Below are 57,671 nucleotides of genomic sequence, written 5' to 3'. Positions count from 1 at the left end.
ATCATCTGGAAAATCCAAGTCTGGGAATGTCTCACGAACACCATTCTGGATTATAAAAAATAAATCATGATAATCATCCATGATCTCTTTTATCATCGGATTCTTGATTTGCATGCGTTGCTGCAAGCGATAAATCGTTGGTTTCAAATGAGCGACTAAGTCATGCAATAACACAGGGTTCTTCGTTAGATCAACAGTTACATTTTCGCTAACATACTGAATCAATGCCTTTGCTTGACAGGCAATATCAATACTGGATTCCTCTATTAGATAATCCTTGTCTACGCGCACTTTTGCGCCCATTAAATGCATCGTGATATAGCCAATCTCATCTTCTGGAATTTCGAGCTTCAGCTTCTTTTCAAGCTTATTAATCATGTTTTTTGCTATCGCATACTCTCTCGTATTAACAATTTGCTGCAAAAAAGCTTGATCGAACTTAATCATTTCCCCTTTTTGCAGTCGTTCCATCGCGAGTGCAAGATGAACAACAAGTCCAATATGGGCACTATCCGCTAATTCATACGGTAATACACCGCGTGCACTTTCCACGACGCTTTCAATGATGTTTAGCTTTTCTGGATTTACAAAATGCAGTAAACGATTGGAAATAGCATTCAATTGATGTGTTGACTTCTTTTGAATGCTATCTTTTATTAAGGAAACAAATTCAAAAGGGTCCACGTGCTTTGTGATTAAATAACTCAATGCAGCCCGTTTCCCCTCTTCATTTCCTTCTATTTTAACACCATATCCTCTTTTTCTGACCAAATCAAGCTGGAAAGAGCTAAGCTCTCTTTCCAGCTGATCCAAATCATGACTAATCGTTGCATCCGTTACTTTTAATTCATCTGCAAGGGTGAACAGTTTAACAGGCTCATTCATTTCTAGAAGTGTTGCCAGGATAACGGATTGCCTCTCTTCTGGTGAAAAATCATAGATTGACACATCAGAGAGGGCTAATTGAAGCTGAAGCTTGTCTGCCTCATCGCCAATAATCCGGATTCCGACACCTGTCTTTTTCGTTAATTCTAAGTGATATTCGAAAATTATTTTCTCGACACTCTTTAAATCACGATGGATCGTTCGCTCACTGACATCAATCTCTTCTGCAATCATCTTTACCGTCAGCTCATTTTCACCTTTTAATAAAATGTCAATGATCCGACGTTCCCGACTAGAAATATTCACCACTGTTCACCTCCTTGCAGTAATATAACCTTTATTATTTTAGACGGTTCACGAGCTCGTCGTATTTTGGACTATTTAAGAAGTTTTCTACTGAGATATGCTCAGCTGTTGGGATCTTCGCTTTAGCGCGATCTGTTAAGTCCTTATGTGTGATAACGATATCTGCGTCATCTGGAATTTCATTGATTGCTTTGTTGGTTACAAAAATATCAATGTCTGATTTCTTAAATTTATTCTTTAGAAGGGAGGCCCCCATTGCACTTGAACCCATTCCCGCGTCACATGCAAAGATGATTTTATTAATATCTTCCGTGTTCTTCACTTCAGATGCTGCTTCTTTGTTCAGCGTTCCCGCCACAGAGCTTTTCTTCCCTTTCATTTCTTCCATTTTGCTCGTTGCTTCAGATAAGTCTTCTTCCTCTGCTTTGCTCGATTTCAAAATGATTGCAGAAATAATAAAGGAAACAACCGCTGCTACTAGCACACCAGCGATAACACCAAGGTAACTATCTTTCGCTGTCATTGCTAACACTGCAATGATACTACCAGGTGAAGCTGCTGCTACTAATCCAGCTCCGAAGATTTGGAATACGAACACACCGCTCACACCACCAGCAATTGCTGCTAAAATTAATGCTGGCTTCATTAACACGTATGGGAAGTAAATTTCATGAATCCCACCGAAAAATTGAATGATTGCTGCACCAGGTGCCGAGCTTCTTGACGCACCTTTTCCGAAGAAAGTAAATGCTAGCAAAATACCTAATCCTGGACCAGGGTTCGCTTCAAGCAAGAAGAGGATTGACTTTCCTGCTTCAGCCGCTTGTTCAAGTCCTAGTGGTGTTAAAATACCATGATTAATTGCGTTGTTTAAGAATAAAATCTTCGCTGGCTCAACAATGATATTTGCCAGTGGTAATAAATTCGCTCCAACAATTACTTCAACCCCAGCTGCTAGTAAATTAGTTAGTGAGGCTACAACAGGTCCTATTCCCCATAAACCAAAAATCGCTAGAATTGCGGCAAGAATTCCCGCAGAGAAATTATTATAGAGCATTTCAAATCCTTGACGAATTCGATGCTGGAATAATTGATCGACTTTCTTCATCAAATACCCAGCCAATGGACCAATAATCATAGCTCCAAGGAACATCGGTACATTTGTACCAACAATTACCCCCATAGCGGCAGTCGCACCAACGACACCTCCACGTAAATCATACACCATTCGTCCACCTGTAAACGCTATTAATAGTGGTAACAGATATTTAATCGTTGGATCAACTAATGCTGCAATATCCTCATTTGGCCACCAGCCATCTGGAATAAATAAAGCTGTAATAATACCCCAAGCGATAAAAGCACTAATATTAGGCATAACCATGCCACTCAAATAACTACCAAAACGTTGCAATTTAGCTCGAAAACCCGTTTTTTCAGCCATAATAATACCCCTCTCAAAAAATAATAATATTAATTCATTAGTTCTATCGTAGGAGTTTTGTACCTAATAATCAATGTAATGTAAACAGCAATTTGGCAATTGTAATGTTGACAAAATTTAATTGTTTGGTTTTGGAATAGTTTGATTTGCACTTCTATTTCGTGCTATTTCACCCCAGTTGGAGGGCGAGCAGTTGAGAGCTCTATCTTGTCACTTTTTCGCTCCAATCTAAGTGACAGTCAGTCGCTCCATCTCACTTACTGTTGGCTCCTCCTTAACAGTCAGATCCGTATTAGGATGCACAATATCTATAAAATATATCAAAATTCCTGATTAATAAAAAACAAGCGCACAGGCTAATTCCCGAGCGCTTGTATCATTATTTATTTTCCATTTACAACAGACAATGCTGCTTCATCTGCAATTACAGTTACCTTCGCATGATTTTGCAGAACAGATGCTGGCAGTTCTTCTGTTACTTCACCATTCATTAGTTTAGCAAGTGCGTCTGCTTTATTTTCACCTGAAACTAGTAATAGAATTTCATTACTGTTCATGATTGTCTCGATTCCCATAGAAATTGCTTGTGTAGGGACTTCTTCGATAGAATCAAAGAAACGAGAATTTGCTTCAATTGTTGATTGTTCTAAATCTACAACTTGAGTTGTGCTCGTAAATGGTGTTCCAGGTTCATTAAAACCGATATGACCATTTGCACCAATTCCAAGCAATTGAACGTCTACGCCACCAGCTGCTTTGATCGCTGCTTCATGTGCCTCACATTCTGCTTTTAGATCTGCTGCAGCACCATTTGGTACGCGAACATTGTTAAGGGAAATATCAACATGGTCAAATAATTTATCTTTCATAAAATAATAATAACTGTTTGGATTATCTTTTTCTAATCCTACATATTCATCTAAATTAAATGATTTTACATTTTTAAATGATACTTCATTTTGATTGTATTTTTCGATTATCCGTTTGTATAGACCTTCAGGAGTGGAACCAGTTGCTAGTCCTAGTACCGGATTTTCGAGACGATTAATTCTTTCTACTAAGAATGCACATGCTTCTTCGCTCATTGCATCGTAATCTTTTACTTTAATTAATTCCATTACTATTCTCCTTTGTATGAAACTACACCTCGACATATGGTGTATTTAATATTCATATGGTCGTCAACGATTAAAATATCTGCATCTTTTCCTTTTGCAATACTTCCTTTTCGATCGAAAATCCCAATCTGTTTTGCCGGATTTATGGAGGCCATTTCAATGACGTTTTCCATCGAAACACCATCCAATTGCAGCATTTGCTTTGCACCTTCATGCATCTTTAAAATGCTGCCTGCAAGTGTCCCATCTGCCAATACAGCGCGATCCTCCGACACGATTACAGGTTGACCGCCAAGCTCATAATCGCCTGGTGGCAAGCATTTCGCACGCATTGCATCAGTAATTAGAATTAGGCGTTTACTTCCCATATTTTGATAGATTAATTGTAGCATTTCTTTAGAAATGTGTATACCATCAGCAATTATCTCTCCGGATAATTGTTCCAATTGAAATGCCGCACCAACTGCGCCGATATCCCGATGGTGAATGCCGTTCATCGCATTACATAAATGTGTCAGCTGGCTAACCCCTTGTGCAACAGCCTTCTTTATTCCAGCATAATTTGTGTCCGTATGACCTGCAGAAACCGTAACACCTGTTTCTGTTAAATACTTAATGAATTCTCCCGTCTTGTCATGTTCAGGAGCCATTGTGATTGTTTTAATTTTATTACCTGAAAGTTCTTGCCATTTTTTAAATTGTTCGATATTTGGTTCGATTATGTACTCGATTGGCTGTGCGCCAGCTTTTGATTTTTCTACAAATGGACCTTCAAGATGTATGCCAATCATATCTGCCTGGCCCGATTTATTTTCATAGTCCGCAACGTTTTCCAATGCCTTGTCAATATTTTCTGGTGACTGTGTAATCGTTGTAGCAAGAAAGCTTGTCGTTCCTTCTTCAGGGAGCACGGATGCTATTCTGTCCAATGCTGCTTCTGTTGCATCCATTGTATCAGCACCATTTGCACCATGAATATGACTGTCGATGAAGCCCGGGATAACATTAAGGTTGGTTCCGTCTATAATTGAGATATTTTCATCATATTCCTTACTCGCAGTAATCTCTTTTATTCGCCCTTCTTCAATATAAATATTTCCATTTGAAACGACGTTGTCTTCTGAATAGATTTTTGCGTTTTTTATTAGGATTGCTGTATTATGCATCAAAGCTCAGTCCCTTCTCTATATTATTTCTACCTTTATTATACCAGTTCTTATAAGAAAACTTCGTTGCTCTTAGTAGATAAAAAAATATTTAATAAATTAGGATGACCCATTTTTTCTTAACGAGTCATCCTAATCTTAAATGTAAAGGAAAATAAATCCCTTACACTAATTCTTTTATTTCATCAACAAATCGAGTTGTAATATCTTTTGGTCTTGTTATTGCTCCACCAACAACGGCAGAATAAACACCTAGCTCAAATACTCGCTTCAACATTTCTGGTGTTGCAACATTTCCTTCTGCGATAACTGGTTTGTTTACAGACTTCATAACTTCTTTTAAAAATGCAAAGTCATTATCATAGAGCTTTTTGCCCTTTGTATGATTTGTATAACCGTGTAATGTCGTACCAATATAATCAAACCCAAGTTTCTCCGCGTTTACCGCTTCCTCAACAGTAGAAATATCAGCCATCAATTCTACATTTGGTGCCTTTTCTCTAGTGTAGCTCACTAACTCTGCTAATGGCATTTCTGCTCTTGCACTTAAAGTAGCATCCATCGCAATTACTTCACATCCACTTTCAATCAATTCATCGATTTCTTTAGATGTTGCGGTAATATAGACATCTGAATCAGGATAATTTCGTTTAACAATTCCGATGACAGGTAGCTTTACTTCTTTTTTGATTTCAATAATATCCTCTTTTGAGTTCGCTCTAATTCCCTTAGCCCCGCCTTGATAAGCTGCTAAAGCCATCTTACTCATAATAAATGAAGAATGCAACGGCTCATCTTCTAGCGCCTGGCAAGACACGATTAAGTTTTTTGGTAAATGCATTACATTTCAACTCCTAATTATCTAATACTTCTTCAATTTCATTTTTTATTACAGAAACTTGTGGTCCATAAACTACTTGAACCCCGTCTCCTTTAATGATAACACCTTTACTTCCAGTTTCAGTTAATGCAGCTTTATTAACTTTCTCACCATCTTTAACTGTTACACGTAATCGAGTTGCACAGTTATCAACATTCACAAGATTTTCTTCTCCGCCCAATGCTTCAATGATAGCAAATGGTCGGCCTTCTTTTGATACTGTTGCAGCTTTATCAGCTTTAGAATCACCCGTTTTCTCATCTTCACGACCCGGAGTTTTGAAATTAAACTTCTTAATTAAGAATGTGAATGTAAAGAAATAAAGGAAGAACCAAATAATCCCGATTGGAATAACGAACATCCAATTTGTTAATGCTTGTCCTTGCAATACTCCAAACAAGATAAAGTCAATGAATCCACCAGAGAATGTTTGACCTATCGTAATATCAAATATATGTGCAAGCATAAATGCTAATCCGTCAAATACCGCATGCACAACATAAAGTAGTGGAGCAATGAATAAGAAAGAAAACTCCAAAGGCTCTGTAATACCTGTTAAGAATGATGTTAGTGCAGCTGAAAGCATTAATCCACCAACAACTTTTTTCTTCTCAGGTTTTGCTGTACGATAAATTGCATATGCAGCACCTAGTAATCCGAACATCATTGTAATAAAACGACCAGACATAAATCGGGCTGTACCTTCAAAGAATTTCGTAGTTGTCGGATCACCCAATTGTGCGAAGAAGATATTCTGTGTTCCTTGTACTAATTGACCAGCGATTTCTAGTGAACCACCTAAACCTGTTTGCCAGAATGGTAAGTAGAAAATATGATGTAAACCAAATGGTCCCAACATACGTAAAATAAATCCATAGAAAAACGTTCCAATATAACCTGTTGCATTTACGATATCTCCAAAGTTAAAAATAACATTTTGGACTATCGGCCATACATAATACATTACTACACCAAGAATAATTGCTGAAAACGACGTAACAATTGGAACAAAGCGTGAACCACCAAAGAATCCTAAAAACTGTGGTAATTCAATTTTATTAAAGCGATTATGAAGCAAGCCAGCCATAATCCCCACAATGATTCCGCCAAAAACTCCGGATTCTAATGTTTGAATTCCAAGGGCAGTCCCTTGTCCAACAGCAGATAAATTATCAGCAGCTAAATTACCTGTAATAATTAAGATTGCATTCATTGTTGCGTTCATTACTAAATAACCAATTAAAGCAGCTAAGCCAGCAGTCCCCTTATCGGACTTTGCCAAACCAATGGCAACACCGACTGCAAATATCACCGGTAGATTAGCAAAGACAATATTACCAGCCGAACTCATTATAGTAAAAATTGCTTGAAGCCAAGCATAATCTAAAACTGGATATGCACTAACTGTATTTGGATTAGAAAGTGCGCCACCAATACCAAGTAACAGACCAGCTGCAGGTAAAATGGCAATTGGTAACATAAATGACTTTCCAAATTGTTGCGCTTTACCGAAAAAGTTTTTCATATTTTTTCTCCTTATAGAAATTATTTTTCATAAGAAATATTATCAAACGTTTTCAATTGTGTCAATAAAATTTTTAAAACCCTTACAAGAATGTTAAAATTATGATTAGATCTAGGAAGGGAAGATCGATCAGATGAATTTCGAAAATAGAATTCAAAAATACAACTCATTATTAACTGGAAATGACCATAAAATTATAAGTTATTTAAATGCGAATAAACATACGGTAATAGATAAAACCATTGTTGATTTAGCTGAAGAAATTCAAGTATCGCCAGCAAGCATTACTAGGTTTTGCCAAAAGGTAGATTTTGATTCATTTCAGCAAATGAAATATTCCTTAGTTAAAAATAATTCAATGGAACAGAATAAAACAGGGGAATCATTTGAGATTATTTATAACTATTATGAAACTATATTAAAATCAACACAGCAATTCATTACAGAAGAACAAACGAGCAGAATTGTTGAACAAATGAAAGATGCCAATAATATTTTGTTTTGCGGAGTTGGTAACTCAGGATTAATTGCAAATGAATTTAATAGCAGAATTGAACGTATGGGGATATCTTCTAAATCAACAACAGATCCACATGGGATGCTTATGAAAAGTGCTTTATTAAAAAAGGATGATTTATTAATTTGCTTCTCAAACTCTGGTCAAACAAAATGCGTCATTGATTCGGCAAGACTAGCAAAGGATAATCAAGCAGGAACAATCATCGTAACGAACTATCATGACACAGAATTAACGGCGCTTGCAGATGAGATTGTTCTCATTTCAAGTTATAAATACATAGATGATGAGAAATTTATTAATACGCAGATACCTGGTTTATTTTTATTGGACTTATTAACTTATAAATTATTGAGTAATGAGGATTTAATGAAGAGTCGTAAAAAAACATTAAAAGCAATCAACCTTTATGGTTAAAGAAGATCAACAGCTTTGTTGATCTTCTTTACTTTTATCCTCTGCAAAAGGTTCACTTTATTTTATTGAAATAATACCTTCAGCTCCTCGTTCAACAGCACCTTGTTTTTCTAATGTTACTGTCTCACCCTCATTTAAGTTAGTAAAAATGACTGGTGTAATAACGGATGTTGCATTTTTACCGATATAATCGAAATCAACTTTCAACAGTGGTTGACCAGCTTCAACAGAGTCATCAATGCCTACTAACGTCTCAAAGCCTTCTCCATTTAATTCAACGGTATCTATTCCAACATGAATCAATATTTCACGACCATCATTTGACATGATACCGATAGCGTGTTTTGTAGGAAAAATATTAATAACTTTACCAGCAATAGGGGAAACAACTGTGTTATCTTTTGGGATGATTGCAAATCCATCTCCCATCATTTTCCCTGCAAATACATCATCGGGAACCTCTGTTATTGGGATAAGATCACCAGTTAATGGGGATACGAATTTTTCCGGTTCTTTCTTACCAAACAGTTTTTTAAACATATATATTGCCTCCAGTATTTGTTTGTTTTTTTTCAGAAATATAATATAACATATTTTTGGTGCCTGTCACTCACCTATACGTTTTTCGAATCAAAACATTAAACCAAGTAATCCAATTGAATAATTTTACTATTAGAACTTTTATCGATAAGATAATAAAAGTTGCAGATTACTTACTTATAGGATGGGGGAAAAGTGTAAATGAAATACATAAAAAAATTTATAGCCGTTTTAATTATCCTTTCGTTCGTACTTGCTGCATGCAGCTTTACCGATGAAAGTAAAGAATCAACATCTGAATCAAATACAGATTCAAAAGCTACTACCAAAGAGAAAGTGGTTCGACTAAGTGCTGCAGGGGAAATTCCTGGACTTGATCCTACATTAGCGGATAATGATTTCAGCTTTAATGTAATCAATCAAGTATTTGAAGGATTATATCGTTTGGATAAAGATGGTGAACCACAATTGGCACTAGCAGCGAAAGAACCGGAAGTCACGAAGGATGGAAAGGTTCTGACTTTTACATTAAGGGAGGATGCCGTTTGGTCTGATGGATCACCTGTTACTGCGCATGACTTTGAGTACTCTTGGAAAAGAGCTGTAGATCCAGAGACAAGTGCAGCATACGGACCAACATTCGAAGAAATTCTTGTGAATGCAACAGAGATTTTAGTCGGGGAAAAACCTGTAGATGAATTAGGCGTTAAAGCTCTTGACGATAAAACATTAAAAGTAACACTTGAAAATCCTGCGCCATTTTTCAAAGAGTTGTTAACGATTGCAACATTCATGCCACAAAAACAGGAATTTATTGAGGAACAAGGGGATAAGTATGCAACAGATAGTGAACATACCTTGTTTAACGGCCCCTTCGTACTTTCAAATTGGGAGAGTACCGACCTTTCATGGAATTACGAAAAAAATGACCAATACTGGGACAAGGATGCAGTAAATGTAGACAGTATCGAAGTAAACGTTGTAAAAGATTCAGAAACAGCAGTAAATTTATACTTAAAAGGACAGCTTGACCGCGTCGAATTAACAAGTGATAATGTGAAACAATTTCAAGGGGAAGATGAATTTGCTACGACGCTTACAGGTGCTGTTGCTTATTTGAAAATGAACCAAGGAAAAGATGGAGAAACAACGGATCTGGCAAACTTGAATATCCGCAAAGCCCTTAACATTGTAATTGATAAACAAATTATTGTTGATGCATTATTAAATAATGGATCAATTGTGGCAAATGCATATGTACCAAAAGGATTAGCAGAAAATCCAGCGACTGGCGAAGACTTCCGTACGGAAAATGGTGATCTTACGGAATTCAATCTTGAAAAGGGACTAGGGTATTGGCAAAAGGGATTGGAAGAATTAGGCAAGACAGAACTTGAATTCACATTAATAGGCAAGGATTCCTCAGAGTCAAAAAAATTGGCAGAAAATCTTAAATATCAAATGGAATCGAAACTTCCTGGTTTGACAATCAATATAAGAAATTTAACGCCAAAAGCGAGCATTGCAGCAAATGTTGGACAGGATTATGAACTGATTATTACTGGCTGGCTCGGAGATTACCGGGATCCGCTCGCCTATTTAAATCTGTACTATACGGATAGCCCAGGAAACCATACGGGTTATGCCGATCCAGAGTACGATAAGCATATACATGATTCGAAAACAAATTTATCCTATTATCCAGAGGAGCGCTGGGAAGCATTATTAAAGGCAGAAAGATTGCTGATTGAGGAGAATGCAGTACTTCTTCCACTATATCAAGAGGGTATTTCTTACATGCAAAAAGATTATATAAAAGATCTGATTACTTATCCAGTGAGCTCGGATAATTATAAATGGATTGATATTATAGAGTAAGTATAATGAGGAGTGCCTTGTCACTCCCCTTTATATCGAATTTACAATTTGTTCTACATTACTCAAAAGCTCTCCTCACATAACCCCAACGCTTTTCAAAGTTGACCATAAAGATGCTTCCAAACCATTTGCCATTTTCATAAATCCATAGTCATTTGGATGTTCGCCATCAACGGTACCTTCATGCCAGCGCATTCCAAGCAATCTCGAACCATCCACAAATCTTATTCGTGCATCACCATCTTGCTTGAACTGTTCTACTACTTTTTTCGAATGATTTCTTCGTCTCATCGTTTCTAAATTTTGATCCGGGAAAATATCCATTGCGTGTGGAATCCGCGACATTACGATAATTGGAATAAGAGGGTGATACTCCCGATAGATTTCAATAAAAGAAACCAATGTTGTTTCGTATTCTTCTGGCGAAACATTTGCTTCGTAGTCGATCACCAAGCAAGCAGGATTTTCGATATCCCTGATTGCCATGGCAACCTCTTGCTCTCCTTTGCCACTCCCCGAAAATCCAAGATTAATAAACTCAAGCTGGAATCTTCTGCTTAAAATATTTGTATAGGACATCCCTGGCCTGCTTGCACTACTCCCCTGCGTGATAGATGTACCATAAAATAACACACGCTTATCCGATATATAAGGAGTTGGCGCCTCAATTATAGCTTCTGGCTCGACTCCTAGCAATAAATCCTCGATTCCTTGATATAATGGTAAATTTATTGTTACTTCTCTAAGCTGGCTGGAGGAGCTAGGGAAATCCCAAAGGGTCGCTTCGTAGGTTTTCTCAAAAATCGGCGGAATTGCCGTTGCAAGGAAATGCTGCTGTCCAGGCTCTCCAATATAAACATCAAAGCCAGATTGACCTGCTGCCGGCATATGACCAATATCAACCACACCAGAAAGCCTTGCTTTGATTACAAGTTTCACTGAATCTGTTTTAAAACGAATTTGCCCGCCCGAAGTACAATTTGCCAATTCTTTTACACATAAAGGGAGCTTATTTTTTGGCAGGGAAGGCATACGCCGATACAACTTTTCCTGTTTAAACCATGCAAAGCCACTAACTTGAAATGGATATTCTTTCGGATCATGCCACTCGATCGGATCTGATTCCTCATCTCTAATATTCAGTACATGCTCCATACTTAAATTATTCCAGTTATAATTAGGATTTTCCATAATAACCCTCCTCTATTGTTCAGCAAATTTTAATAATACCGTTCACTTTATAGATAATTTTATAATAGCAATCAATTGTTAATAAAATGTTGATTTAACGTTATTTTTAAAACATAATTTAAGATTTTTTCAAAAGATTTTTTCGATGTAAAAAAATGCAGTTCCTACAAGGAAGGAACTGCATTTTTACATATCTATTTTTTATCGTGCTTCTCCCCAAATATCCTCTGCCCATCCAGGGTTATCGATAAATGGATTGCGGTTTTCTTGGAATTCTTGGATCTTGTTATTGCGGTTTATTTCCCATTCGCTGACAGGATCTTGTTCATGCCATTCAAGCAGAACGGAAATTTTTCCATGGAATGGATTACTCCCATTGTTTACACGGTCATTCAATTCTAAATCTACTCTGTCGCCTGCTTCATACCGCACTGCCATATAAAATAGCATTCGAGCGACATCACCTTTAACTTCATTCGGTGGTTCGAAGGAATCTCCGTCACGTTTACAATCAGCACAATTTTTCACAGCATTTCCACCATTATCGAAATCAAGGTTTCCTCTTGAGCTGTTTACTTGTACATCCGTTGGACGAAGGTGATGGATATCTGTACCTGGCCCCTTACTTGTCCCAAAGCCTCCATGAGATTTTGCCCAAGTATGCTCACGATTCCAGTCACCGACCATGCCACCATTTTTATTCTTAGCGCGTGATTCACCAGAATAGAGAAGGATTACATTATTCGAATTATTCGGGTCTTCGTCCGTCACTTTTAATGCATCCCATACTTCATTATAAGAAAGCTCGTGATGGTCATCGATGATTTCATGTAAAGATTCTTTTAAAGCTTTTCCTTCTTTACCAATCGCACTTGCATAATAATCTGCATGCGGTACTTCCGCTTCAGCTGCTTCAACCGTTACACTGAACGATTCAGTAATACTTTCTGTTCCATCTGTAGCTGTGATAGCTACGATATGGCTGCCTTCCTCAAGCTTAAGTGTTAGAGTATCTGAATCAATTTCTCCCATTGTAGAAGTAAATGTTAATTTGTCACCATCTGCATCTGAAAAATAATCGGTTAATGTTAACGCGATGCTGTTTCCTGCATTCACCTTTTTATTTTCAAAAGGTGTCGTTAATGCTGGTGGATTATTTACTGGTGGTTCGGGTTCTTCCATTGTGTCAATAAATAAGATGTCGTCTGCATTTGCACCTTTTTTGTATGCAAATTCATGGACGTTTTCTGCACCTCTTATTTGTGAAACATTTTCCCCTTGTATTATTACTTTTTTCATTTCAGTACCTTTGAAATCAATGATGGCTCCTGCTTTTTTCGGCTTAATCGTTACCGTATTAGTCTTGAAACCATCACCATAAAATTCGGCATAATCTCCGGTAAACTCAATACCATTTTTCACCTTTGCGTTCTCACCGAGTGTGATCGCAACACTCTTATTTTTAATGTTCAATTTCCCTGTTTTAATATTGCCATAATCCTGTTTTTCTTTTGGTACAATTTCTTCTACAATCATCTTCCCATTAGAATCTCGAAAAATGATTTTGTCTCGATCAGCACCTTTTTTAAAGTTCATCTTGTCAATGTTTTCAAAGCCTCTTATTTCAGTAACATTTTTCCCATTAATTGTTACTTTTTTCATTTCTGTTCCCTTGAAGTCAATAATCGCTCCTGCTTTCTTTGGATTGATGATTACTTCCGTCTTAGTAAATCCATCTCCATGAAATTCCGCGTATTCGCCAGTAAATTCAATGCCTTTTTTAATTTTGGAATTGGAGTCAACTGTAATTGATACGCTCTTATCATGCAGTACGAGTTCTTTTGCTTCTAAGTTTGTAAAATCATATTCTTTCTCAGGTTCAGTCGGTGCTGGTTCCTCTGGATTTTCAGGCTCTTCTGGTTCGTCAGGATTCTCAGCGTCTTCTGTAGCTAAATCCAGCTTAACCATTACCGGATCATGGTCACTTGCACGTCCTGCCATATCAGTAAAGTCTGCATTGATATGAAGGATATCAATCTCTGTTTCTTCGACTATGTTATTCGAAACTAAAATATGATCGAGCACTTGTGAATTTCCTTGGAAAAGATACGTATAACGATCCTGATCTTCAACTTTATTAATCATATTCGTCATGTGCTCGCCCTCGTGAATCTTGAGTGCATCTGTAAACTGATAATCATTAAAGTCACCGACAGATACGATATTTGCTTCTGGATTTTGATTCTTAATATCTGTTACGAAATTACTTACGATTGTAGCGATTTTCTTACGCTGTACTTCACTGTCGTAAACTGGTGGTTGGGTAGAGCCAAATAATGGCGTATCCCCAGATTTTGAATTCCAGTGATTGGCAATAACGATAACACTTTCACCTTGGAAATCAAATTGAGCTGCTAAAGGCTTACGACTGTTATTAAACGCATCATTTTTTGGATCAATTCGTCCTGGATTATGTGTTAATTTTCCATCTTTATAGCCAACTGCTGTTGTTGCGTCACCTGCAGGCATACCCTCTGTTAATGTCACACGCTCTGGGTTGTACAAGAAACCAACACGAATATTGGCATTTGGTGCCCCACCATCTGCATTATTCACTGGATCAATATTGGCATATTCGTATTGAACTCCGCCGGCATCAACAATCGCTTGAATTAAACGCTCATAGCTTTCATTTGCTGCTGAATCTCCTGCATCCTGCCCATTATTATCCTGCACTTCAGTAACACCGATAATATCAGGACTTTGCATATCTTTCGCAAATGCTCGTGCTAATTTTCTAGCTTTATCATCGGATGATGATGCTTTATTGTTTGAGAAGTTTTCCAAGTTATAAGATGCTACCGTTAATTTGTCTTCTTCTTTTTCAATTGTGGTTGTTTCTGGTGTTGTTTCTCCTTTTACAAATTTAGCCTGCATCTCTTCTAAATCAGCATAAATCTTATAATTTTGGAAGCCATAATTGACAACACCTGTAATTGGACCGGTAAATTCATCGCCAGTTGCTACTTCAAAATCTCTTGCCTCGTTATTATCATACAGCTTGAATTGGATGCGGTCTGGATTCGCTGTTTCTTCTGTTAACTTCACACCACCATGAATTGTATTTGTTTCTCTGTTTTCCAGAACGGTGATTAAGTCGCCATGCTCTTGTGGTGCAACAGCCTTCACTGTACCAACCTCAACTAGCATTCCTTCTAAGCTTTCCCAGAAGTCAATCGCATCCTCTTCAGGATCAAATACTGCAAAGCTGTCATTGTCGATAACTTCGGATGGAAGATTCTCTTCATTTATTATAATCGGTGCTGGCATCCCTACATTACTCTTTACAGTTTCTACAATTCCACCACGATCATCTCTAGCATTAATTTGTGTGACAGATAAATCGGTTTCTTGTTTAGTATCGTTATAACCATCGATATGGTACTCATCAACAGTACCTGATACGCTAACCAAATCACCAACTTCCACATTTCCAGCTTTATTTCCAGTATATACAACGATACCTTCCGACGTTTTTGGATTGTCGTCTGCTAAATTATCTGGTGTTTGGAAATGGAAATAGTTGCCGCTGCCAATTTTATACGTATACGTAACAACACCTTGAATATCATTTACAAATGTTCCTTTTAACGGTGACTCATGTGATTCACCTTGAATATCATGGATTTGCATTCCAGCTTCCTGATCGAAAACCTTATATGCAAATGATGCAACATTACTTGCTTTCAGCCCTTCTTTTACGGCGATTGCTTTAATTGTCGTATCTTGCTCAAGCACGATTGGTTCCTTGTATATAACACTTTCTTCTGTTGGCTCATCACCATTTGTAGTAAAGTAAATCGTTGCTCCCTCTGTTCCTGTTGCTAACGTTACTTCTGTTCCTGTCGGCATCGTGCCCGCACCAGGTGTAGCTGTTACTGCCTGAACTGCTGATTCATCTGCAATGATATCTGCTGTATTTCTAGGAATGATTTGGAATGCACCATTGAACTCCTGAACAATTCCTGTAATCGAATCATACGTATTTCCTGCTTCTAAGCCGAGGGTACCTCTTTCATCACGCACGATAAATTCCGTTCCATCAGTTGCTGTATAATTTGCCCAGCCATTGCCTTCCTGAACATCTTCAATTGTAATATTGTTCACTGATGCTAATTTCGACTCATTTTCTTCATTAAGCTGTTCGCCAGTTAATACGATTGCATCTGGTACACCGACTTGCTTTGCTTCCCCTTCAATGGAGACATTTTGTAATTGCAATAAACCATTGTATGCACTAAGAGTACCTGAAACCGTAATTTCATCGCCAATTTTCACATCTAATGAGCTCGGGTAAATCGCAAGTGCAGCTGTTTCATCTTGAAAATGAACGGTGTTTTTTAATTTCGCTGTGACAATTCCTTTTACCTTAACATCGCCAGTCGCTTGTTTGCGTGCATCCACAATGGACATGACGCCAACTGGATTTCCCGGCTCATTAGGGTCTTCAGGTGCAGCACCATCTATTGTATGCTTTCCTAAATTCGATGCATCATCTTTAGGGAATGCTGTCCATTCGATTGCTGGGTCAAAGGCATCGTCAATAATCTTATCACCTGTTGTAATATTGCTATTTCTTACTAAAGTAACGTCTTTTAAGTTTTCAATTCGTTTGCCAACTTGACCAATCGAGTCTGTTACATTATCCGCTTTCTTAAGTACAATTGCGTCATCACCATTAAAATTAATAACGCTATTGTTCGCAAAATCGCCCTTTGCTTTTATTGCATCATTTGCTTGATTATGATATAAAACATAGGCTGTTCCAGCTGCTAATGTACCTTCCAGCTTTAATTTTTGGCTAGCTGAAGTCGCTCCATTTGCAAAAAGCTCAAGCGTGTATTCGCTTAAATTTATTGCCTGATCAGTGCCATTATAAAGCTCGATTGCTTTATTAAAGCTGCTTCCCTCTATGTATTCCGAAATAATTAAATCCGATGAATCTACTGTTTCCGCACTTGCGACAATTGGCAGTGTTGGTAGCAGCAAATTAATTACGAGTGTGAATACCGATAGGAAACTCAGTAACCTTCTCCATATAGCTTTACTCATTTTGATTAAGCTCTCCTTTTAGGGTCAGACCCTTTAATTTTCTAGTATTCTATCAATTCGATTTAAGTATAAGTATCATTAAATTTCGTGTCAATTTACCGTTTCATCAATCATTCGGAGGGTTCATTACTTTGGAACTAGTTCAATAGAACCTATTATATTTTCACTTGATTTTTGAAGAAATTGTCATTTATGGATAAAATAATCGTTTTTCCCTTACACTTGCCACATTTGGGGCTTTATTTTATTATGAGTTGCGATTCTGTCTTTATACCTATCCAAGTACGTTGATTGTTAATTTATCTTTAGTTTTGTGTTAAAAAAACTTTATATAATTTAAAGGAATGGACTAGCTTCGCAGCCTCTGTTAGTGTGGTATTATTTCGTGAATATATGAACTTGGTGAATTACTTGTTTCTATTTTTTAAGTTTATTGAGGAAGATAACATCGCTTTTTTCCCTATAGTAACTAAGGAATATGAGGAATAATATTTTTAGTGTAAAATGGTAATATGATAAGCGGGTAAAGGTGGGGTCAAGTTGATTGAAGTTTATACGGATGGCGCATCAAATAGCAATTTGGGACTTAGTGGAGCCGGTATCTATATTAAAGCGAACGGGAAAAGCTATGAATATACATTCCCTCTAGAGAATCTAACCAATCACGAGGCGGAATTTCATGCGGTTATCAAAGCACTGGAAATATGCAAGGGAACGTTTCCAAATGAGATTATATCGTTACGATCCGATTCACAAGTAGTAGTGGATGTTATCGAAAATGACTTCACAAAAAATAAAACATTCCTCCCTTTACTAGAAACTATTAGAGAAGAAATAAGTCATTTTCCATACTTTTTTATTAAATGGATTCCTGAAAGCAATAATAAAAATGCAGACCGATTAGCAAAAAAGGCAATACAGTTGCAAAAATAATACAGCGTAATTTCGTTGAAGCGCAACTAAATCGTCATTTTAAAAGATAGTGCATTCATGCCTTTATACTCAACTCCTTGCTATATTATTACGCAACTTTCAAATAATAATTTTGAATAAAATTCAAGGAGTGCCAGTCACCTAATCGTAATGTGCGTCATCTGGATTTAAGAAAGTAGCCTAACATCTAGTCTTTTCCCAGCAAAATTTGTGTTATGATTCTCTGAATTTTACTTGCATTCTTAATAGTAGAAGGTTTGATAAGTATTCGATATATCCAAGCTAAATTTAATTTTCTCCATTGGTCGGGAATACGTTTCATTTCTCCTGCTAAAATATCAAAGCTCTCGCCAACTCCGATAAATAACCCTTTGTTGCAGCTACCGAATGTATTTGCAATCCACTGCTCCTGCCTATTTCCCTTCAACGATACAAAAACAATATCAGCATTTGCTTCCTGTACATTTTTCACTATTTGTGGATCATTAAGATCAAATGTCCCGTGACGATGACCCACGACGGATAGTTTTGGAAATCGCTTCTCTATCTCTAAAATAAGTTTCTCATTAATATAATCTTTTCCACCTAAAAAATAACAGCTTAGCCCTTGAACTTCAGCAAATTTAAGTAAATCTATCATTAATTCTTCACTATCGATTTGTTCATGAAATGCTTTTTTTCGCTTTTTTGCAGCAAGAATCAATCCTTTGCTTGCTGGCAGCACATAATCTGCTTGCTCGATTACCGCCTTATACGCTTGATTTTCCTTCGTTTCTAGAAGCAGTTCAGAATTTGCTAAAACAACCATACATTTTTGTTGCAGATTCAATCGCGAAAAAAGATGATAGTGTAATAGATTCTTTTTGCTTAGATTATTAACATTAATTGACGCAATCTTTATTTCGTTTTCCATTTATTAACATCCTTTTGCTCCCACAAATTTTATTATATTTATTAATAATATATCAAATTTAGACGTAATATGTGGTATTATTTAATCAATGTCGCGCTATTTGGAGGAATAAACCACGATGAAGATTATCACGTATGGCACTTTTGATTTAATCCACGTTGGCCATATTCATCTACTGAGGCGGGCAAAGGGGATGGGCGGCCATCTTACGGTAGGTATTTCTACCGATGAATTTAATCAAGAAAAAAGAAAGCAGGCATACCATTCTTTTGAGCATCGTAAACTAATATTAGAATCGATTCGATATGTTGATTTTGTTATCCCAGAATATTCTTGGGAACAAAAGGTTGCAGATATCCAAAAATACAATATCGATATTTTCGTAATGGGTGACGATTGGAAAGGTAAATTTGATTATTTACAAGATTATTGCGACGTTGTATATTTACCCCGAACGAACGGAATATCCAGTACAACAATTAAACAAAATGTCTTTAGAAAAAACCCGTATGAACTCTAATATAAGGTAAATTACTTTTATTTTACTTATAATTGTAACCTATCCTTAACATCAATCATTTATAATAGTTATGTCTTAGTTTGTATTGCAATTAAAGTAAGTAGTAATTATAATTAATAAGATAAACATTTTACGGAGTTAAAGGAGAAATACGATGGGTCGTATATTAGTACGTAAAACAAAAAAGAAAAAGAGATTACGTCGTATTTTATTTATCGTAATCCTAATGTTTCTTGTGTTAGTCGGTTTTGGTGGGTATATGGCGATTCAAACCCTACAAGCTGCAAGTGAGTCTTATGATGATTTAGGTAGAGAAAAATCAGACCTGCGTGAAGAGGTTGTTTCAATAAGTAAAGATCCTGTATCTGTCTTACTGATGGGAGTAGAAGATTATTCTACAAATGGACAGAATGGTCGTACAGATACTTTAATGATAGCTACATTTAATCCCGATGATGAAAGACTTAAGCTATTAAGTATACCAAGGGATACACTAGTCGAGATTACAGGTAGAGGTATTCAAGATAAAATTACCCATGCACACTCTTTCGGTGGAAAGAAAATGACGATTGAAACTGTAGAGAACTTTTTAGATATTCCAATTGATTACTATGCTACCGTTAATTTTGATGCATTTAAAAATGTAATTGATATTCTAGGCGGTGTTACAGTCGATGTCCCATTCGATTTCCAACAAAACAGTGATGATCGTAAAGCGGAGAAACTGCAATTCTATGAGGGCGAAATGGAATTAGATGGTAGATATGCATTAGCTTATGCTCGGATGCGATATGAGGATCCAAGAGGCGATATAGGCAGAAACGAAAGACAGCAAGAAGTAATCCAAGCGATTATTAGTAAAGCCCTATCCGTTGGTACAGTAACTAAAATAGATGACTTAGCTAGAGAAGTTGGAAACAATGTTGAAACGAATATGCGAATCAGTGAAGTGCTTGGTTTCGCTAAAGAGTATTCCAATTTCAGCACGAGTAAAATCGATAAATTGAAATTGGAAACATATCCGGAAACGATTAATGGTGTTAGTTATCAGATAGTAGATGAAGCTTCACTTGATGAAGTGAAAGCAGTGCTTAAGGACCACTTAGAAATCGCATCATCATCGTATGAGGATGATAGATTTTATGAAGCTTCTGCATATGGAGAAACTAATTAAGTGACAGACCGCAAACGTTTCACAGAACGTGGCTTCGCTTGCTATGTGAATTGAAATAAGAATAGGTTCTAGTTAAAAGACAGGATTCTCTGTAAAAGAGAATCCTGTCTTTGTTTTTGTCATCAATTAGTATCTTGACAATGCTTGCTGGACTTTTGGCGGAATTATCGTCGTTCCACCAACAATCGTAAAATTATTAATTCTATTTCTCGTAATAAATGTATCGACAGGTTTTGGTATACTTGTACCTACCAATAAAATGCCTGTCCCCTCCTTAGCAGCTAATGCAGCACTTGAGAGCGCATCAGGGAATTCTAATCCTGTTGTAATATAATAATGTTTATTTTTAGCATTAAAATATTCTGCAACCTTCACTGCCGTCTCATAACGATTTTGTCCAGATATTCTTACTGGTTTTGGAAGTTGTTTAAATACATTATCATTAATTGCTAAGTTACCACCAATTGCCAAAGTATTTGTTATTCTTAAATCTTTTAACGCCTGCTTCGTTTGTCCAGGCAACTTATTATTTTGTGTTAATAGAATTGGCATTCCTCGTTGTGCTGCATAAGATGCAACGGACAGAGCATCTGGGAAATCATAACCGTCAACTACTACTGCTGTCCGGACACTACTCTTTACTTCTTTGGCAATAGCCACAGCAGTTTCTACACGAGAGCCCCCACTAATTCGTTTTACTCTAGGAACTAATTTCTTCATTTCATTTTCAACCGATTTACTTACCGCCAGCTCACCACCAAGAATATATATATTAGTAGCTTTTAATCGCTGGATCTCTTTTTTCGTTACATCCGTAAACTTGTTAGATTGCGTTAGTAATAATGGTGAATTATACTTCTTCGCTAAGGTAACTCCCGCTAGTGCATCAGCGTAGTCATCACCACGAGCGACGACAACCGAGTTTGCAGTTTTCCATCCATCTTGACTGATTGCTACTGCTGTATCATAACGGCTATGGCCAGAAATTCTAGGAACATTCATTTCATTGTACTTAGAAGTTACTAATGTAACAAAATCATTCCATTTATAGCCATATCTTGCGAAATATCCATGTGGATCTACATGATTCGTACCACCAAGATGCTCGGAAACTGCTCGATGGGACCATAACGTACCTTTACCTGTATTCTCAGCATCTGTTACACCTAAATTATAATCTTGTAAAACTTTAGCAACATAGTATGCGTAATTATTAATGGAACGAGCAAATTGGTCAAAATTATCAACTCGCACTAGTTCGACATGGACAAATCGTTTATTCGCATGACGACCCGCACCCCATGCGCCATATTGTGTTGGGTGTGTTTCAATAATGCGGTTATGATCGACAAAGGCATGGACAAAAGCATTCTTATGATTTTGTTTCATCCAACTTATTTCACCATTAATATTTGAACGATCATTTGCTGTCTCATGTGCTACGACACCTTCTACAGCACCATACCCTCCACGATAATGAAATTTCGTCAGGTGACTAATATGGTTATACTCAATATTAACTGGCTTCATATTCTTTATATAATTATTCACATCTGGATAGGATGCATTCAAAGTAGCAGCCGGTTCTTCTTCCGTTTCGTGATGGCTATCATCAAAAATGCCGTCACGCCAGCCCTCTGGTATGTATTGTAATTCCTCTTCACTTAACTCACTGATGTCTTCCCCATAAACTTCTGTACCAATCTTAATTCCAAATTCATTGTACGCTTCTTTTTGAGTTTCCGTAGTATTATCTACGTCTGATTGCTCACTCTGATTCGTACTCTCTGCAGCGACTGGTGATTGTAAAAAGATTATTTGCATGATAAGTGACAGCGCCACTGCTAAGCTTATTTTCTTCATTTTTTCCTCCTATGAAATTGTCATCTAACTTTTTCTAAATCTATTCCTCTAGAATTGTCATCTAGTATTATGTCGATTTATAGTGTTCTGTAACGAATTATTAAAAAATTCGTAGATTCTTAGATTTATACTATTAATAATAGCAAAGATTTCATTCATTGTTAATATACAGTTGATGATTTTTTTCGTTAATATGGATACTACTATAATCAAATTAGAATAATACGTTTGCAATAAACCGTTACTTTCTAGTAAAATATTGTCGAAAATATTGAATGGAAGTTATTCTAAATAGCACAAATGTCGATTTCTGCAGAAATATCGCCTGCGTTCTATTAACTAACAAAAATGAGCTTAATAAAAAGACTCCAGATTTGCTCTGGAGTCTTTACCAAGTAAACTATGAAGCTGTCAATCAGTCTAATAATTTGTTCAGTTCTTTTAGGATTTTATCACTTACTGCTAGCGGTCCACCAATTACTTTGATCCAATCAATGTCATTTGCAGTAATAAACGTGCTAACTCCTTTAGATACAGAATTTCTTACAAGAAGAACTCCTGTATTATCTTTAGCTGCTCGCGCTGCAACTGTTAGTGCATCTGGGAAATCAGCACCAGTTGTTACATAGTATTTAGCCGCATCTACATCAAAGTATTCAGCAACTGCTACAGCTGTATCTTCACGAGAGTGTCCACTAATTCTTTCCGGATTTGGAACAAGTTTTGCTACCTTTTCAGAAACTGCTACAGGTCCACCAATTACTAGTGTTTCATTAACATTTAAATCTTCAAGTAACTGATCTGTCGCTTCTGGAAGTTTATTCGTTTGTGTCAATAGAATTGGTATTCCCGCTTGTGCTGCATATGATGCAACAGATAGAGCATCAGGGAAGTTGTAGCCATTAACAAGTACTGCTTGTTCACTTGAACCTTCTTCCACTACTTCATTCGCAATTTCGATTGCAGTATCGACGCGTGAATGACCAGCAAGTCGAATAACTTCAAGTCCTTGCTTCGTTAATTCTGCTTCAACATCAGCACTGATTGCTACTTCGCCCCCAAGCAGGTACACAGTAGTTGCACCCAAACGTTCAATTTCTGCCTTCGTTACTTCTGTATATTTCGTTGGTTGTGTTAATAATAACGGTGCATCATACTTCTCTGCCAACGGAATACCAGCTAACGCATCTGCAAATTCTTTTCCTTGTGCAAGGATAACAGTATCCGCAGAATCCCATCCATCCTTACTTACTTCCACCGCTGTATCGTAACGGGATGTTCCAAAGATACGTGATGCTGCTTGATCTTCAGCAGATGTAGCACGATAAATGGTTACCTCTTTCGTTGTCGTGTTACCCGCGATATCCACTACTTCTAGGTTAAATACATTTTCACCTGGTTCAAGCGATACTTCTGTCGTTACTTCTTTACTAATAGCTTTCATCTTTTCGCCAGACATCTGTTGTGCGAATTCTTCATTGCCATCAATTGTATAAGTTAATTCATCAAAGTTGTCTGTAAGCTGTGCAACAATCTTAGCTGATTTTGTCTTATGATCTACAAAACCTGGTGATTTCACCTTAAGGCCAGGTGCTGTTGTATCGACAAAGAACAATCTGCTATTTGATAGTGACGTTTCATTCCCTTTTTCATCTTTAGCATAAATATTTAACGGATGGTCCCCATCTTCAAATTCAATAAAGGTGTCAAAGAGGTAAAAGCCTTTTTCAATCTCTTCTAATTCTACTGGTTCTCCCTCTACAGTAAATTCAACTATTTTGTGATCAGCTGCAACAGTACCGAATACTTCAATTTCACTAGTATCATAGATTCCAAATGTTTCAGGAGACCAAACATCAATTACTGGGATATTAGGATTAAGTTGTTCTTGTACTTCTGCTTCTTTGCTATTTCCAGCATTGTCAACTGCAACTAAAGTAACACCATCTTTTGGTCCAATCTTTTTAGTGAATGTATATTCTTTAGCAGTAGCTGGTAAAATTTCATGCGTTTTCCCATTTACGACTACTTCAATATATGACACTCCAGAACGTTCATCTGAAGTACTAAATGTTACTTTATTATCCTTCAGATTAGCATTCAATTTAGGTGCTATAGTATCGACGATTACAGGTACTTGGAGCTTTTGTGCTTCTTTTCCTTCATAATCGATTGTCGCTGCAATTTCCAAGTAGTACTGTCCGTCAGCAACTACTTTATTCTTAACGGTACCATCCCAGAAAATATTTGGATTTAGTCTGAATGGTAAAGCCGCACCAGCATCAAAGTAATTCTTTATAATATTGCTTTCTGATTTAATTTTACGCAGGGATTTCTTATCTTTATCCAGAACACTATATTCTACTTTCTTCGCATTACGTAAGAATGATAACAGTGGAATAATTTCATCATTCGCACCATCACCATTTGGTGAGATTGCAATATTCTTCGTTAAATTCTCACCTGTTAACGGATCATAACCAAGATAATAATAACCGTCATTGCCATCATAAAGCATTGCTGCCTCTTCATAGAATGAATCATTTCCGTCGTAAGCTAATTCATCTAGAATCGGTGGCGTATTCCAATCACCTGCAAATCCGACATATGGTACAGATAGATTTGGTAATTCATCTGCAGCTGCATCAGTCAATGTTACAAATCCTTCAACGAAATATCCATTAGGGAAGACTTCATTTGGATCTAAATTCGTAAAGTTTCCATTATCATCAACAGTTAATACTTTTGCTTTTGACAAATCAACTTCAACTTTTATTGACGCAGTCTTTCCAGCTGGAATCTTAACAGTCGATTTTCCATTATTGATTTTAACATCAGCTTGTAGCTCTGCTGATTCAAGCTCATCCGCTGCATAACCTAACGTACCAAATAGAGATAAATCTGTTTGAACATTCGAAGCAACATCATAGCTTAATTCTTCATCACTGTAATTCTTAGCTTCTAACGTAAAGGTAAATTTATCGCCAACTTCTTTTAATGCTACCTTAGCTTCGCCTGTTTTCTTTTCAGTTACAACAACAGGCGTTGAGATTGCTTTGTGAAGCTGCATAATACCCGAACCCTGACGGCGTGGTGAATAAGGAATCTCATTACCTAACATCTCGTTAATTGTCCCTTTATCAATTACTGGCTCAGCTGTATTCATCAAAATATTCTTCGCCATTTCCACACGCGCTTTACCTTCTAAATCAAATTCTTCGTCCACACGTTCCAGAACAAGTGCAGAACCACCAGCTACATGTGGTGCAGCCATCGATGTACCACTCATTGTTCCATATTGATCATCTTGGAATGTAGATAAAATATTTCCACCTGGTGCTGTAATTTCAGGTTTGAAATCAAGATTCGGTGTTACCCCCCATGATGTAAAGTCTGACATAGAATCTGCAAGTGGATTTGCTGTAGTAACACCATCGCCATTAAAGGAAATAGTAACCGTTTCTCCTGCATCCAGCTGTTGTTTTAATAATTCACCATCTGTTTTAGCCATGAATAGTTGTGGAATAAAAATATCCGGCTCTGATGCCATGCTTACCCATCCATCTGAATGGTTATAAACAATCACACCTTCTGCATTAGCATCTTGTGCATTGTATGCAGTGTCTACGAATGAATTTCCACGAACAACAATTGCAAATTTACCTGTTAGATCTTTACCTGCAAAGTCTTTTGCTGTACCGGTTCCAACAAATTCAATTTCGAACGTGCCACCATCATCATTTGGATGGACACTGCTCGCTGACATGAATGGAGCAAGTCCTGTCTCTCCCCCAAATGCAAATTCTAGTGCATCCATATCCATGTGGGTATTTTCTACTGAAGCTACTTGTAGAGAGTCATAAGATAGACCTGGTGAGCCTACAACTCCAATATCTGGATTTGACGCATATGGATTATAAAATCCATTTCCTAAATGTGCAGAGTTTCCAGCTGAAATAGACATTAGGACGCCGTTTTCAACCGCATTTTTGATCGCTTGCTGTTCAGGATCTGTTTCATCTACAAATTCTGCTGTTGAACCTAGGCTCATATTAATTACATCTGCACCTAAAATGATTGAATCATCAATAGCTTTGATATAAATATCTCCCCATGTTGAACCCATGTTCGGATCATTACCAAATACTTTAAGTGCTAGGATTTGTGCTTCTGGTGCAACCCCTTTGATTCCACCATTCTCTTCATCACCGTTAGCCCCAACTGTACCGGCAACGTGCATACCATGCATGGAAGCGCCTGGTCCTAAATCACGAATTTCTTCGTTTTCATCCATATAGTTATAACCATATGGTACTTTAGCTGTATAGTATTTACCTGGAAGATTTTCCTTATATCGGAAATCCAATACAGAATCCTTCGTTAACACTGCTTCTTTTTCATCTGTTAAAACAAAGTCCTTATGACTAGGATCAACACCGGAATCGATGACACCAACAATCATTCCTTCGCCATCATAACCATACTCATCCCATGTCTTTTGCGCTTCAACTAGTTCCTTACTATAGCGCATGTCAGGTTCTACTTTCGGACGCTCATATTCATTACTGATGGTCACATTTGTAACACCAGGTAGCTTTTCTACTGCTTCAATTTTTCCATATTCAACAATTCCACTAAAGCCATTGAAAACTGTCGTAAAGCTTTCTTTATATTCGACATTCAATTTCTGCTTGCTAAGTTCATTTTTTACTTTTTCTTGTGCTTTAAGTGCACCTGCTTGTAATTCTTCTCTTTTTGCTTCTGAAAGCTCGCTAAATTTCTTTCCTTGACCTGTAGCGTATGTAATTGCAGGTTCCCCTTGCACTTCTACAATTACTCTTACCTTATCAGACTCCTTGTAAATTTCGTCCAGTTCTTCCTTCTTAATCTTCTCTTTTTTTGTTACTTCTTTTTTTAGTTCTACTGGATCTACCTTTACTGGATTAGCAGATATTACCGAAAAGTTAGAGAACGTTAGTAAAAGTACTAATACCACTGCTAATAACTTTCCAATCGTTTTCAAAAAGTATTCCCCCTCTATTTAATTTACTTTCACCACGTAGTTAATCCTTAACTAATTGACAGCTATTTTGTAGGATTAACACCATGCAAAGGACCCTCCCATTCTACAAATATTAAGTTCATATTACATAATCTTTACATGGTAATTATATTTCTAATAGATACAATAGTCAAATTATTATTTCATTACAAAATAAATAGACAACTAGTTCCCAAGTCCTTAATCTATGATTAAGGACTTGGGAATTAACTGCCCATTAACGTACAGTTTATTCAACTAATCTCCAATAAGAATGAGGAAATCTTCCACTGAATTGACAATTACTCTATTCCTCAATTACAAATGATTGGGATACACTATATTCCGAAATATCTTTCGCTACTAGATAAACTGTTAGCTTATATTCAGCTGGTTTTAAAGTCGGTAAATTAATATCATAGCTAACGCTTTCCCCTGGGGCAAGCTTCGTATCTCCTAACACTTGCATAAACGCACGACCATCCGAATATTTCGCAGTGGTCCCTTCTGTTATGTTTCTTAATTCATATTCATAACGCTGACTTGTTGTGAAGCTAAGTTTGATTTCTTTTGTACCATCGTTTGTAACGGTATAGTTAAATGCTTTACCATTATCTGCTGCTCCAGCTTCCGATAATTGAAATGTTAAACCATTATCTGCTTTCACTATTTGCTGGTCCACAAGCTCATCCCCCTCATTTTGCTCTTCGTTATTGTCTTGTTCTGCTTGGTCTGATTCGTCGTTCACATCTGTTGTATCTTGCTCATTGGATTGATTCACAAGTACATAGGTGATTGCTATTAATCCTAATATTATGATGATAGTTAAGGCAATACCTCCTGATTTCTTCATAAGTTCATACTCCTTTATTGATTATTGATGTTTTATAGTCGATATAAACTGCCAACTACTTTGGAGTCATGAGTGCTCACAGACCAGTCGCTCCAGAAATACACTACGCTTTCCGCGGGGAGCTGGTGAGCCTACTCGTGCTATCGCACTTCGTAGCCTCACCTAGGCTTTTCTTCCCGCAGGAGTATACGTGTATTTCTTCCGCCGGATGTTGGGTTACAAGCCTGTATCCACCTCATCATTAATTGGACTGGCAATTCCGCTCTCTTACGGCTGTTGATCTTAGCTGCGGAGAGGAGCTTTCCTCAAAATACAGAACGATTTTCTTAGTGCGATTTAATGCTGCCGAAGCTCTACCTTATGGTTCTTGGCTGTTCGGTGAGTTAAATTAACATCGCAACAAGTCACAGTTTATATTAATAGCAACAAACTATACTAAATGCGTTTTTAACTAAAAATTAGCACAAGTTGTTTTACTTATTCCACTTGACCAATTATATGAAACCTAATGGGAAAAAACCCATCTTCAGATAGAAAGACGGGTTTATTGTTCATTAATTGGCAAGCAATTGTTTTAGCTGATTTGCTTGTTCTGCTTTAATTGCAACGGCGCCACCGAAAATTGTCAAACGCTCTAACGCTTGGTTTTTAATATAGGACGCAGTTACTTCTGGTATTGTTTGATGCACTAATAATATAGCACTATTATTTTTGGCTGCTAATACAGCTCCTGTTAATGCATCTGCATAGTTTTTACCTGTTGCTACGTACATATGTTTATTATTGATTCCAAAATGCTTTGCTATTTCAATATTTGTGTCATAGCGACTCTGTCCACTTATTCTAACAGCATTCGGTAATTGTGCCATAAGTGATTGGTTAACAGCCAATGGACCACCAACAACAATCGTTTCCTTAGCCTTCAGCTTGTTGATTGAAGCCTTTGTGCCTGCAGGCAGTTTTGTGCTTTCTGTCAGCAGAATAGGTATGCCTTCATTTGCTGCATAGGATGCAATTGACAAAGCATCTGGGAAGTCATAGCCATTTGCAATTGCTACCTTTTTTGAACCATTAGGCGAAACCTCTGAGGCGATTAATGCTGCGGTATCTGTTCGTGAGTGTCCTGAAATACGGCGTACTTTAATGCCTGCCTTTTCCAGCTCAGCTGCAACAGCTTTTTTAATCGCGACTTCTCCACCTAAAATGATAACATTTGATGCACGCAGTCGCTTAATTTCACGCAATGTTGATGCATATAATTTTTTACTATGCGTTAAAAGTATTGGCGCATCTAATTTAGATGCCAGCGGAACGCCAGCTAATGCGTCTGCAAAATTATCTCCACGTGTTAATATAACCGTATTCGCAGTATTCCAGCCATCCCTGCTTACTTCAATTGCAGTATCATATCTTGAGTGACCAGCAATTCTTGTTACCGGCTCTTTCCCAACCGCTAGTGCGGCATTCACTGCTGGCATCGCTTGTACTAATCCATAACCATACCCATTGTTTGGATGTTTTGGATAATCTTTATCCGTTAAAGGTTTTGCTGTGTTCCTTAGAATCTCAGTCATTTGATCAATAGATAAATCAGGGGCTGCCTGATATAATAGGGCAACTACTCCGGCAACTGCTGGGGCGGCCATTGAGGTTCCGTAGTCATTCCCATATCTGCTACCCGGTAAAGCGGAACGGATACCGGCGCCAGGGGCTGTCACATCTGGTTTTATCTTCTTATACGGAGACGGTCCTAATAAAGAAAAAGATGCTAAATTATTATTCTGGTCCGTCGCACCAACAGCAAATGATTCTGGATAGTTTGCAGGAACATTAACAGATCCCGGCCCTCCAGGGTTATCCCACGTGGTATTCCCAGCCGCAAACACAGGGAATATTCCAGCAGCCCTCCAAGCTCTCACTACATCACGATACCATTCATCTTGATCTCTTCCGCCTCCCCAAGAGTTATTCACTATATCAGGGGCAAGATCAGGTCTTTCATTTCCAGCTTCATCCGTTGGTGCTAATATCCATTGGGCTGCCTCTAGCAAATCTGCATCTGTTGCTGAGCCGTCATCGCCAAAAGCCTTAACTGCTATCCATTTAGCTCCCGGCGCAACTCCGATTTTATTGGTCCCGTTTGGCTCACTGCCGACAATTGTTCCAGTTACATGGGTACCATGGCCGTGTGGATCGTAAGGTACTTTACTTCCTTCTACAGCATTAAACCAACTATACTGATGATTTACTTTACCTGTTTTTGCATCATATCCACGATACTTTTCTTTTAGTGCAGGATGCTGCCAGTCTACACCTGAGTCTATTGTCGCAACTACGACACCAGTTCCGTCGAAGCCACTGCTCCATGCTTCCGGTGCACCTACGCGATCAATGTTCCACTCGATATTTTGCACAGCATGTTGCAGGCTCACATTTTCTTCACTTCTTGTAGTTTCATGCAAATAACGCGTTTCATTTGGAAGGATCTTATCAACCTCAGAAAATGTGCTTACTTTCTCAGCAACCTCTTTTGTAGCAGTCACAACGATACCATTAATAATATAATAGGGTTTGATATTTTTAGCATTACCTAATTTTTCTTGTTCTTGAAGAAACTTCAGTACATCCTGTTGTTCCTGTTCTGACGTTTCTTTTAGTGCTGAAATAACTGCTTCATGCTGATTTAACTCTATTTCTTGCAAACTAGCACGTGATTGTTCTGCCTTCGCTTTAGCAGCTTCAGCAGCAACCCTAGCATCCGTTTGCTCCTTTAATTTAATTATAAAAGTTTGCTGTTCATTAGCAGAAGAAAACTCTTTTAAAAATTCTGCAGTGATTTTCTCTTGATTTTCTACTCTATGTATAGACCCATTTGCTAATGCTATACTTGGATTCAGCAATGAAAGGATCATAATTAAAACGAGTATTATGTATGATAGATTTTGTTTACTTCTCTTCATTGTATCCCCTCCTATCTATGATTTATGATAGCATACTTTCAAGCCTGTAAGCATAACTTTCCTATAATATTAGAATAAAAATAGAACCCACTTCCTTAAGGAAATGGGTTCTATCCTCTAAATATACTATTGATTCAGAATAGCTTCTAGCGCTTCTTTAACTGCATCGCTAATTGCTACTGGTCCACCGAAGATTGTTAAATCTTCAAGTTCTTTTCCTGATAGATACGTATTAATGTTTTCTGGTACGATATTTCGTACTAATACTAATCCTTTTCCTTCTTTAGCTGCAAGTACTGCACCAGTTAATGCATCTGCATAATCAGTACCAGTTGCTACATATAGAGAATCAACGTCTTCCCCAAGATTTTCTAAAATAGCAATGTTAGTGCCATAACGGTCACGACCATCTAAACGCTCTGCATTTGGAAGTTGTGCTTCTACTTCCTCAGATACAACTAATGGTCCACCAACAACTAATGAATCAGTAACTCCAAGATCTGTTAGAGCATTAGCAGTTGCTTCTGGAATACTAGAATCCTTTGTTAAAAGAATTGGAACTCCAGCTTGTGCTGCAAATGAACCGATTGTTAATGCATCTGGGAAATTATAGCCGTTTGCAATAACAACTTCTTCAGATGTACCACCTGTAAGCTCGTTTGCAATTTCTACTGCTGTATCAATTCTTGAATGTCCTTGAATACGACTCACAGTATAACCTGCATCTTCAAGAGTTTTTTCTGCTTTATCACTAACTGCAATTGGACCACCAAGGACGTATACTTCTTCAGCACCTAAGCGCTCAATTTCAGCTAATGTTGAATCTAGCATGCGATCACTGCGAGTTAATAAAATCGGTGTATCCCAAGCATACGCTAATGGAACTCCAGCTAATGCATCAGAGAAATTATCACCACGTGCAACGATAACTTTATCTACTGAATCGTCTTCCCAGCCTTTTTGACTAACTTCAATTGCAGTGTCATAACGGCTATGACCAAATAGTCGTTCAATTTCTTTTGCTGGTTCTTCCGGTTGTTCAGCAATTGCATTTACTGCAGCAAGTGCGTCTACTAAACCATGACCAAATCCATTATTTGGAACTTCTGTGTATGTGTCATTTGTTAATTGTGTTGCTGTTTCTTTCAATACATTCTTTAATTCTTCTGCTGTCGCATCTGGATTAGCTTGAAGCAGAAGTGCTGCTACTCCAGATACTGCAGGTGCTGCCATTGATGTTCCGCTCATATAAGCATATCTGTCACCTGGGTATGCTGATACAATATCTACACCAGGAGCAGAAACATCTGGTTTTATTCCTCCGTATGGCGAAGGTCCATTAGATGAGAATTCTGCAAGTGCATTATTTCTATCTGTTGCCCCAACAGCAAATGCTTCTGGGTAAAGCGCTGGTATACCTACTGTTCCTTCATCCGTTTGACCATCATTTCCTGCTGCAAATACTGAGAATATCCCAGCATTTTCCCATACCCCAATTACATCACGGAAATATTCATCAACTTGTTCTGGTGTGGCGCCTGAAATACCCCATGAATTATTTACGACATCTGGTGCATTTGCTGCATCTCCACCTGGTGCAAGCATCCACTCAGCTGCAGCAAGCATATCCTCTAAATATCCTGCATTAGTAGAGTCAAGTGCTTTCGCAGCAATGAATTTTGCTCCTGGAGCCACTCCAATTTCTAATCCATCTCCAGTTCCAACCATTGTTCCAGTAACATGTGTTCCATGTCCATGATCATCATATGCTGCCGTTTCACCATTTACAGCATCAAAGAAACTAGCTGAGTGATCAACTTTTCCAGTTTCCGCATTATAGCCACGGTAGTTATTAATTAATGAAGGGTGATCCCATTGTGCACCAGAGTCAATACTAGCAACAACTAGCCCTTCTCCATTAATTCCTTGCTCCCAAACTTCTGGAGCATTTACACGGTAAATATTATAGAAATCTTCTTCTGCATTTTGAAGTTTATTTGTTGATTCACTTACTGGTTCATCCACTTTAATTTCTAAGTTGGGAATAATACTTGAAACCTCATCATATGCTGCAATTTCTTCAGCGACTTCTTGTGTAGCTGTTACAACAATTGAATTCGTGATATGGAAAGATTTAACTTGCTCAACATCACGATTATTGTTAAGTAATGCTTTCACGTTTGCTTGTGATTGGTTTGCAGTTACTTTTAATTCATTAATAACAGATTCACGTTGTGAAAGTTCTGCTTTTTCTGCTGACAAGTTTGCTTTACTTGCTTCTTCTTTAGCCTTACCTGCAACTTTAGCAGTATTTGCTTTATCTTTAAAGTCTACAATAAAAGTAACTTTTTCTTCATTTTTGAACTGTTCTACTAAACTACTTGATAATTTATTTATTGTCGTTGTATTTGCTTCTGCACTAATTGCTGCTGGAGCAATTAACGTAAATAACATTAACAATACAGCAATAATACTAAACCCTTTTGTACGCACCCTAGAATTCTTCCCCATGAGATTCCTCCTCAAAATTTTGCTAGCATGAAAGTCCTAATATTAATTGCAACTATTCCCTTAGCCTATTCTTTGAACGAACCAATTCACCCCCCGCGAGTATACGCATTTTCACGGTAGCAAAGATAACTGTCTTGTTGCTATGTATCCAAATGTAGTTTTATGTATGTATCTATGTACCTAGCTAACTAGCTATATACCCTATTTAATTTCCTTTAAACCTATTTTTTTCAGCCTTTGTAATTCCTCTGCTATGTTAAATTGCTATTGTTGTATCTTCAGAGAATTCTATTGTCATTAAAGCTATTAATAGGTGGAAATATGTCAGTTAGTTCCCATTATATTGGAGGCAATTTTCCTAGTCAATGAAATATTCAAAAAATAGTATTTTCATACCAGAATTATCCGTTACTTTTGTACCAATTATTTGGAGTCTGTGTTTTTAGTCCTATCCATTTTTTTCCAATAACAAGGCAGGGGAAAACTTTCGACGACTCCAAAAATACACTCCTTAACACTTTGAAAAAAGATTACCTAATTCATTATATTTTTGAGAAATAGAAGTATTTCTTTAATTCTCCGCTGGGTTTGTGCTTACCCCATCTATGTAAACCCACTAATTATCATCATTCATTGTAACGGAGGAAAAGAGATTATACGAAAATTAAAGAGACTTAGTAACATTTCCAAATTTATCAAATAAACAAGCTCCATCCACTAATGGTTAGTGGATGGAGCTCCGTTTATTAGGATCTTATTTTTGTCTTTCACGTACGCCGACCATTCTACGCATTCCATTTAATAATGGTTGTTTTCCTTTTAACATGACTCCTGACATCTCCGCCATAACTTGAAGGCCGATGACAATAATTCCTAAAATGATAAGCGATGTTAGCAATGTGCCACTATTAAAAGTAATTGCCAGAACACCAAAAAAGAAACTAAATGCATAGATGATCAAAACTGACGCTCTGTGACTAAATCCCATTTTTACTAGTTGATAATGTATATGCTTTTTATCCGCTGTTGCAAGGCTCTGTCTGCTGATTGTTCTTCTAATGATTGCAAGTACAGTATCAAAGATTGGTACTGCAATTACAATGATCGGGATGATGAAACTAAACAAGGCGACGTTTTTAAATAGCCCAAGCATTGAGATTACTGCAATTGAATAGCCGAGGAATAATGCCCCTGTATCCCCCATAAATATCTTCGCAGGATAAAAATTATGATATAGAAAACCGACACAGCTCCCTATTAATATGATACAAAGGTAAGCTACTACAATACGATAGTCCATAACTGCCATTACTAGAATACTAGTTAAACCAATCGCAGACACTCCCGCGGCGAGACCATCTAATCCATCGATGAAATTAATTGCATTCGATGCACCAACAATCCAAAGTACTGTAATGAGGTAACCTAATCCCTCTAAATAAACTGTCCCAAAGAAAGGCATCGTTAACTTTTCAATAATCAAACCAGAAGAGACAACAACAAGTGCCGCAGCGATTTGTCCTACTAACTTATAAAGTGGTTTCAAATCAAATATATCATCCAATAAACCAGTAATGATCATCATGCATGCACCGACAATAATTGCCGTCATTTGTGGATGTTCCGGTTGCAAAAATAAAAAACCAGGTATAGCACCAATAAAGATTGCTAACCCACCTAAACTTGCTTTCACACCATCATGCGTTTTCCTATTATTATCTGGTTTGTCTGTTGCATTTATTTTAAAGGCTAATCTTTTTATTAATGGTGTTACGAGTAATGCGGTTAAGGCTGATATGAAGAATGCAATAATTAATTCAGCAGTAATTGACATAATAACACCTACTTATTGGTTAATGATTCTAAGAGATTATATCATAGATAAATAGATTTTACATCTTAATCTATAGGTTAGATATAGATTGACACCTGTTATCATTTAATAAATTAAAGGACATTGCAATCTAAATAATAGATCATTTTAACTTCTATTCCCTCATCGGTTATTTATTTGTGTATATTATGAATAGCAAAAAGCAGTGAATAAATCACCGCTTGTCTACTACTTGCTATTAAATTTGAACGTTGTTTGAATATTGCTATCTGAACTATCTACTTCCACTATAATCGTATGGACATCTTTCTTTATTGTTTCAGTATTTTTATAATCATATTCAAAAGTCCAGCTTTTGAATAATTCATCTTGATCACCATAAACGCTTGAAAGCTTTAATGGATTATCACTATCAAGATTTATTTTCATTAATGTTACATTATCTTTCTTTAATGTAACTTCATTGTTAATATTATTAATTTCCGGTACAATCCCTGGAGCTAAATGCCATAACAATTTGTAATTATGATTCTCGTCTGAAATCATTGTATCATTTACTTGAATAGCCTGATGTACCTTATCGTATGCTACATTTCTCGTATGTGTTACACCTTCATAGCGTTTATTGACACCCGTTGCACTTGGATGATTTTCATCATTCAAATTATAATCCTGCAAATACGTACTATCGTATTTCCCATCAACTCTTGGTAAACCTTCATTGTCTACAATTAATGTATTATGTCCAAATGAAGAGTACGCATATTGTGTAACTGGATCCGATAATGTATAACTGTATGGTCCTGCTTCCGTAATAATATCCTCACCATCATGATAGATCCATAAGCTTAAATCATCTGAATGCTTATGATAATTCGTATGGTATGCAGCAGTAAAGAAGACATATGCGCCTTTGTTCGGATTTTCCCATTGCTCTCTAAATATAGCATACCCTGCATCAGGGAAAACAGCATTCGTTTCAGTAGGCATCTCGCCAGATTCACCTTTTGTTACCGAATATTGATAATATGCATCGTCTTGCCACATCGTTGATCGTGGTCGATCTTTTGCATATGTATCAGCAATTAACGGCCAGATTCCATCCGGTTTAATAACATGGGTAGCATATTTAGCCATATTGTTATACTTCGAATAAAATTTATTGGCCATTTCAATATCATCAAAAGCATTCAGTATATCTCCATACGCCCGCAGTGATCCTCCAATGGTTTGATGGTATGATGGTGAATGTTCAAGATGTACGCCATCTTCTGAAATAAGACTTCCGAAATAAGCATCCAGTCGATTTACTGCAAGATCATAATAATTATTTAATATTTTCTTATCATAAAAATATTTACTGAATACAATTAAGCCCTCATCTTGGAACATTCCATGATTTGTATTCTCTGAATAAAAATCGTCATCTGCTAATAAATTTGCATGGAAAACCATTATTTCAAATAGCTCGAGTTTTTGCTTTTCCGTTAATATCGACTTTCCAACATCAAAGAAATTCACCAAAGTAGATAAACGTCTAGCTGTGCCTTCATCATGCCATGCCATATTATGTTTCGGTTTGTGATACGGATTATTTATCATCCAGTCATGAATATATCCATACCCTTTTTCGATATATTCCTTATCCTCTGTAATACTATATGCCTCAGAAAGGTCATTAATAAAGAATAGCCCATGTAATTGTCTTAAAAAAGATCGCTGATGTTCATCCGCAATACCAGGCCCTTTTGTCCAATCAATGCCGCTGGAATAATCAATCGGGATACCACCATTATAGTCATTAAACCTTATTTTATCTTGGAGTAAATAGTTTGCTGCTTCAATTGTTTCATTCTCTTTTGTATCCTGATTATCATTAGTAAATGGTGCATCAATTAAGTACTCTCGAATGGTCTTCATATGTGGATGATTCTCTGTTTCAAATGTAACATTATTTAAGTCCATCACATTTTCTGCTTCAATGAAAAGGTTTCTACCCGCAATTTCAATTTCATACCAGTTTGCATCAACTTCTTTAATAAACGAAACTCGTTGTGCTCCTTCGATCATGACAGCTGGACTTGTATCTTTAGTAGAAACAAAGGCCGGAGAATCGATTAGCGTGAGCAAGGTTCCTTTTATTTCATTATTCTCATAATCAGATGTTACTGGTTTGGTTGCCGCCTTCCAAATATAGCCAACCTCATCCCCATATTTCACTTTATGCCAGTTCCCATAGTCTTCGATTCTTTCGAAGGTGTTTTCTGCCATTAATGTTGCGACTCTAATCTGTTTTCCATCTTTTAAAATTGATAATGAAGTATTCTTAGTCACCATAAAGGCATTGTCGTCATCAGTAAAATTATCGATGAATGCACTACTTTTACTTACATAGCCTATTCTGCCTGCAAACAGAATTCGCCACCATTTTCCATAATCACTAACAATGGAATATGTTTGACCCTTATCGATTGTTCCAAACGCTTTTAATTGACCAGAGCTATTATCATAGACTTCCAGATTTTTAGCTGCCTTAAAAGAATCAGACGTTAGCTTACAGCCATTACCTAGATTCTTAAGATATTCGTCCGTTGCTGGAGCTGTGCTTTCTTTATACACATACCCATGATAATCATCAAACTGAATCTTATGCCAGTTGCCGTAATCACCTGCAATTGGATATACTTGTCCTTTTGTAAGTGTTCCTACCCGCTCTAATTCACCAGAACGATTATCATAGATAGGTAAATTACTTGTTAATACTTGAAAATAACCTGCCGAAGTACTACTACTAATATTAGATTTCTGCACTGTTTCAACCCTATCTGCAACTTTTATTTTGGTTGATTCCGATACATCTTCACCTTTAGGGGAATTTTCTGCTGCTTTAACTTCATCTATAGGTGAAGTCAGCTTATATCCCCCATCACATGCGAATATATAAGATTGAAAAAATCCTAATAACAACATAAACGAAGCTACAACAATATAACCTATCTTTTTCAAGTGACCCACCGCTTTACAGTTAATTACTTTTCTTCTTCACCCATAACGTGCGTTACAGTCTGTTTTAATCCTTCTGCTAATGACATCTTCGGCATCCAGTCAAGTTCTTTTAAAGTTAATTCGTTTGAGAGGATACTATGTCTAATGTCCCCTTCTCTGCTTGACTCATATATAGGTTCTACATCCACACCATAGATACCTTTAAAGTATTGGAAGAGTTGTTCAATTGTCGTTTGTTCATTGCAAGATACATTATAAATTCCATTTTCAGAATCGATTGCTGCAATGTTTGCCTCTGCAACATCATCAACGTAAATAAAGTCACGCGTTTGCAAGCCATCTCCATAGATAATTGGCGTTTTATTGCTGCTAAAGTATTGATCAAAGATAGAAACAACCCCACCTTCACCAAGTGACGTTTGTTTTGGCCCGTATACATTCGCGTAACGAAGAATTGTATAATTTAGTCCGTACAAGCTATGTGCTAATTGTAAATACTTCTCAATGGTATATTTAGATAAACCATATGGTGATGTTGGATCAGCAGCAGTAGTTTCCGTAATTGGAAGCTGCTTAGGATCACCATAAATGGCCGCTGATGATGCGAAAATTATCTTGTTAACTCCGTATTTATTTGCTAAATCAATTAAATGAACAGATCCGAGAATATTTATCTTCGTATCTGATGTGATATCTTCAATTGAGACTGGTACACTTGTTTGTGCAGCCTGATGAATAACATATTGAAATGTATTGTTCTTAAATACTTCTTCTATTTCAGGATCATTGATATCCTGAACATGTAATGTTACCTTATCTAAATCGATATTATCTTTATTTCCAGTAGACAAATTATCAATTACATGCACATTATAATTCTTATTTATTAGTTTTTCCACTATTTTCGAACCAATGAATCCGCATCCGCCTGTAACTAAAACATCTACCATAAGAAATCCTCCAATTACTTTAATTAAAAAACTAAGACCTTAAGCAGCAATCTTAGTTTTTATATATTTGTTAAACCATTGACGATAAAACTTTATTGAAGTCAACAGTAGATTTATTATTAACTCATTTTGAATGGTTTGTAGCTATCGATATAAACAGTGAACTAGCCGCAACGTTGATTTCCGCTGCCGGACAGTTGCTCTTCGCGAGCAACGCTCACCAGCCCCCCTAAGGTGCGCGAAGTATAATTTCCGAAGGGTTCGGTGCATGAGCATTGAGCTTCTTAAGTTATGTCGCAGTTTATATCCACCAATCTCTACCTCGCATTGCTTGAAGAATAATAATTTATCAGTGAGTTGTCTCAGTAAATATCAGTTCATCTAACAATTTAACTCTTGAGTCATAGTCGAAGCGTTTCGGGTATTCCTTCAGGTCATATCCGTCTATCAATGACTTATAATTTTCGATCTTATTGACTGCTTCGTCTACGGTTTCCACAACAAATCTGGATGGATATGCTGTTTCTGCTCCTGGCCAGTGGTATACAATTGGAACAGCACCACTTGCCATTCCCTCCATTGGTGAAACATGTGAACCTTCTATATCACTTGTTGATAAAACGAAGTTAATTTTCCGTAACCATTCATCCACATCATTTCCATGAGGATCAAAGATGACGTTCCGCTTCCATGCAGCAGTTTCGATTCTTTCAAAAACTTCCTCAAAGTAAATTCTCTCATCATCGCGTCCCATTAACCAAGGCAACTCCTGTGGATTCTTACTCTTAATATATAACTTATATTTAGGATTCTTAATCCAAAGCTGTTCAAATATATCTAATGCCCTGTCGAGTCTTTTCAATTTAGGTAAAATACCGATTATACCTAAATTATACTCCACATTTTTTAATTTTTCCCTATCGAATCGTCTGTAATCAATCATATTCTCGATAATGATCATTTTCTCTCTCGGAACATGTTTCAAACGATTAAATTCCTCGAATAAGTGTGGAACAATAACGAGAACTTTTTCCACATTGTGATAATTAATCGCAGGGAGGAAGGGTGTATCAATTTCTTGTCTATGTAGACGAATAAATAATTTCTGACCTCTTCGCTTATTTTTTGAATACCAAACAGCATTCCCAAGCCCCCACTCACAGAAAATAATATCGGCTAGCTGCAGCATTTCTTCACTATGATCGATATTATGCTCATTATGACCATCCCACTTATCAATTAACACATTAATATTTGGGTCTTCCTCACATTTAGTAATATACCAATTAAGGAATTTAAAGTCATGACCTGCAAAGAGAATCGTCGTTTTCTCTTTATTAAACATCCAAAGACGACTAAGCACTTTTTTACTTACCCTGGATATTTGGTAATCCTCGCTTGCTGCATAACATTTTAATGCAGCACGTTCATAGATTTCTTTATCTTCAAAAGCTAATAATAGCTTTTGATATAACTCTGCTTCATCGTTAGCAAATAGTGGATAATCTTTTCCTAGTAACGCCTCATATTGTGCTGTTCTTCTTGCGATTATCGGTTTACCGTTTATTCCATATTCCAAGAATTTCGTTGATAACTCTAAACTGTAATCATTATCAATTTCCTCTGAACGGTATGCAAAACCAACATCAGATGATTGGATAAAATTAACCGACTCTTCACGGCTGACGGTTCCAATCCAGTTCAATCCATTCGTTGTTTTTAATTTGTCCAAGATAATATTCTTGCGTTCTTTTAACTCACCTTGGAATTTATCGCCTGCTACATTCAAAGTGATTGCACTATTTTTTTCATTAACCTGTTGGAAGACATCGATCATTTCTTCTGTTTTCCATTCTTTTGCGAACTTCCCAGCATATACAATGGAATAATTCTTTATTCCAATTATTGGTGGTCGCTCAATATCCACTACAGTTGGATGCAATATAATGAACTTTTCGCCATCTACTTTAAGCATTTCCATTAAATACTGCTTCATTTCCTCTGTTTGTACAAATACATTCGGGAAGGTCTTGTATACCTTTTTGAAGAACAACTTTTCACTTCTGCCAACTTTTTTTGCATCATGCGTAAAGTCAGTAATATAAGGTATCTGTTTAGTTTTATATGATTTCTTTAATGATTCCTCGGTTAATTGTTTTCCTCGAGTAATAATAATGTCGTAATCATTTTTATTGTTCAAGGCTTCAATTACATTTGTCGCATCTTTGACTGTTAACCTGTTTTCATTCTGAAATTTCTTGCCTTCGAAAAGCTTAAATGGCTCAACGACAGTGATACTATTTATATCCTTAATATTTGCGATGACATGTTTTCTTTTTATTGGCGCCTTCAGTAATAATGTCACATCTACTTTCTGATCCAACGACAACATATTAATGAGTGACGTTAACCAGATTGCAGACCCGTCCATTATGTTCAGGTCCTGATCACCATAAACCAATATTTTTAATCGTTTCACGATTCATCCTCCCAGTATTTAGAAAAATAGGGCTTAGCAAAGCCTTGAGGTGACAACCTTAGTGCACTTCTTAACAGCTAAAAAAATCAGCTAGGCAAAAACCAGGATTCTATTTTCTAAGCCCGTTTTTTTTCATTTAACCGTATTTAACTTTATACTAAATTGATCGCTGCTATAAATACTTGCTCCATGTTCCTTAAATAGTGATTCGATTAGTTCTTCTTCTTTATACAATAATTTTTCTAATGAAATCTTCTTCAATATGTCTCGTTTATAAAGTCCCGTACCCTTCATTATGCTATCAACAAACTCATACTCGAATGGTGCGTAACGATAATTTCCACCTGTCGAAACTGATTTCTTCCCGATGATATCCCCGCCTGAGTATGTACTTGCATGTACGAGATCCTCTATATAATATGTTCCATATTCATCTTCAAGATTCATAACAGCAACATAGTCGGTTTTAATAAGCTCAGTGATATCATTATACTTAGCAGCATAATCTTTGAGGTATGTATGAACAACCTCATTGTTATAGTTATTTAATAAGGATTCATAGCCTTCAAATAATGAAATAATGAATACAGCTTTTATATTTTGACAGGACTGTTTCTGTATTATCTCCATTGCCTTATGGAAATCCTCCATATTATCAATTGAAAACATTATTGTTACGTCCCTATCAATCGATTGAAAACGAATATTCATCTTATCCAATATGTATTCTAATCGATGTAAATAAGTATGATGTCGGTAAATTTCCCTAATCCCTTGCATGGCTAATTCCCTGTATGACTTATCGTCTGTCATCAAGTTATTTATTCTATTCTTTAATTGCTGTTCGTCCTCGGAGATTACAACGATATCACTAAAGGTTTTCTTTATCCCTGTGGAGTAACTGCTAACAATCGGTGTACCACATGCCAGTCCTTCAAACACTCTTCTTGAGAACATTGTCGGTGATGCTTTTACACTATTCACATTCAGAATTAATCGATAATCTTTATAAGCCTTATATATCTCGCTATATTTAAGTGTACCAACAATATTTTCTCGTAATTTTTCCGGAAACATAAAATGCGAATCACCAGATTTATTTCGTTCATAGTTACGGTCAAATATTTCTAATCCAAATTCTTTAGCAATGTCCAGCATTTTATCCATATCTTTTCTACGGTCTGGATGACGATTCGCATAATATGAACCAGCAAATGAAATTTTATTTTTCTTCACCTTGTTAATCGATGTTGGATTATGCTCTTTCGGATTTGCTGCAAATTGCATGGAGTATACTCTGCCATGACCAACTGCTTGCTTATATTGATAAATGATATTTGCATCCGTTGTGAAGACATAGTCAAATAAAGAAGCTGCACCAATAAATTTCTCAAAATGAATTGGGTCTTCTTTATTCCAGAAAGCTGTTGGAATATTGTTGCGCTTACACCATGAGATTAGTTCCTTAAGCTTTTTATTTCGATTATTATTATTGTATTTTCCTATTTGAAATTCCCAGCTTCCGAAATTTCCCCGCCATGCTGATTCAACCATTAATAAATCCGGTTTATTTTTGGAAAGAACGGTCCGCCAGTTTTCAGGAGTAAAGGTAATGAGTGAAATATTATCAGAAAAGCTCTCCATTGAAAATTCATCAAAGATACAAGCCATTTTTATATCATTGATTTTCTTAAGGCTTGATTGTTGAACAGATACTGGCTCTTGTGCAGAAATATAATCCTGCATCATTTTAAAGTTAGTGATTAATACTTCCCCTTTACCACTAATCCGAATGGCAACCCTGACACTCCTTGTTTTTGGGTGAATCGCTATTTCTGCTTCTTTATTAATGAAGATACGATTCGTTTTTAACTTTTTCCCATTTGCACCATATTCAATAATATAAAGAGTCGTTTTTATATTATTTGGCGTCTTACCAGACACTCTTACAACAGTATCTTTTTCAATACTTATCTTGTTCTTAGTTTTGGGACCACGTCTGAAATTAGTACTTGTTTCATAAAGAGATAAATAACTAACTTTATTTCTTCTTGATTCTATGACCATTTTGCGTTCTTCGATGTGAACTCGAAGATCTCGCTTTTTATAGTTCCAATTTTTCAATTGAAAAAAATCCCGAGTTACATATGCTAATGGATTCTCGCTTTTTGTATTTTCCGATTGATTAAGATTTCCGATTATATTTTTAACTTTACCAAACATATCAATCAAACCCTTATGAGTAATTTTTTGGTAGTTAAGAAAGTATAAATACTTTCTTACTACATAAGTGGGCCCTACAGGATGTAAGCCAGTTCGGTGTCGCGACAAAGGCTTTCGATGGGACGAGTAACCGCAGCCCCAGGACTTCGCGTTATTAACCGAACTTCCCCTAAGGCTGTCACTAAAATCTTGGCTAAACCTTAGTTTTCTAAAATCTTAATATCCCAATAATAGAAGAATTGTAAAGGCGACAACTGGCAGTATAGCTAAAGTATTCTTAATAAATTGGGACGTTCTTTCTTTTTTATTGCTGATTTCTTTTTTCTTGATTACGTCAGTGTATCGGTATTGCTTACCTAACATTTCTTTCTTATAAGCTTTCTTTTCATCATTTGACAGTTTATTAAACCAGTTTGTGAATTTTTGATAATTATCAACGACCGTTGTAGAATCGCCAATTTCTTTGAGAGTACCATAATCCAGCCAAATGACACGATCACAGAACTGTTTCATTTGACCTGCAGAATGACTGACGAAGAAGATGGTTTTCCCTTGTTTTTTGAATTCATTCATTTTATTTAAACACTTCTGTGCAAAGGTGGAATCACCAACTGAAAGTGCCTCATCGATAATCAGGATATCTGGATCGGTGTGTACCGATATAGCAAAGCCCAAGCGTGATTTCATCCCACTCGAATAGTCCTTTACTGGTTGGTTGATATATCCACCTATATCTGCAAAGTCGATAATATCAGGAGTAACTTCTTTAATTTTCTCCTTGGAAAGACCATGCATCATACATTTTAGCTCGATATTTTCCATCCCAGTGAGGCTCCCATTTAATCCAGCAGAAATCGCGATGATTGATGTTTCCCCATTAATCTCTATTTCTCCTTCAGTTGCCTGAATGACACCGCCAATAATATTAGACAGGGTTGATTTTCCTGAACCGTTTAGTCCTACTAAACCAATGGACTCTCCCTCATAGACTTCAAAGGAAATATCGCTTAAAGCAATAAACTCTTTAAACTTTTTTTTCTTAGATGATAAAGAGAATAAATTCAGTATTTTTTCAGATCGTTTCGCATGAAGTTCGAAGGTTTTATAGACATTCGTAAACTTTACTTTCGTTTTCATTATTAAAAGCTCCTTGTTAGATAGATAAGAAAGTATAAAAATTTTCCTATTAGAACTTCTGTGACAAGAGAGGCCACGTCCAGCTCCAGCGCCCGTGCTCCTAGCGAGACTTCCCTCACCTCATGACAATCTAAAGAAGACTTGCCAATTGGTTACACATGAGGCTTAGTCGCACTTATACCCTTGTGGTGAAAGTCAACATCGATTCGCTTACGCTCCCAAAGAGTTTCCTTTATCTCCTACGGCTAAAAGGCCTGGGAGTACGTCGCTAAACGGGCGCTTCCGCTTTTTATCATTACAAATAATCCATGAAGTTCTTGCGGAATTTCATGTGAATCTTTGCTCCAAAATACAATAAACATAATGTTAATAGCCAAAAATATCCTGTATAAACCATATCTTCAAAGAACCATGCTCGGCCAAGAATCGAATCCCGGAATCCTTCAATAATGTAATATAGCGGATTTAATCGCAAGATATTCTCCAGCAATGGACCAACAACAGGGAATGTTCTTGAGATCAAACTAGTATCCCACATAACCGGAGACATGTATAAAAGCATCCGCATAACCGATTGGAGTGCTGTCTGATAATCTCGAATTAACGTTGCAATTGTTGAACTAAGTAATGAAAATGCAAATAAGAAAGCAAATAAACAAATGAGGTAATAAATGAATTGAATGTTGTAGATCGAAGGTTTTACCCCATAGGATAATGCTATAACAATAAGTATGCCTAACATAACAAAAAACTGATTACTGTTACTTACGATTCTTATCGTTGGCAGCACACTAACCGGAAAATTCATTTTGGAAACGAGCCCAATCTTCTGATACACACTATTGGATCCTTGAATAATCGAAGGACTAATGAAAAACCAAGGAATTAATCCAATAATCAGCCAAAGGAAGAAAGGAGTCTCACCAACGGGAGCTCCTCCTCTAATTGTACTAAAAACAAACCAATAAATAGCTACTTGAATTGCTGGACTTAAAAATTGCCAAAAGGTCCCCAAGTAATGCACTTGGTACATCCCTTTGTTTTCAAATTTCGCCATTCTAAAGATTAAATCTCTAAATTCAATTTGTTCTCTAATTACTTGCCTTACCGAATTAAACATAAACGATAGCTTCCTTCACTTCAGAACTTATAAAAATTTATATAAGTTCCCGTAATTAATATACTCAATATTATCAGCGCATTCTTTTACAACATTTTTTGTATCGAATACTTGGGCAACGTTCATTTTGCTGAAATATGCACTTGTCAGCTCTTTAAATTCATTATGGTCACTTAGAACCAATACTAAATCAGATCCATCCAATGCCTTTTCTAAGTCTTTTTCAACAAAGCTTAACTTAACATGTGGATCATATGCAACAACGTCGTATTCAGGTAGGGCATGTAACTGCTCATAGATTTCCATTGCCGGACTTTCTCTAATATCATCAACATTTCCTTTATAAGTTAATCCAAATACTGTAATCTTCTTGCCGTTATGTTTTGCAAGTAGCTTCTCAACAGATTCTACAACATAACTTGGCATAGAATTGTTTACTTGACGAGATAGGTTAATAATTTTTGATTGCTCTGGTGCTTTGGCGATAATGAAATATGGATCAACCGCTAAGCAGTGACCACCAACACCAGGTCCTGGTGTATGCAAGTTAACTCGTGGATGTTTATTCGCCATTTCAATTACATCTAAAGCATTAATATTTAATTCATTACATACTTTTGTTAATTCATTTGCTAACGCAATATTAACATCACGGAAAGTATTTTCCATTAGTTTCGACATTTCTGCAGTACGTGCATTCGTTTTAATCAATTCACCTTGAACAAACGTAGCATATACTTCTGATCCTTTTTCCGTACACATTGGTGTAACACCACCAACAATACGGTTATTATGGATTAGTTCATGCATAATTTGCCCTGGTAATACACGCTCAGGACAATGTACTAAGAAGATGTCCTCACCAATGACAAATCCCGCTTCCTCAAGTCTCGGTTTCACGAAATCATCCATCGTTCTAGGTGCAATCGTTGATTCAACAATCAAAACATTTCCTTTTTCCAAAAACGGAATAACGTTCTCTAATGCTTGCATTACGTATGTTATATCCATTGATTTAAATTCATCATCTTTATTCGGTGTTGGTACCGCAATAATAAAAGCATCTGCAGGTTCAGGCTCAACGGATGCTCTGAAAGTTCCTTTTGCAATCGCCTTTTCTAATGCTTCTTGAAGTCCAGGTTCTTCTATATGAATTTGACCATTATTTAACATGTCAACTGCTTCTCTTTTAACATCTACACCAACAACATCTACACCATAGTTTGCAAACATAATTGATGTTGGTAAACCAATATATCCTAATCCCATTGTACATAGCTTCACTGTAATTCCTTCTTTCTTTTTCTTTAGGTTATTAAGGATTGTAATTTCGAACTTAAATTAATACTTTCGATAAACTTCGAGCAAGTATTTTTGTTCTTTCTCCCAATTATACTTCTTTCGAGCATTTTTGCAATTCGCACTAAAGTAGTCACGCTTCTCCGGATTATCCAATAAGTAATTTACACCTTTGGCAATTTCTTTAGGGTCATGCGGATCTATCGTGATTCCTACTTCGCTTTCTTCAACTGCTTTTTTAATTTCCGGAAAATTACATGCTACAACTGGTACTTCATTCATCATATACTCAAATAATTTATTCGATGATGCTGACCAGTGATTAAAGTTAATATTATTTAACACTTGGAACCCAAGATAAGCGTTTTTCGTATATTTCGGTAAGTCTCGAACTGGAACCTTCGGAATGAACCTTATGCCTTCCTCCAAGTTCCTTTCCTTCACCATTTTGATTAGCTTGTCTTTAATCTTCCCATCACCAATAAATACTAGTGTGCCATCATTAAATAACGGATATGCTTCAACTAACTTCTCTAGTCCTCGTCCTGCTTGGATTCCACCTTGGTAAAGCAAAATTTTCTCGTCTTGCGGCAGGTTTAACATTCCATGCAGATCCACTTTCTCGTCCGTTTGTTGAATTTCCATTGATGGATAGTTATGCAGCACATGAGGATAGAATCCATATAAGTCTTCATTAAATTTTGCACGAGTATCATTTTCAACCATCATACTATCCATACGTTTAATGAAGAAGTGCTCAAATCTCTTATACCATGGACTATCGTAGCCTGTCCTGCTTGTTTGCACCTCATGTGAGTCATAAATTAAAGGTTTCTTCTTAAATCGCCATTTCGCACTTATATATCCCTGTGGCATCGTATTTAAATCATTCGCATGATAAATATCATAATTTCCACGATGACCTTTCAAAATCATCCGCAAAATTAGTGCACCACGAATCCAAACTACTCTTACTTTTGTTTTTAATAGCAAGGCTACTATAACAGTAAGAATGATTGTAATCCATGGAAATAGATAGACCAGAAATGCCCAAATGGCTAATAACGGGATTAGCGGCCATTTTTTTCCAAATGCAAAGCGATACGCCTTTTGCAAAAATAATAAAGTGACTGGATATCTCCGCATACGATGAACCCGAAAATGCTCGTTTACTTCTTCATACTTGGAAATAGTCGGATCATTGGGATCATCAATACATATTAATTCTACATCATAACCATTTTCAGATAAAGAGGTACACTCTCTAAGTACCCTCGCATCATTTGTAAAATGGTTCCAGACAAACATACCAACACGTTTCATTACGTTCTTCCCTCTTTACTCATTAATTATTTGTACAAGTTCTTTTATATTATTTTCCCAGAGAAATACGTCTTGCACCGTTCTTGTACAGTTTTCACCAATCCGCTTCAACTTTTCGGGATTATTCTTTAATTCGACAATTTTCTCAATCATTCCCTGGATATCCTGCTGTTCAAAAACAAAGCCAGCTTCATTATTAGTTATTATTTGTGCAGCTGTTCCTTTTATTCCTGCTACAATTGGTGTTCGACATGTCATATAGTCGATAATCTTCCCTGGGAGCACGGTAGAGAATACATCCGCATCATTTAAAAATGCAACTGCAATATTACTATTCTCAATCAAAGCCAAGCTTTTCTTCCTTGTCGTTGGTTGATGCATATAGACTTGATCCAATTGATGTTCATCTATATAACGCATAAATTCCTCTGTCTTTATTCCATAGCCAATGACATCAAAACGAATTCCTTCAGCTTGCAATGCGCTCGCAATTAATTTTAAGTGATCAATATCCTGAGCTAAACCAAGATTCCCCGTGTATACAACACGAAACTTGCCCTCATATTTTTTACTTCGGACAACTTCATGTGCTCGTGGCCCATTCGGTAAATAAACAATCGGCGTATTTTTTTTCAATTTGGACCTAATATGTGATTCAAAACCTTTACTATTGATCACAATATGATCAGCTAGTCGATACATTCTCTTCTCGAGTATCCTGAAGATTTTCAGAATGAAGCTGTTATCAAATGTTTTCACACCGACTAAACTATCCGGCCATAAATCTCTCACTTCTAATATGAGTTTCGATTTAAGAAAGAATTTACCAATCAATGCCGAAAATACGATAAATATCGGTGGAGTACTGACCATGATATAATCATAATTTTCTTTCCTAATTTGCCAAAGCTTAATTAGGAACCGCCACATAATTTCAATATAAAAGTATAATCTGCTAACAATATGGTTCGAAAACTTTTTATTTTTTATTGGTACTCGGATGATTTTTTTTGTTTTCTTGTTTAATGCTTCATCATCCCAAAAGGTTTTATCATTGTATAAATTCTTGTTTGGATACGCCGGTTCGGTTGTTAATACATCCGCTTCAATATCAAATTCATTCAATAATTGATAGATATTTTTCATTCGATTACCTGCGCTACCAATGACTGGATAGAAGTTTTGTGTCATTATTAATACTTTCTTTTTCATGAATCGTAACGCTCCTATATAGGAAATATACACCCAGTTGATTTTATCACAAATAAATATATTATGATATTTTTATTCACATCGCAACAGAAATGTTGTTTTGGTTCATTGCTTAGATCCCAGTATTCCCATATATTCTACGCTATTGTGCGATTCTCACCATATTAAACAATCCTTTTTAGTGATGATAATTTCCCCTCTCTGTATCGCTATTGACATTAACCTAGGTTTGGAGTCTCCTCGGGATAAAGAACGATATTCTACTTGCGATGTAATGCTGCCTAGGTCTTCTTGTCTTATAGAAACGGCAACGGCTTTAGCTCCATTGGAAGGGATTTTCTTCCGATGGTGCTAAAGCATTGCCGAGGAAAAACAACTGTCTGAAGGGGTAATCAACATCGCTACTATCTCGCAAGAAGTAAAAGTAACCAGAAACACACAAAAATGGATTATTTCAAAATCAGCTCGTTCAGTCGTTCGATAATATTTGATTTATCGTATTTCTCTACGATCGGCAAAAAGTTTTTGCACTTTTCGGTATCGTCTTCATCAGTAAGTTTTAATATCAGTTCAACAGCTTCATCTATCTCGTTTACAATAAATTCCTTTGGATAGATTGTATCCGATCCTGGCCAGTTGAAAACAATTGGTGTAGCTCCACTAGCCATTCCTTCCATTGGCGCCAGGTGAAAGCTTTCAATTTCACTGGTAGATAGCATAAAATTGACATGCGTTAACCATTCTGCCACGTTATCACCATGACCATCAAAAATGAGATTATCCTTCCATGGTGCATCATTTATCTTATCGAATACTTTGGTAAAATAGTTCATTTCGGCTTTTCTATTTTTCAACCAAGGCAAATCCTCAGGTAATTTTCCTTTAATAAACAATTTGTATCGTTTGTCCTTTTCCCATAGCTTCTCAAATATCCGAACTGCCCGATCGAATCGCTTTAATTTCGGTAATATACCCATAATACCAATATTGTATTTAATGTTTTCCTTTTTAGGCTGTTGGTATTTCTCTACATCAACCATGTTTTGAATTAATATTAGCTTGTCACGAGGAATCTTTTTAAGACGATTAAATTCTTCAAATATATATGGACTAATCGCGATTACGTTTGTCACGTTCTCAAAATTAACATCATGAAGATAGTTCGTCTCTAGCTCCTGTCTGTGGACCCTAATGTATAATCGCTGTCCTGGGAGTTTATGATTGGAGTAAAATACTGTGTTCCCAAGTCCCCATTCACAGAAGATAATATCTGCTTCTTGCATTAACTGTCGACTTCTCTCTATGTCATGAACATTGTGACTTCCCCATTCATCAATAAGGACATGTAAATGATTGGTTTTACAGAAGTCGATATACTCTTTTAGAAATTTAAAATCATGACCTGCAAATAATATCGTTTGTTTCTCCTGATTGAATTTCCAAAGCTTATTTAGAATCATTTTACTGGCTACTGGAAATTGAAAGGCAAGACTAGCTGTAAAACACTGTTCCGCAGCAAGCTTATAAGTACCCTGATCACTCAGTGCTAAGATAACTTTTTCTTTCGCTTCTTGTAAATCATCTACAAATAGTGGATACTTTCCCCCGAGTATTTTCTGCCATTGGACTGTGCGGTTTATGATTACCGGTTTCCCTTGAATTGCATACTCCAAAAATTGCTCTAAAATATCTTCTGAATCACAATGAGTTGAAGGGTAATATAAATACCCAAATTCTGATTCGTCTATGTATTGACCTATTTCTTTCTCCATTCCGAGTTTGTTAGCTTCCAGTCCTTCAAGCTTCCGGTACCGATTTAGTAAATTTAATTCTTTTTGCTCCACATCCAAATTGTCACTAAGGATCGTCATCGAGAAATTTTGGTTTTTCTTTTTTACAGCTTGAAATAAGTTAATGATTTCGTCTGTAATTTGCCCACGATATAGCATCGAAAATCGACGATGCTGAGTCCTCCCCTTAAGTGACGTGTCATTTACTACAGGGGGTAACAGTATGATTTCGTCTTCTGAAAGTTGCGTTTTCTTCGATACTTCATACTTTAATTCTGCTGTTTCCACAAAAACAGCAGGCGATTTTCTGATCATATTATTGCTAATTTGTACTAGATCCGTTACGTAAGGTACTGCCTTTTGACAATATTCCTTATGTACCATTGCTGGCATTATTTCCCGTCCATGCAACACAATAATATGATATTGCTCTTCATTGTCTAGCTGTTCGATTATATCACTCATATCTGGTGGCGAATACTCATCGTCCTTATTTCCAGCTGAAGTAGCATTGTCACTATTTAGCCATTGGATTTTCGGATCCATCGATAAGACTGATTTTGTCTCTTCTGGGAGAGCAGCTTTTGTCAGTATACTAAGTTCTATCTTTTCATCGCTCATTAATACTTTTATCAAGGATGATAGCCGCACAATCGAACGCGGCGTTACCTCCGAAAGTCGCTCAACATAAAGTAATATTTTTAAACGTTTCATTGTTAACAGCCGCTCCTTTACAACAAGCAATATTTTTAGTCGATTAATAATATTATTAGGAAATAGTGGCTAATCGTTATAATCTGTGAACTCTCATAAGGTAATAGTGCTCCCAAGCAAATGGCTGGGAAAATAATCAACTCTTCTTCTAGTTGAAAAGTTATAGAAATAGCGACAAACAATGTAAAAATATCCTTTCAACAATCGTTTAGCAGACTTTTTCATCGGCTTTACAGCTGTCGTCTATTACTAAAAATCTTCTGCCCCTTTTGGATGATAAATGTCTCAATAAATTCAGTTTGGTTATGAATTAAATCATAAAATGAGCCTTCATGTATTGCTTTTACTTCAAAAAATCCGGTATCGCTATCGATTGCATCCACATATTCAAATTCCGTTTCACTAAAGCGATAATCACCTTTACTATTGTTAGAATCCTTTTGTCCGACACATGCAGCACTTGAATAATGGAATGCATAAACATTATCTTCAACATAGTACTCATCGTATTGATTTTCAGTGTTAAGAACGGAAACATACTTTGTTTTAACTAAATCAGAAATGCGATAATTTTCATATACGTACTTTTCTAAATAGACGTACACACTATCATGGTTGTATTGATTAAATATTTCTTCATAACCATCAAACACAGATATCAATGCGATAATTCTAATTTGTTGATAAGATTGATTCTCAATTTTCTCTATCATTTTATTAAATACTTCTTTTGAGTGCGCGATAAATATTAGCGTAATATCTAGAGGTGGGATTTCAAAAGGAATTGAAGCATAATCTAATAGATATTGCAGTCTATTTTGATATGTATGGTTCCTAAAAATTTCTCTTGTACTTTTACTTGAAATTTCTCGATACTCTCGTGGACAAGTACTTAACTTATTGATTGATCCAATAATATCATTTTCATTCCAAGCTTGTTGTACAACTCCTGGAAACGTACTGTTTATTATTGGGGAGCTACGATTAATTATCGGTATTCCAGAAGCAAGTACCTCGATTATTGATTTGGATAATATCGATTGGGATTTACTTTTGTTTTCTTTATTAATAAGGATTGTGCAATTTTTTGGATAATCAAGTTGAATAATTTCCTCTTCCGAAACTTCCGAACGCATTATTTCCACGCCTAAATTAGAGAGCTTTTCAATTCGTTTATCAATACTTGTAAATGCAATTTTCCTTTTAGGAATTGCTAAGGTCACATTAAAGAATTGATTTACCTTCTTTTTATTTAGCCTCATTGGATTATAGACCTTTGGATTAACTGCATATGGCAGTTGATAAATGTTCTCGTGCTCAACCAATTGACGATAAACTGGAATCAGCTCGCAATCAACAGTAAAAATAAAGTCAAATAACGGAAATATTTCTCTGATGATTTCAACGTCAATGGAAGCATCAATATCCCAAAATACTGTAGGAATGTTATTTTTCTTGCACCATAATATCACCTGCTTTAACTTTTGAGAAGTTGTATCACTCTTAATTTCCCCACTTTCCATTGAACTACTGCCATATTTGAATGTGGAATCAACGAGCAACAAATCAGGAATTGCTGCTCTTGAAGCTGCTTCATCCCAATCATCTAGAGAAATAATCGTAACGATATCAGCTATATTTTGTAAATATTCATCATTTACGATCGCAACAACTTCTATTTGATTAAGGGTTTTTTTAGCTTCTCTCTTCCGGATTTTAATTGCTTTCGGGTTTGTTTCTGATGTAAAGACATTAGAAATCTCAAACTCTCCCTGCCCTGATATTCGAATTGCTATTCTGCAATAAATTGTATCAGGAGATGGAATAAGTGATGTGAGGCGATTTAAATGGATTCTTTTTTTATTTACTTGCTTAAAATCACCATCATATTCTAGTAAGTAAATAATCAAATCGATTGTTTCCGATTTTGTTCCACTAATTTTAATCGTATTTTCATTGCCGAGTTGTATTTTCTTTTCTTCTTTATTTATTACAGAAAAATTTGTATTTTTTTCGAATAGGGTAAGATACTTTGCTTTCTCATTAATTGACAGGATATGTATTTTTCCGTTTTTTTCAGTTAGTTTGATATCCCCCTCAGGATAATACCAATTATTAGTGTTAAAAAAATCACGAGAAAGAGTTTCAAACGGATGAATATCCCCCGATTCCCCAAAATGATATTCTTTTACTTTTTCTGGCACATAAATCAAATCCTAACTTTTAATAGTCATGTATCAAACAATGAAAAACGTCTCTTATCATGTTTACGTAGTATTATTATTTTATCACATATCTGCTTTTATATAAATCTAGGTGACTGCCTACATTCCTTGTTTTAATTAGGTTTATATAGAAAAAGGGAACAGGGTTCGATCCCCTGTTCCCTTTATTATTTCTTTGTGTTAAAGCTGTTGTTTATTTTGCAACGTCAACAATACGACCTTCAACTTTAGGTACGATATTGCCAATTCCTGCTAAATGATTCGCGAAGTTTTCCCAGTCAGAAGATCCTAAATCAGTTACACGACCTTCTTCATACGCTTTACCAAAGCCTGTGTAGCCATCTCCACCTTTAGCAGTAAATGCATTTGTTACGATTTTATAAATTTCTTTATCTTGAATTTCAGTATATGATCCGTCTTCATTTTGATAAGAAACGGAGATTACACGACTTTGTGCAGGTTTGGAAGAATCAAATTCTACTTTACCGCCAGCTACGTGTAAGAATCCGCCATTTTCATATGGAAGTTCACCAACGCTAATTTCAAATGCTTCTTTTATTTCAGCACCAGTTAATTCCATTACTGCTGGTGTGTTTCCGAAAGGTAGTACCGTAATAACTTCTCCAACCGTAATTGGCCCTTCGTTAATAGCAGCACGGATTCCACCACCGTTTTGGAATGCCATCACTACTTCTTCGTCATATTCTTTTCCTTCAGCAAGCATACCATCTGTAATTAGATTTCCAAGTGGCGTTTCATTTTTACGTACACTTACTTGCTCTTCATTGCCTTTATCAGATGTCCTAGGGTTTAGAAGTGCACTTTCTGCAGTTGCACCAATCTCAGTTTGTGAAACTTTCTCTACCTGAGTTGAGTATTGTTCTAATAATCCAAGCGCGTATTGGTCATCTGCTTTTTCTGCAACATCGATTAATTTACCTGCTGCAGCAACAACTTCACCTTTATCATTGAATTCAACATCTACTTTTCCTAAAAAGTTATTGTATTGATATGCTTGAACAATAACAGTTGGGTCTTTCTCTTTTCCAGCATTATCTTTCGTAATAATGACTGGTTCATTTAATTGCGTATGACTGTGTCCACCAACAATAACGTCAATACCATCTACTTCTGCAGCTAATGTTAAGTCATTATCAACATTTGGGTTATCGTCATAGCCGATATGTGTTAATGCGACAATTTTGTCTACACCTTGACCTTCAAATGCTTTAACAGCTCTTTCAGCTTCTTTAATGTAATCTTCAAACTCTATAGCACCTGGGCTAGAAAGATCTGCTGTTTCTGCAGTTGTTAATCCGAAGATACCAACTTTTTCTCCTTCAACTTCTCTTATCATTCCATTGTAAATATGACCATCCGCAGGTCGGCTTGAAATGATATCACTGAATAGTCCTTTGAATTTATCATCCTTGGTAAAATCTACGTTTGAGCTTACGAACGGGAATTTTGCACCTTCAACAAAATCTGCTAATCCTTGTAAACCTTCCTCTGTTGAGCCTAAGTCAAATTCATGATTACCAAATGTCATTGCATCGTAACCCATTAAGTTCATAAATCTTAAATCAGCCATCCCCTGGAATTCATTGTAGTACAATGTTCCAGACATTACGTCTCCTGCATCAAGAAGCAATGCATTCGGCTCCTCTGCTCTTACTTCCTTAACAGCTGTTACGCGTTTCGCAACATTATCTAAATTCGCATGTGTATCGTTTGTATGCATGATTGTTAAATCTAAATATCCATTATTAAGGTTCTTCTCTAAGATTGCATCCAGTGCTTCTTTTACCTTATCCCCTACCGCAACTGGTCCACCAAAGATTGTCATTGTATCTACATCTTCTTTAACTAGATAGTTGGATACTTCTTCAGGTACAATTCCATGCACTAAGACTACTGCTGAATCTTCTTTCGCTGCAAGGACTGCTCCAGATAGTGCATCCGCATAATCTTTACCATTTGCAACATACACTGCATCACTATTTACACCAAATTCTTCTAAAATAGCGATGTTTGTTGCATAGCGATTTCCACCGCTGATTCGTTTCGCACCAGGAAGTTCTTTCGCAACTTTTTCAGAGATTGCTAAATCTCCACCTAAAACTAATGAATCTTTTGCCCCAAGGCTATTTAACGCATCTTTTGTTGCTTTTGTTAGAACAGAATCCTGTGTTAATAAAATTGGCAATCCATCTCTTGCTGCTAATGATGCTACAGATAATGCATCAGCAAAATTCTTGCCATTAGCAACGACTACTTTTTCTGCTTTACCTTCTGTTAATTCATTTGCAATCGCTACAGCTGTATCATATCTTGAATGGCCATTGATTCGATCTACTTTAAGACCTGCTTTTTCAAGAGTATCTGTAACTTTTTTACTTACTGCGACTTCACCACCAAGAATCGTTACTTCCTTCGCACCTAGACGATTAATCTCTGCTATTGTTTGGTCTAGCACTCTATTACTCGGTGTTAATAGAATCGGAGTATCCCAAGCAGCAGCAAGAGGAACACCTGCTAGTGCATCAGCAAAATCTTGTCCACTTGCAAGAATAACTTTCTCTACTGAGCCTTTTTCCCAGCCTTGTTTACTT

The 57,671-nt window shown here is 36.5% G+C and carries 33 protein-coding genes (2 of these 33 running past the window's edge); 5 read left to right on the top strand and 28 right to left on the bottom strand.

The genetic code is table 11. From position 1 onward, the window contains the following. From CWR45_RS05110 to ptsG, 6 genes are all read right to left on the bottom strand, one after another. Positions 1–1,194, bottom strand: the 5' portion of a protein-coding gene (locus CWR45_RS05110) for a BglG family transcription antiterminator (RefSeq protein ID WP_245975340.1). It extends 918 nt beyond the left edge of the window; the window shows 1,194 of its 2,112 coding nt (coding positions 1–1,194); its start codon is at positions 1,192–1,194; its stop codon lies beyond the left edge, outside the window. Between the two features lie 31 nt (positions 1,195–1,225). Then, positions 1,226–2,635, bottom strand: a complete 1,410-nt coding sequence (locus CWR45_RS05105) for a PTS mannitol transporter subunit IIBC (RefSeq protein ID WP_115748722.1) — start codon at positions 2,633–2,635, stop codon at positions 1,226–1,228. Between the two features lie 383 nt (positions 2,636–3,018). Beyond that, positions 3,019–3,753 (bottom strand): glucosamine-6-phosphate deaminase, encoded by a 735-nt coding sequence (gene nagB, locus CWR45_RS05100; RefSeq protein ID WP_115748721.1) that lies wholly within the window; start codon positions 3,751–3,753, stop codon positions 3,019–3,021. A gap of 2 nt (positions 3,754–3,755) precedes the next feature. Then, entirely contained in the window at positions 3,756–4,919 is a 1,164-nt protein-coding gene (gene nagA, locus CWR45_RS05095; RefSeq protein WP_115748720.1) for an N-acetylglucosamine-6-phosphate deacetylase, read from the bottom strand. Positions 4,920–5,082: 163 nt separating this feature from the next. Beyond that, a complete protein-coding gene (locus CWR45_RS05090; protein WP_115748719.1) occupies positions 5,083–5,760 on the bottom strand; it encodes an N-acetylmannosamine-6-phosphate 2-epimerase in 678 nt (225 codons plus the stop codon). Positions 5,761–5,773: 13 nt separating this feature from the next. After that, positions 5,774–7,324 carry a glucose-specific PTS transporter subunit IIBC gene (ptsG, locus tag CWR45_RS05085; RefSeq protein WP_115748718.1) on the bottom strand — a complete coding sequence of 517 codons (1,551 nt, stop codon included), beginning with the start codon at positions 7,322–7,324 and terminating at the stop codon, positions 5,774–5,776. 133 nt (positions 7,325–7,457) lie between these two features. Between ptsG and CWR45_RS05080 the strand changes: the two genes are divergently transcribed. Then, a complete protein-coding gene (locus tag CWR45_RS05080; RefSeq protein WP_115748717.1) occupies positions 7,458–8,258 on the top strand; it encodes a MurR/RpiR family transcriptional regulator in 801 nt (266 codons plus the stop codon). Between the two features lie 57 nt (positions 8,259–8,315). Here CWR45_RS05080 and CWR45_RS05075 read toward each other — a convergent pair whose 3' ends face one another. After that, positions 8,316–8,798 carry a PTS sugar transporter subunit IIA gene (locus CWR45_RS05075; protein ID WP_115748716.1) on the bottom strand — a complete coding sequence of 161 codons (483 nt, stop codon included), beginning with the start codon at positions 8,796–8,798 and terminating at the stop codon, positions 8,316–8,318. Between the two features lie 201 nt (positions 8,799–8,999). On the opposite strand from CWR45_RS05075, the gene CWR45_RS05070 reads away from it, so the two are divergent. Beyond that, positions 9,000–10,676, top strand: coding sequence for a peptide ABC transporter substrate-binding protein (locus CWR45_RS05070; RefSeq protein WP_115748715.1), 1,677 nt, complete (start codon positions 9,000–9,002; stop codon positions 10,674–10,676). Positions 10,677–10,751: 75 nt separating this feature from the next. On the opposite strand, the gene CWR45_RS05065 is transcribed toward CWR45_RS05070, so the two are convergent. Continuing rightward, positions 10,752–11,867: an SGNH/GDSL hydrolase family protein gene (locus CWR45_RS05065; RefSeq protein ID WP_115748714.1), complete on the bottom strand. Its 1,116-nt coding sequence runs from the start codon at positions 11,865–11,867 to the stop codon at positions 10,752–10,754. A gap of 201 nt (positions 11,868–12,068) precedes the next feature. Continuing rightward, positions 12,069–16,979 carry an endonuclease gene (locus CWR45_RS05060; RefSeq protein ID WP_211315933.1) on the bottom strand — a complete coding sequence of 1,637 codons (4,911 nt, stop codon included), beginning with the start codon at positions 16,977–16,979 and terminating at the stop codon, positions 12,069–12,071. A 540-nt stretch (positions 16,980–17,519) separates the two neighbouring features. Between CWR45_RS05060 and CWR45_RS05055 the strand changes: the two genes are divergently transcribed. Beyond that, complete coding sequence (locus CWR45_RS05055; protein ID WP_115748713.1) at positions 17,520–17,912, top strand: ribonuclease HI family protein; 393 nt, start codon at positions 17,520–17,522, stop codon at positions 17,910–17,912. Between the two features lie 187 nt (positions 17,913–18,099). On the opposite strand, the gene CWR45_RS05050 is transcribed toward CWR45_RS05055, so the two are convergent. Beyond that, positions 18,100–18,825 carry a WecB/TagA/CpsF family glycosyltransferase gene (locus CWR45_RS05050; protein ID WP_115748712.1) on the bottom strand — a complete coding sequence of 242 codons (726 nt, stop codon included), beginning with the start codon at positions 18,823–18,825 and terminating at the stop codon, positions 18,100–18,102. 118 nt (positions 18,826–18,943) lie between these two features. Between CWR45_RS05050 and tagD the strand changes: the two genes are divergently transcribed. Beyond that, positions 18,944–19,345, top strand: coding sequence for a glycerol-3-phosphate cytidylyltransferase (gene tagD, locus CWR45_RS05045; protein ID WP_115748711.1), 402 nt, complete (start codon positions 18,944–18,946; stop codon positions 19,343–19,345). A 154-nt stretch (positions 19,346–19,499) separates the two neighbouring features. Further along, complete coding sequence (locus CWR45_RS05040; RefSeq protein WP_115748710.1) at positions 19,500–20,519, top strand: LCP family protein; 1,020 nt, start codon at positions 19,500–19,502, stop codon at positions 20,517–20,519. Between the two features lie 126 nt (positions 20,520–20,645). On the opposite strand, the gene CWR45_RS20285 is transcribed toward CWR45_RS05040, so the two are convergent. The 18 genes from CWR45_RS20285 to CWR45_RS04950 all read right to left on the bottom strand — a co-directional run. Further along, a complete protein-coding gene (locus CWR45_RS20285) occupies positions 20,646–22,382 on the bottom strand; it encodes a cell wall-binding repeat-containing protein (RefSeq protein WP_115748709.1) in 1,737 nt (578 codons plus the stop codon). 415 nt (positions 22,383–22,797) lie between these two features. Then, on the bottom strand, positions 22,798–27,405 hold the full coding sequence (locus CWR45_RS05030; RefSeq protein ID WP_245975339.1) for a cell wall-binding repeat-containing protein: 4,608 nt from the start codon (positions 27,403–27,405) through the stop codon (positions 22,798–22,800). A 325-nt stretch (positions 27,406–27,730) separates the two neighbouring features. Continuing rightward, a complete protein-coding gene (locus tag CWR45_RS05025) occupies positions 27,731–28,276 on the bottom strand; it encodes a BsuPI-related putative proteinase inhibitor (protein WP_115748708.1) in 546 nt (181 codons plus the stop codon). A 554-nt stretch (positions 28,277–28,830) separates the two neighbouring features. Next, on the bottom strand, positions 28,831–31,236 hold the full coding sequence (locus tag CWR45_RS05020; protein ID WP_115748707.1) for a S8 family serine peptidase: 2,406 nt from the start codon (positions 31,234–31,236) through the stop codon (positions 28,831–28,833). 126 nt (positions 31,237–31,362) lie between these two features. Next, entirely contained in the window at positions 31,363–33,747 is a 2,385-nt protein-coding gene (locus CWR45_RS05015) for a S8 family serine peptidase (protein ID WP_115748706.1), read from the bottom strand. 754 nt (positions 33,748–34,501) lie between these two features. Then, positions 34,502–35,581: a glycosyltransferase family 4 protein gene (locus CWR45_RS05010; protein WP_115748705.1), complete on the bottom strand. Its 1,080-nt coding sequence runs from the start codon at positions 35,579–35,581 to the stop codon at positions 34,502–34,504. Positions 35,582–35,809: 228 nt separating this feature from the next. Further along, complete coding sequence (locus CWR45_RS05005) at positions 35,810–38,587, bottom strand: alginate lyase family protein (RefSeq protein WP_115748704.1); 2,778 nt, start codon at positions 38,585–38,587, stop codon at positions 35,810–35,812. Between the two features lie 23 nt (positions 38,588–38,610). Next, on the bottom strand, positions 38,611–39,537 hold the full coding sequence (locus CWR45_RS05000; RefSeq protein ID WP_115748703.1) for an NAD-dependent epimerase/dehydratase family protein: 927 nt from the start codon (positions 39,535–39,537) through the stop codon (positions 38,611–38,613). Positions 39,538–39,886: 349 nt separating this feature from the next. Continuing rightward, on the bottom strand, positions 39,887–42,016 hold the full coding sequence (locus CWR45_RS04995) for a glycosyltransferase (RefSeq protein ID WP_115748702.1): 2,130 nt from the start codon (positions 42,014–42,016) through the stop codon (positions 39,887–39,889). A gap of 132 nt (positions 42,017–42,148) precedes the next feature. Further along, positions 42,149–44,239: a CgeB family protein gene (locus CWR45_RS04990; RefSeq protein WP_115748701.1), complete on the bottom strand. Its 2,091-nt coding sequence runs from the start codon at positions 44,237–44,239 to the stop codon at positions 42,149–42,151. 216 nt (positions 44,240–44,455) lie between these two features. After that, entirely contained in the window at positions 44,456–45,376 is a 921-nt protein-coding gene (gene tagH / locus CWR45_RS04985) for a teichoic acids export ABC transporter ATP-binding subunit TagH (RefSeq protein ID WP_115748700.1), read from the bottom strand. A gap of 295 nt (positions 45,377–45,671) precedes the next feature. After that, positions 45,672–46,496 (bottom strand): ABC transporter permease, encoded by an 825-nt coding sequence (locus tag CWR45_RS04980; protein ID WP_115748699.1) that lies wholly within the window; start codon positions 46,494–46,496, stop codon positions 45,672–45,674. 27 nt (positions 46,497–46,523) lie between these two features. Next, the gene (locus CWR45_RS04975; RefSeq protein WP_115748698.1) at positions 46,524–47,780 is read right to left on the bottom strand and encodes a nucleotide sugar dehydrogenase; all 1,257 of its coding nucleotides are present in this window, start codon (positions 47,778–47,780) and stop codon (positions 46,524–46,526) included. Between the two features lie 57 nt (positions 47,781–47,837). Further along, positions 47,838–49,118 (bottom strand): glycosyltransferase, encoded by a 1,281-nt coding sequence (locus tag CWR45_RS04970; protein ID WP_245975338.1) that lies wholly within the window; start codon positions 49,116–49,118, stop codon positions 47,838–47,840. A 15-nt stretch (positions 49,119–49,133) separates the two neighbouring features. After that, entirely contained in the window at positions 49,134–50,330 is a 1,197-nt protein-coding gene (locus tag CWR45_RS04965; protein WP_115748697.1) for a glycosyltransferase family 4 protein, read from the bottom strand. Positions 50,331–50,779: 449 nt separating this feature from the next. After that, positions 50,780–52,834 (bottom strand): glycosyltransferase family 4 protein, encoded by a 2,055-nt coding sequence (locus CWR45_RS04960; RefSeq protein WP_115748696.1) that lies wholly within the window; start codon positions 52,832–52,834, stop codon positions 50,780–50,782. Positions 52,835–53,064: 230 nt separating this feature from the next. Beyond that, a complete protein-coding gene (locus CWR45_RS04955; protein ID WP_115748695.1) occupies positions 53,065–55,038 on the bottom strand; it encodes a CgeB family protein in 1,974 nt (657 codons plus the stop codon). A 214-nt stretch (positions 55,039–55,252) separates the two neighbouring features. After that, positions 55,253–57,671, bottom strand: the 3' portion of a protein-coding gene (locus tag CWR45_RS04950) for a choice-of-anchor I family protein (RefSeq protein ID WP_115748694.1). Its footprint extends 1,829 nt past the window's final position; 2,419 of the gene's 4,248 nt are visible here — the last part of the coding sequence; its start codon lies beyond the right edge, outside the window — the gene reads right to left on this strand; the stop codon is at positions 55,253–55,255.

Source organism: Oceanobacillus chungangensis, from assembly GCF_003369565.1.
GTDB classification, from domain to species: Bacteria; Bacillota; Bacilli; order Bacillales; family Amphibacillaceae; genus Oceanobacillus; species Oceanobacillus chungangensis.
The sequence above is the reverse complement of the archived record's forward strand: the minus strand, read 5'-3'. Positions and strand labels throughout refer to the sequence as shown.

Bases quoted from the DNA above. Each gene is read 5' to 3' on its own strand.
- CWR45_RS05010 (WP_115748705.1), bottom strand. From the start codon at position 35,581: ATGTCAATTACTGCTGAATTAATTATTGCATTCTTCATATCAGCCTTA.
- CWR45_RS05050 (WP_115748712.1), bottom strand. From the start codon at position 18,825: ATGGAAAACGAAATAAAGATTGCGTCAATTAATGTTAATAATCTAAGC.
- tagD (WP_115748711.1), top strand. From the start codon at position 18,944: ATGAAGATTATCACGTATGGCACTTTTGATTTAATCCACGTTGGCCAT.
- CWR45_RS05060 (WP_211315933.1), bottom strand. From the start codon at position 16,979: ATGAGTAAAGCTATATGGAGAAGGTTACTGAGTTTCCTATCGGTATTC.
- CWR45_RS05105 (WP_115748722.1), bottom strand. From the start codon at position 2,635: ATGGCTGAAAAAACGGGTTTTCGAGCTAAATTGCAACGTTTTGGTAGT.
- CWR45_RS04965 (WP_115748697.1), bottom strand. From the start codon at position 50,330: ATGAAAAAGAAAGTATTAATAATGACACAAAACTTCTATCCAGTCATT.
- nagB (WP_115748721.1), bottom strand. From the start codon at position 3,753: ATGGAATTAATTAAAGTAAAAGATTACGATGCAATGAGCGAAGAAGCA.
- CWR45_RS04970 (WP_245975338.1), bottom strand. From the start codon at position 49,118: ATGAAACGTGTTGGTATGTTTGTCTGGAACCATTTTACAAATGATGCG.
- CWR45_RS20285 (WP_115748709.1), bottom strand. From the start codon at position 22,382: ATGAAGAAAATAAGCTTAGCAGTGGCGCTGTCACTTATCATGCAAATA.
- CWR45_RS05025 (WP_115748708.1), bottom strand. From the start codon at position 28,276: ATGAAGAAATCAGGAGGTATTGCCTTAACTATCATCATAATATTAGGA.
- CWR45_RS05000 (WP_115748703.1), bottom strand. From the start codon at position 39,537: ATGGTAGATGTTTTAGTTACAGGCGGATGCGGATTCATTGGTTCGAAA.
- CWR45_RS05015 (WP_115748706.1), bottom strand. From the start codon at position 33,747: ATGGGGAAGAATTCTAGGGTGCGTACAAAAGGGTTTAGTATTATTGCT.
- CWR45_RS04980 (WP_115748699.1), bottom strand. From the start codon at position 46,496: ATGTTTAATTCGGTAAGGCAAGTAATTAGAGAACAAATTGAATTTAGA.
- CWR45_RS05065 (WP_115748714.1), bottom strand. From the start codon at position 11,867: ATGGAAAATCCTAATTATAACTGGAATAATTTAAGTATGGAGCATGTA.
- nagA (WP_115748720.1), bottom strand. From the start codon at position 4,919: ATGCATAATACAGCAATCCTAATAAAAAACGCAAAAATCTATTCAGAA.
- CWR45_RS05075 (WP_115748716.1), bottom strand. From the start codon at position 8,798: ATGTTTAAAAAACTGTTTGGTAAGAAAGAACCGGAAAAATTCGTATCC.
- CWR45_RS05070 (WP_115748715.1), top strand. From the start codon at position 9,000: ATGAAATACATAAAAAAATTTATAGCCGTTTTAATTATCCTTTCGTTC.
- CWR45_RS04990 (WP_115748701.1), bottom strand. From the start codon at position 44,239: ATGTTTGGTAAAGTTAAAAATATAATCGGAAATCTTAATCAATCGGAA.
- CWR45_RS05040 (WP_115748710.1), top strand. From the start codon at position 19,500: ATGGGTCGTATATTAGTACGTAAAACAAAAAAGAAAAAGAGATTACGT.
- CWR45_RS05080 (WP_115748717.1), top strand. From the start codon at position 7,458: ATGAATTTCGAAAATAGAATTCAAAAATACAACTCATTATTAACTGGA.
- CWR45_RS05020 (WP_115748707.1), bottom strand. From the start codon at position 31,236: ATGAAGAGAAGTAAACAAAATCTATCATACATAATACTCGTTTTAATT.
- CWR45_RS05090 (WP_115748719.1), bottom strand. From the start codon at position 5,760: ATGCATTTACCAAAAAACTTAATCGTGTCTTGCCAGGCGCTAGAAGAT.
- ptsG (WP_115748718.1), bottom strand. From the start codon at position 7,324: ATGAAAAACTTTTTCGGTAAAGCGCAACAATTTGGAAAGTCATTTATG.
- tagH (WP_115748700.1), bottom strand. From the start codon at position 45,376: ATGAAAACGAAAGTAAAGTTTACGAATGTCTATAAAACCTTCGAACTT.
- CWR45_RS04960 (WP_115748696.1), bottom strand. From the start codon at position 52,834: ATGAAACGTTTAAAAATATTACTTTATGTTGAGCGACTTTCGGAGGTA.